Below are 57671 nucleotides of genomic sequence, written 5' to 3'. Positions count from 1 at the left end.
TCGGATTGTAAATTGAAATTTCCTTTTAAAATAGCTTTATCGGTCAACACAAAATCAATTACGTTTTGCAGAAATCCATTCATTTTAAAATCAGACTCGCCATAGGTTGCTTTGAATTCATTGAAATTCATTTTATCCTGATTGAAAACAAATGTTCCATCACGAATGATAAATGGTTTCGGCAGATATTCTGAATGCGTTTTAATATCTCTAAGCAATAGCGTTCCTTTGTTTTGAAGCTTGGCATAATTGCCGTTCATAGCATCGCTTTGCGTTCCTTTAAATGAAACATCAGCGTTGATATAACCATCTAAATCGAGACCTTTTTGTGAAAAGACTTTGTAAATTTTGCCTAAATCCAATTCACCTTTTGCCTTAATATCGTATTTAATGTTCTGGAAATCTTCCACCATAGCATTGACATAAATTGGTTTTCCTTCAAAGTCAAACGATGCTGGCGTTATGTTAATTTTCAAGTCATCAAGCGAACCTTTTTTATCAATTACTTTGGCAACGACATTGATATTCTGAATTGGATTTGGATAATAATCAGTCTTGATGTAACCGTTTTTCATCTCTATTTTTCCGTCGGTTACTGGAATTTTATTGTTCTTTTTGTCATAAACGCCAAGTGCTCGAATATTGGTATTCAAAGTTCCGCGCAATTCCATATTTTGAAGTCCAAAAGTACGATTTAATGTTGCTAGATTGACTTTGGTTTCAATTCGCGCATCAACATTTGGCGTAGTCAAACCTTTGGTTTTTACGATTGCTTTTACATAATCTTTGTCGAGATTGAAGAAAATGGAATCAAGATTTACTGTTAACTGTTCCGTGTCAAGCGAAGGCAATTTTGTATCAAAATTTAAGAAAATATTAGATGCCGAAACTGGCGCTTCATTATAATTGACATATCCTTCACGGATTTTCATATTGAAGGCAAGATTTGGCTTTAGGTTTTGAGAAGCGATATATTTTCCTTTTAATGACATCGACAAATCAGTTTTTCCTTTAACCTTAGATTTATCAAGCCAAGTAACATATTGTGGTGGTAAAGCCGAGAAGAATTCGCTCAAATGACTATCTTCAGATTTTACGCTGAAATCCATATCATATCCATTGCTCAAAAAGTCAAATTTTCCTTTGAATTCAACTGGTAATTTATTGATTTTTAAATTGTTTTGTTCAAAAACAAATGCTAAAGAATTGGTATTTATTTTAGTAATTAAATTAGCATTTACCTTTTTGTTTTTCAAGTATTGTTCGCCATCATAAGTAAAATCAAAGGATTCAATTTTGGCTTTGGTATATAAATCAAAAATCGATTTATCTAAATCTCCATTTCCAACATAATTGAAACCTTTGGCATCAATTAAAATCTTAGCCGATTTATCGTTGTAAACCAAATGAGTATTTTCTATAGCGATTTTTTCTAGTCGTAGTGCAGTTTCTGATGAATCTTTAACAGTAGTTTTTTCTTCGGAAATGTAAACATTATAATTTGCTTCTCCTTTTTCGTTTACCAAAACGTTAATCAAAGCATCAGAAATATAAATTTTATCGATGTTGACTTTTTTGTCAAACAATAGAGAAGATAAGTCAATTCCAAAAGCAACTTCTTCCGCAGAAAGTAATGTTTCCTTTTTATATGGCGCAGAACCTTTTAAGGATAAATCAGTAAGTGTTAATGTCAATGATGGAAAGTGATTAAAAAAAGACAGATTTGCTTCTTTGAAATCGAGTTCTCCATTGAGTTTTTTATTGGCAAATGCTTTTACTTCTTCGGCAATTTTTCCCGGAAAAAGTATTGGTAAAATAAATAATAGTGCAAGTATGGACGAAATTGAAATTCCTATCCATTTTAAAATTCTAATTATTATTGACTTAGATGGCTTTTTCATGCAACAAAACTACATCAATTATTAATATCTCAAAAAGATTTGTTTTAGTTTTAAAACAAGAAAGCCACACTTTTCAGCGTGGCTTTAAAAACATTAATTATAAACTAACTTAAACTAAAATTTATTGTTTGATTAACTTCATGGTTTTTGTTCTGTTTTGAGCATCAAATGCTTTCACTAGATAAACACCTTTAGTCAAATCGTTAATATCAAATTGATAATCAGTAGTATTTACACCGTAAAACGATTTAACTAATTGTCCAGTAACTGAATAAATTTCGGCTTTAGAAATTTCGCCTTCGATAACAAAATAATTGTTAGCAGGATTTGGGTATAATTTTACCGATGTTATTTGGTTTTCAGGATTGCTTAGTGTTGCCGGTTGATTTCCGAAGATTCTATAACCTCCAGGCTCAATAGATACATTTTGAGTTGTACTAGTAACATTAACTACGGAATTATCCATTAAATTAACCCAGTTACCAGTATATGGAAAACCTCCAGAAGCATTATAAGTTGCATCTGAAAAATTTGTCAACACAAAAACATAGCTCAAATTTGATTGAGGCGTTGAAGATGTCCAAACATCAAGTCTCGGTCGACCAGTTTGACTAAAATTCCAAGCATGTTGACCATTTTCGAAAACATTTTCATTAATTCTTAACTCAATTTGTTTTGCCCATTGGTTATAAACATTAGCTCTAGCAGTATTTCCAACCCAATTTTCAACCCATTGAGGTTGTGGTTTGGTATCAAGTTTACAGTCAGGATTTGAGTATGAAACATTTCCGTTATTACAAGTCCAAAGTGATTTATCCCAACCTAATTCACTAAAATGCCAGATCATTTTTGGTCCTGGAACTAGGAACAAAACAGAACCCATTGCTGGTAATCTTTGTAAAACTTTAGCCAGATTACCTTGTGTTTGACCTGCTTCATTTAATGCTTTATAGATGACACGTTCTTCGTCATGACTTTCGGCATAACCAATAAATCGATTTGTACTTTCTGCAACACCAGATAAATTCGTAGCATTTCCTTTTAGCAAATCTGCATAAGGATCGGTCATTTTACGCCATTGCATAATACCTTTTCCTTCAGCAATTCTATAATTCGCCCATTCTACTTCCTCATTATATGATCCGCCATTACCTAAATGCTCAAAAATACAATATGAAGTATTATCTGCTTCCCATTGTTTGTCGGCGTACCATTTTAATTTAGCAACTCGATCAACTTTATAATCATTAGTACAAGCCTCATCTCCACTTGTACAACTATTAGTAAACCCTTTAGTTAAATCCCATCTGTAACCATCAATTTTATATTCATTAATCCAGTGTTGAATAGTTCTAATGGAATAGGTATTGGCTAAATTTGACCCCCAAGTATTAGTAACGCCCGAAGTATTTTGGGTATTAGGTTCAAAGAAGTGGTTCAAATCACTTCCTACGCTATAAGAATGTCTTGCAAGTTGATTGATGTATGGATTTTCATTTGTTGTTGAAATTGCATCACCCCAACCGTCACCATTTGCATCTTGCATCCACATTCTCACTAATGGAGAACGACCAAAAACGTGATTTAAAGCTAAATCTAAAATAACAGCTATACCGTTTTGATGACACAAATCGATAAACTCTTTTAATTTTACTGGCGGTCCATATCTTTTATCTAATGCCAAATGGAAAGATGTATTATATCCCCAACTTTCATTTCCTTCAAACTCCATTACTGGCATAAGTTGGATTGCATTAATTTTCAAGTTTTTAAAATAATCTATACGATCAATTAAATTTTGGTAAGTTCTATTAGCATCAAAATCTCTTACCAAAACTTCATAAATCACAAGATCTTTAATATTTGGTTTTACAAAATTTGTAGTTGCTGTACTCCAATTGTAATTATAGTAAGCGTTTGGTCCAGTTTGAATAACACTTACTTCTCTTTCTTGTCCAGCAGGATAAGCAGGTAATCCAGGAAAAACTCCAAGTGAAATAATTTCTGGATCATCAAAAGGAGACAATACTAGAGTTGAAAATGGATCAGCTGTTTTTACTATTTTAGGAGAGTTTGTTGGTACACTTGTGTTATCGCAAACCCAATATTGGAATGTTTCATAATTTCCTGGTGTTAAACCAGTTACTTCTAACCAAAATTTTCCCGTAGTAGGATCTTTTTTCATCACATGACTTACAGTAGGTTGCCAATTATTGAAACTTCCTGCAACGTATACAAAGTCTTTTAAAGGCGCATTTAACACCAATGTTGCTTTTGTTGCATCGCCAGAATGGTAATTTACACCATCAACCATACCAGACGGCAATGCTTCACTAACTGGTGTTAATGTTTTTAATGCCGAAAAATTAAATGTTTTAGTAACTCCATTTTGAGTAACCTCTAAAGTATAATTATTTATGTTTTCTGTAGCAGTATCTGTAAAAGTATAACTTGGTGGACCAGAACTTGCAGCCAAATTATTTTGAGTATTAATAGTTACTCCATTTCTTTTTAAAACATAATTTGATGCGCTACCATTATGGCGCGCAGCAATAGAATAATTTGTTGCAAAAAGTTGTGTTCCTCCAGCCACAATACTATTTAAAAGTGTAACCTGAAATGAACCTACATTTAGAACTATGTCTTGTGATTTTTTATCTCCTGTCCCGTTTTTTGCCTTAATTAAAAGTCCAACTTTTGCGACTTCTGTAGTTCCAAAAAAACCAAATACATTTGGATTATACGTAAATGAATAAGTGTCATTTACCGAATTGTATATCATTAATTTACTGGCATCTGAATTTTCCCAAGCTCCATTTCCACTGTATGAAATATTTGCATTAGCACTATTTAATGCCCAAACCCAAGCATATAGCTGATTATTTGTAACTCCCCAAGTTGATTCGTTTATTGAAGAACCATTTATTGTTACAGTCAAAGCGTCTGTTCCTTCAAATGTTGGAGTTGGATTAATTGAATAGGTTGCCGTTTGTTGCTGTGCGAATAACAACAAAGGGAAAACCAACAAATAAAGTAAGATTTTTTTCATTTTTGTTTTTTTTAATGTAAAAAAGGAGTTGCTATAAAATTTGACGTAAAGTTTTGCTATGTATAATTAAACATATACTATCACTTATATCAGATATTAAAACAATTATTTGGTAATAATATCTCTAAAAAGTGTCATCAAATTTTATAACAACTCCAAGTATTCTATTTTACTGCAAAGTTATAGTATAACTCTTGGCTGGAATTCCACCTGCTTCTTCGGTTCCAAAATTTACTTTTATTAAATAAGTACCTGCAACTGTTACCGGGATATCTGCTCCTCCAGCTTCTAAAGAAAGATTATTTCCATCATCACCATAATTTGTACTCCAACTATCATCTAATCTGAATTTGAAAGCGCCAACAACTAAATCCATTGTAATAAAGTATGTTTTAGTACTTAAATCATAATCCAAGTTAGTATCAGAATCCCATCCTGTTGGTGTTGCACTACCAATAATTCCCCAATTAGGCCAAGCTGGATAAGGAGTTAACTTGATAGTGAAATGATTAGAATACTGAGGAACTCCAACTCCAGTTGTTCCAACTGTAGATTTAATTCTAACATCAATACTGCTTTCTTCAAATGGAGGAAAACCAGCATCTAATGCCGCTTGATTTAACTCACTTACTTTGAATTCTTTAAATTTCTCTGTTGAAGTTGCAACTACTGTTGGTGATGCGAAACTAGTACCAGCAGCATCAAATTCTACACTATAGTTAATAACTGTTGGTGTACCGTCATAAGCAGCATAATCCCATACAAATGCAGTAGCAAAATCATTTGCATTTGCAAGCGATAAAACCATAGCAAAATCATTATTTGGTGTTCTCAAGACAGGAGCAGTATTTGTTTCAACTGCATCTCTTTCTGTATCAGCAACATCATCTGTACAAGAAAGCACAAATAGACCGATACTTACCATTAAAATTCTAAATATTTTCATAATTTAATATTTTGTATTAAAGTTTAGTTATGGTATATGTTAAACCATTAAAATCAGCAGTTATAAAATAAGTACCACCTTCTGTAACAGGAATATTTGCACCATTATTATCTAGCGACAAGTTATTTCCATTATCACCATAGTTAGTACCCCAATCGTGGTTTAATCTAAACTTAAATTCTCCTGGTACTAAATCAATTATCATTGAATAAGTGTTTGTAGTAGAATCGAAATCTAGCAAAGTATCGTTATCCCATCCTGTTGGTGTTGCACTACCAATAATTCCCCATGCATCAACAATTGGAGTAATGGTGTAAGACAGATTATCAATATCTAGAACAATAGTGTAGTTTCCTGCTGATACAGCAATATTTGCTCCACCTGATTCTAAAGATAGATTATTACCATCGTCTCCATAATTTACAGCCCAACTATTGTCTAGTCTAAATTTAAACTCTCCTGAATTTAAATAAACAGAAATTGAGTATTTACCTGTCATAGGATTATAAACCATATCAGTACTATTATCCCATCCAAAGGCAGTTGCGCTACCAATAATACCCCAATTAGGTTGATAAGGAGTAACTTTTATCGTTGCAACATTTGAGGTTCCATTTACAGACTTTACTCGAATATCAACTACGCCTTCGGTTAGCGGTTGAATACCTATAGCTTTTGCAGCTGTATCTAAATTTCCGATAGTAACATTTAAGAACAAATCAGTAGTTGTCCCTAATGCAACTGGAGCAGCAAACTCAGTACCACCTAATGCAGCTTCAACCGTATAAGAAATAGAAGAATCTCCTGAATTATTTGTATCAGCCCAAACAAATGATGTTGCCACTTGATTTAATTTACTACCGTCCAACACCATATTGAAGCTTGACGTTGGGTTAATTAAATTAATTCCTGTTGCTGGTGTTACCTGCTCAATATCTTGAATATCATCAGAACATGATATGGTCATTAGTCCAAAAAGAACTAATACTAGTTTTGAAATATTTTTCATGTTTTTTAACATTTAGTTATTGTTTAATATCCTTGATTTTGAGTTAAATTTGGATTCGCAACAATTGAATTTGAAGGAATTGGGAATACTTTCAAGTTATCAGAGATAGAAGTTCCGTTTTGAATATTTCCTTTCCAAGCCCAATTGTAATTTCCTCCTGTAAATTGTCCAAATCGAATTAAATCTTGTCTTCTATGACCTTCCCAATGTAATTCTCTTGCTCTTTCGTCAATAATAAATTGTAAATCAACATCTCCAGCTCCAACATTTGCACTAGTTGATCCATTATTTGCTCTAACTCTTAAATCGTTTATGTATCCAATTGATGTAGTGTTTGCATTTTTTACATTACTACCATTAGTTGCCCCATCTTTCCTCATTTGAGCTTCAGCATACATTAAGTAAACATCTGCTAATCTGAACAATGGGAAATCAGTATCAACAAAAGTAGAATTAGGACCAGCTACACCAGCAGAAGTTTTATTTGAAAACTTGTGAAGAATATGTCCTTGACCAGCATTTGTAAGCACTGCTATATCAATTGGTCTTGAACCATTATTATCAGTAATTGTATTTCTAACATCGTTAGAAAAAGATCCGCCGTCAAATTTTTGAACTAATTGTTTTCTTAATCTAAGAGCTCCGCCCCAACCACCAACACCAAATTCTGAACCATTTCCTTCAAATGATCCTACTTGTCCATTGATGATTACTGTTGTTGCTCCATAATTTTGAGTTCTTACACCATCTGCTTGTAACGTGAAAATCATTTCATTAGAAGTATGATTATCCGCTTTGAAATTGTTTAAGTAATTAGTATTTAACGTATAACCTCCAGCCATTACACTTTGACACTGAGTCATACATTCTGTATATTTTGCTGTTCCAATATATACTTCGGCGTTCAAATATACTTTTGCCAAAATCATTTGCGCTACTGCTTTATCTAATCTACCATATTCATTGGTATTTGCGTCTTTTAATGTTGGTAAAACTTCTGTTAATTCGCTTTCAATAAAGTTAAATAATTGCTCACGGTTATATTCTGGCCCTTTGAAACCAATTGGATTGCTTTCTGTTATAAAAGGTGCTTTTCCAAAAACATCCATCATATAATAGTAAGCCAATGCTCTTAACACCCTTACTTCTCCTCGAAATACATTTATTTCGGCTACTTCATTTGCATTTGTAATTCCTCTTGAAGCCAACAATTCAGGTGTTGATTGTCTTAAAAAGTCGTTAGCAAAAGCTACTTCAGCCATTGTTCTACTAAAAAAACCTAGAATTACTGGATTATTTGCTGTCCAAGTATTTCTTTGTAATTCAGCAACTCCTTCATCATTTTCATAAGTCCAAACAACTTCATCTGCTGTAAGATTTTGTAAATACCATAAAGTTCTTCCAAACTGGCTAGTTCCTGCATCAATTCCTTGTAAAAAAGAACTACCCGCATCTCCAGTTCCAGTTAGTGACAAATTTCCATAAACACCTGCCAATGCTTGTTTATATCCTGCAAATGAAGAAAACAAAGCTTCTGGTGTAGTTGTTCTTGGATCTTCTGACACTACATTTAAATCATCAGTACACGATATAATTGTACTTAATGCTATTAGTAGATAAAATATTTTAAAATTTTTCATATTCAATTTTTTAAAATTTAACGTTAGCTCCAAATAAGAAACTTCTTTGTCTTGGATAGATAGTGTTATCAAACCCTCCTGTAACTTCAGGATCTAATCCCGAATAGTCGGTTATTACAAAAGCATTTTGTACTCCTGTATATAATCTTAATGAAGCTTTTCCATCCAACCATTTAGGGAATGTATAACCCAAAGTAATATTATCCATTCTTAGGAATGATGCATTTTCAACATACATATCAGATAATGCATTATTACTATTTTGATTTACAATTCCTGTCTCTAATACCGATGATGGAATATTTCCAATTGTTCCACCTGTATTCAACAAATTATATTGTGCTTTACTAGCATTTACCACATTGAACACTCTATTTCCTAAATTAGCTCTTAGATTAAAATAAAAATCAAAGTTTCCATAGTTAAAGTTAGAAGCAAAACCTAAAATTAATTTTGGATCTGGATTACGGTAAATGTATTTGTCTTCGGAGTTTATTACATTATCTCCATTTAAGTCTGCAAAAGCACCTTCTATCGGAGTACCTGCATTGTCATACAATTGTTTATACAACAAGAAAGAATTTGGAGTATAACCCACAAAATGAGCTTGTGCTTGTGTTCCTGTTCCTACAACGTTATCTCCTGTTCTTATGTAAGCAGCATTTAATTTTGTAATTTCACGCTGATAAGTAGTGGCATTAAAATTTACATTCCAGCTAAGGTTATCTCTTTTGATAACTTCTGCATTTAATGATAGCTCGATACCTTTTGTGGTAAAGCTTCCTATATTTTGCCATGAACGATTAGAAAAGTTTGAACCATCTGCGGTTTCTACATCAGCTAATAAATCATTAGATTCTTTATAGAAAACATCTAAAGCTCCTGTTAATCTGTTATTGAATAGTCCAAAATCTATTCCTGCGTTATAGGTTGTAGTCTCTTCCCATTTCAATTTATCACTTAATCTTGCTGATACAGCAATTGGATAAGGAACTTCTCCGAAGTAATATTGAGAACTTCCACTTCCAATATTATATTGTTGTAAATAGTCATTTTCGTTTCCAATATTTTGTTGACCTGTAACACCCCAACCTAACCTTAATTTTAAATCACTAACTAAGTTACTATCTTTGAAAAAATCTTGATTTACCTTCCATGCAAAAGCTGCTGCAGGAAAATTCCCCCAACGTGTATTAGTCACAAACTTTGAAGAGCCATCTCTTCTATAAGTTAATGTTAACAAGTACTTATCTTTATAATTAAAATTTGTTCTTCCAAAGAAACCAATTAAAACAGTGTCAAACGGCACTCTAAACGTTGGAAATCCTGTTAGGCCTGTTGGTAAATTTGGATCATTTACATTACCTGTAGAGTACTTATCTGTATCCCATTTTTGATATGAATAACCCGCCGTAGCATCAAAAACCAATTCATTAAATGTCTTATTATAGTTAAAATAAAAATCTAATAATTTATTTTTTCTATACTCCTCAGTATATTCGTTCGTACCGTAAGGAATATTATTATTTGAACCGGATGAAGCTACATCTAATCCTGCTCGTCTTGATCTTTCACCATTTGTTTCATCAAAACCTAGGTTTACAACTGCTCTTAATTCTGGCAAGAAATGAAATTTATAATCCATTTCAAAATTTCCAAAAAATCTATTGCTTACACCTGTATCATACGTTTGCATCAATTGAGCTACTGGATTTCTTGGTGTCTGAGGAGTTAACTCATTATTTGATGGATTATAGTATTCAAAAAAACCTCCATAAACCGAATTAGCATCATATACTGGTTGCGTAGGATCAAATGCTAAAGCAGCACCTTCAACACCATCTGCAAATCTGTTTTTCTCATTAGAATAATTAGCATTTAATTTGAATTTCAAATGATCATTCAAAAATGATGGATTTAAAGCAACTCCAGCGGTACTTCTGTTGAATTTATTAGTCAATCTTAAACCTTCTTGATACGTATTTCCAATTGTTAATCTTGAAGGAATCACACCAAACAAGTTTCCTCTTACCGATAAGTTTTGATCAACTAAATCAGTTCTTCTGTAAATTTCATCCTGCCAATTGGTATTTGCAGTTCCTAATCTTGACACATCACCAGGTCTCCATTGTTGAATAATATCTCTATATTCGTTTGCTGAAAACACATCAATTTTATCAACAAGTCTTCCTGAACCATATTGAAAATTATAATCCACAGCAAGTGTTTTTCCTCCTTTTTTGGTGGTAATTAAAATAACACCATTAGAAGCTCTTGAACCATAGATTGCCGTTGCAGAAGCATCTTTCAACACAGTCATCGATTCAATCGTACTTGGGTTTAATGATGCTAAAAACGATGTAGAACCCGTTGTAGTTGCATTTTCAATTGGCAATCCATCAATAACAATTAACGGATCATTACTTGCAAATAAAGATGATCCACCTCTAATTCTAATTTCGGATCCCGAACCTGGAGCGCCACTAGTATTAACGGTAACACCCGCAACTCTACCTTGTAATAAATTTTCTGTAGTTACATTAGCTCCTTTATTAAAATCTTTGGTGGTAATTACAGTTGCTGATCCCGTTGCGTCTTTTTTCCTAACAGAACCATAACCAACCTGAACTACAACTTCTTGTAATTGATTAGCTTCTTCTACTAAAGAAATTGATAGTGATTTTTGACCAGAATATTTTACTTCTTGAGCAGTGTATCCTATAAAAGAGAACTGAACTAAGTCTCCATTATTAAGACCACCCAATTGAAACTTTCCATCAAAATCAGTTGTTGTGCTTTTGTTAGCACCTTTGACTATTACATTTACTCCTGGTAATGGTTGATTGGATGCTGCATCCAAAACAACTCCGCTCAATGTTTGTGCAAATGCACTAAACGGCAAAATCAGGAATAAAAATAACAACTTTTTGTAAATTGTTTTCATACATTTTGTTTAGGTTAAAATTTGTTTTTGTGCTTATACTTTTAGCTTCGAATTGTTAAATTTATGTAAAAAAAGGGTTTTAAAAAATGAACATCTGTTAATTGTGTTTCGAAAACGTTTTCGTGTTGAAAACTTTTTAGTTATAGCAGATTTTTGATAAGAAAATTGACGTTTGTGAAAAAAAAATATATCTTTATTGACAAATCATTAGTAAACAAAAAAAATGAAGAGAAAAGTAACACTAAAACAAATTGCAAAAGAATTGGATGTTTCAATCTCTACTGTTTCAAAATCATTAAGAAACAGTTTGGAAATTAGCGAAGACACACGACAAAAAGTACAAGCTTTTGCAAAATTGTACAACTATAAGCCAAATAACATTGCTTTAAGTCTTAAAAATAAAAAAACAAAAACAATCTGCATCATTATTCCCGAAATCATCCATCATTTTTTTGCCACCGTAATTAGCGGAGTTGAACATGTTGCTAATGAAAACGGATACAATGTTTTGGTCTGTCTTTCGGACGAATCATTTGATAAAGAAGTCATCAATATGGAAATGCTCGCTAGCGGAAGTATTGATGGTTTTATCATGTCTTTATCCAAAGAAACACAGCAAAAAAAAGATTTTCATCATATTACCGAAGTCATCAATCAAGGAATGCCAGTAGTCATGTTTGATCGAGTTACGAATGAAATTTTATGTGACAAAATCATTATTGACGACGTTCATGCCGCTTATAACGCAACACAGTTTTTAATCGATAAAGGACTAAAAAAAATAGCCCTAATCACAACTATAGACTACGTTAGCGTTGGAAAACTAAGAACTGATGGCTATAAAAAAGCATTAAAAAGCAATGACATTGATGTTAACGAAAATCTTATTCTAAAAATCGAAGACACCGAAGATTTTGACAATTATATAGAAGAACTACTCTTAAACAACGAAATCGAAGCCATCTTTGCTGTTAACGAACTTTTTGCTGTTACCGCACTAAAAATTGCTAACAAAATAGGAAAAAGAATTCCTGAAGACATTTCAATAATAGGTTTCACCGATGGAATTATCTCTAAATATTCCACTCCAAGCATTACAACCGTTAGTCAAAACGGCATAAAAATGGGCGGAAAAGCTGCCAAAATGCTAATCGACCGATTAGAATCGGAAGACGAAGAGGAAGAACAATACAAAACCGAAGTTATCGAAACTGAATTAGTGGAAAGAGAGTCAACAAAAAGCTGATTTTATCAACAAAAAACGTTTTCGTAAACTATCATTTATCAAAATATCTAATTAGTTAAATCAAATTTAAAATCTTTAGTATATTTACAACTTATTATCAAGCTTATACTTTACTTCGAAACTAAAAAAGCTTGATAAGCAATAGCTTATCGTATTATAAATCATTAAATTACGATAATGGAAAAGCGTAAATTAGGTTTCTGGGAAATTTGGAACATGAGTTTCGGTTTCTTAGGAATACAAATGGGTTTTGCCCTACAAAATGCTAACGCTAGTAGAATTCTCCAAATTTTTGGTGCCGATGTACATGAATTATCATGGTTTTGGATAATTGCTCCACTAATGGGATTAATTGTTCAGCCTATAATTGGACATTACAGTGATAATACTTGGGGAAGATTTGGAAGAAGAAAACCTTATTTTCTTACTGGAGCTTTATTAGCTTCTATCGGGTTAATTCTGATGCCTCAAGCCGAAATTTTCATAGCATTTATGCCTGCTCTATGGGTTGGCGCGGGAATGTTAATGATTATGGACGCATCTTTTAACATTGCAATGGAACCTTTCAGAGCTTTAGTTGGAGACAATCTTCGTGCCGATCAACATACGCTTGGTTTTAGTGTTCAAACCGCTTTAATTGGTATTGGAGCAGTTGTTGGTTCATGGTTGCCATATGTTTTAAATAAATGGTTTGGTATTAGCAATTTAGCCACAGAAACTTCTGCAGTTCCTCAAAATCTAATTTATTCTTTTATAATAGGAGCATTAATTCTTGTAGGTTCGATTTTAATTACCATTTTCACAACCAAAGAATATTCACCAGAAGAGCTCGCTCAATTCAATGATGAAAAACTACACAAAGAAGCTTTAGGCGAAAAAGAAAAAGAAGCAAAACTAACCGATATTTTCTCGGATTTTGCTAAAATGCCCGAAACCATGCGTCAACTGAGTTGGGTGCAATTTTTCTCTTGGTTTGGACTTTTTGGAATGTGGGTTTTTTCAACACCAGCAATTGCACAACACATTTATGGTTTGAGTATTGACGATACAAAAAGTGCCGAATTTCAATCAGCTGGTGATTGGGTTGGAATTATTTTTGGTGTTTACAACCTAGTTTCAGCAATCGTTGCTTTTGCATTGCCTTACATCGCCAAACAAATTGGGCGACGAAAAACACATGCGCTTTCTTTAGTTTTAGGTGGAATTGGGTTAATTTCTATGTATTTCATGCCAAATAAAGAAGCATTAATTTTCTCCATGATTTTAGTAGGATTTGCTTGGGCAAGTATTTTAGCAATGCCTTATGCAATTTTAGCAGGTTCAATTCATCCAAAGAAAATGGGAGTTTACATGGGAATTTTCAATTTTTTCATTGTAATTCCACAAATAGTAAATGCCTTAATTGGCGGACCGCTTGTAAAATATGTTTATGGCGACCATGCCATTTATGCTATTGTGATGAGCGGAATTAGTTTCCTTATCGCAGCATTTTTAGTAATTAAAGTAAAAGATAACGTAGACACAAAATAATGTCAAAAAAAGCATTCATATTCGACCTTGACGGCGTAATTGTTGACACCGCTAAATATCATTTTTTAGCATGGCAAAAATTAGCGCAGGAACTTGGCATCGAATTTACCCCAGAACACAACGAAGAATTAAAAGGAGTTAGCCGCGTTCGTTCGCTTGATATCATCCTTGAACTTGGAGGAATTCAAGCTTCGCAAGAAGACAAAAACAAATGGCTTATCCAAAAAAATGAAGATTATCTATCCTATTTAGTAGATATTGATGAAAGTGAAATTTTACCAGGAGTTTTACCTGTTTTACACTATTTAAAAGACAAAAATCAATTAATTGCTTTAGGTTCAGCAAGTAAAAATGCGAGACCAATTCTTGAAAAAACCGGAATTATCAACCTTTTTGACGCCATTGTTGACGGAAACGATGTTACTAATGCAAAACCCGATCCCGAAGTTTTCTTGCAAGCCGCAAAAAAACTTAATGTTACTAACGAAAATTCAATCGTTTTTGAAGATTCGGTAGCAGGAATCCAAGCCGCAAATATTGCCAACATGACAAGTATCGGAATTGGTGAAGCAACAACATTACACGAAGCAAAATATATATTTGAAAATTTCACGTTTATTGATGTTTCTTTTATTGAGTCATTAATAAATTAAAACAACAGAAAAATAAAAATTAGCGATTTAGGAAAACAATTATTTGGAGCAAACGTCTTTAAATCTTTACATCCAAAAATCTTTAAAATAAAAATAAAAATGAACCAAGATTATATCAAACCAGATAACTGGTCGATTATTGAAGAAGGATTTGATGCCGAAAGAGTAAAATCTTCTGAAAGTTTATTCAGTATTGGTAATGGCGCAATGGGACAACGCGCTAATTTTGAAGAACATTATTCTGGAAAAACATTCCAAGGAAGTTATATTGCTGGAATTTATTATCCTGACAAAACAAAAGTGGGTTGGTGGAAAAACGGTTATCCAGAATATTTTGCCAAAGTGTTGAATGCTCCAAACTGGATTGGTATCAACATAGAAATTAATGGCGAAAATCTAGATTTAGCAAAATGTCAATCGGTTTCAAATTTTAAACGTGAGTTGAATATGAAAGAAGGTATTTATTATCGTTCTTTCAATGCAAAAATGCAAAACGGATTAGAGATTAAAGTCAAAGTAACGCGTTTTCTGTCATTAGATATAGATGAATTAGGTGTTATCAATTATGAAATAACTCCAAATGCTGATGCCAAAATTGTTTTCAAACCTTATGTCGATGCTGGCGTTCACAACGAAGATGCCAACTGGGAAGAAAAATTTTGGGAACCATTGAACGTTCAGCATAACAACAACGAAGCTTTTGTTACGGCAAGAACTTTCAAAACCCATTTTACAGCGACAACATTTATGCAAAACGCTATTTTACTTAACGGTGAAAATACGAATGCATTACCTGTAAATATCGAAAAAACCAACGAAAAAGTAGCATTTACATACGAAGTTGCTGTTGCAAATGGACAAACAGCTTCCATCCAAAAATTGGGTGGTTATACTGTTTCAATGAATCACGAAAACACACAAAAAGCAGCTCAAACTGTAATTGCCGAAGGTTTGAAAATTGGTTTTACAAATTTAGTAGAAAGCCAAAAACAAGCCTGGGCAAAAATCTGGGAAATGAGCGATATTACTATTGATGGCGATGTAAAAGCGCAACAAGGTATTCGTTTCAATATTTTCCAGTTAAACCAAACCTACTTAGGAAAAGACAGCCGATTAAATATTGGTCCAAAAGGATTTACTGGCGAAAAATATGGTGGTTCAACCTATTGGGACACTGAAGCGTATTGCATTCCGTTTTATATGGCGACAAAAGACCAGCAAGTTGCTCGAAATCTTTTGGCTTATCGTTATAACCAATTGGACAAAGCTATTGAAAATGCTGAAAAATTAGGCTTTACAAACGGTGCTGCTTTATATCCAATGGTTACCATGAACGGCGAAGAATGTCACAACGAATGGGAAATCACTTTTGAAGAAATTCACAGAAATGGTGCCATCGCTTTTGCTATTTTCAACTATCACCGATTTACTGGCGATTACAGCTATATTCCAGAAAAAGGTTTGGAAGTTCTTATCGGAATTGCCCGTTTTTGGCACCAAAGAGCAACTTATTCAACTTACAAAAACCAATATGTAATTCTAGGCGTAACTGGTCCAAATGAATACGAAAACAACGTTAACAATAATTTCTACACCAATTATTTAGCCAAATGGTGCATTGATTATACTATTGAACAAATCAGCAAAGTTCAAAACGAATATTCAGCCGATTATTCTCGAATAATGAGCAAAGTTAATCTTGATGATGCCGAAATTGCACATTGGAAAAAAGTAGCTGACAAAATGTATTTTCCTTATTCGGAAGAACATGATGTTTACCTTCAACAAGATGGTTTTTTAGATAAAGAATTAGTAAAAGTTCACGATTTAGATAAATCACAACGACCAATAAATCAAAAATGGTCTTGGGATAGAATTCTTCGTTCGCCTTATATCAAGCAAGCCGACACATTGCAAGGTTTCTATTTCTTTGAAGATCATTTCAGCAAAGAACAATTAGAAAAACATTTCGATTTCTACGAACCATTTACTGTTCATGAAAGTTCGCTTTCGCCTTGTGTTCACTCCATTCAAGCTGCTGTTTTAGGCAGAATGGAACAAGCCTATACATTCTATTTAAGAACTTCTCGTTTGGATTTAGACGATTACAACAAAGAAGTAGAAGAAGGTTTACACATCACTTCAATGGCTGGAACTTGGATGAGTATTGTAGAAGGTTTTGGTGGAATGCGTGTAAAAAATAATGCATTACATTTTGAACCACGAATTCCAAAAGAATGGAATGGTTATTCGTTTAAAATCAATTTTAGAAATCAAATTTTGAAAGTTGCCGTTCATCAAAACGAAACCAATTTCACTTTAGAAGGCGAAACAGCAATTTCAGTTTTCGTAAACGGAAAAGAAATTTTGGTTGAACCGAATAGTTTAGTGACAGTATAAATTAACCTAACACTAACCCTGTCAGAGTTTAAAACTCTGACAGGGTTTTTTAATTATTTATAAAATGAAAAAAGCACTTCTTTTACTTCTGTTTTCAATTTCAACTTTCGCTCAAATTGACAAAGTTGAACCACCTTTTTGGTGGAGTGACATGAACCTTTCCGATGTTCAAATTATGTTCTACGGAAAAAATATTGCGCAAAACGAAGTATCGGTTTCCAATGGAATTATCATCAAAGGAATACAAAAAACCGAAAATCCAAACTACGTTTTCGTTACTGTTGATACTAAAAATGTAAGTGCTCAAAACATCGTTTTCACTTTCAAAAACGGCAAAAAATCATTTACCAAAAACTACGAACTCAAACAACGCAAAGAAAATTCACGCTTTCGCGAAAGTTACAACAGTTCTGACGTAATGTATCTTTTAATGCCAGATAGATTTGCTAATGGAAATCCAAACAACGACAGTCATCCATCCGTAACCGAAAAATACAATCGCGATTTGCCTGGCGGAAGACATGGTGGCGACATAGAAGGAATAATCAAAAACATCAATTATATTCATGAACTTGGCGCAACAGCCATTTGGTCAACACCACTTTGCGAAGACAATGACGAACGTTATTCCTATCACACCTATGGACAATCTGATGTGTATAAAATCGATCCAAGATATGGAACTAACGAAGATTATCTTCGAATGAGCCAAGAATTACACAAAAAAGGCATGAAAAATATCATGGATTATGTGACCAATCATTGGGGTTGGAAACATTGGATGATAAACGATTTGCCAACACGCGATTGGATTCACCAATTTCCAGAATTTACCAATTCCAACTACAGAATGACAACCCAATTTGATGTAAATGCTTCAAAACGAGATGCAGCACATTGTATGGATGGTTGGTTCGTAAAATCAATGCCCGATTTAAATCAATCCAATCCATTGGTTTTAAATTATCTTACTCAAAACGCTATTTGGTGGATTGAATATGCAGATTTAGATGGTTTCCGAGTAGATACTTATTCGTATAATGACAAAGAAGGAATTGCCAAATGGACAAAAGCAATCACAGACGAATATCCACATTTTAACATTGTTGGCGAAGTTTGGATGAACGACCAAGCGCAAATGGCTTATTGGCAAAAAGACAGTAAAATTGGCGCTATTCAAAACTTTAATTCCTATTTGCCTTCGGTGATGGATTTTACGTTGCACGAAGCGATAAGTTCCACTTTCAATGAAGACCAAGCTACTTGGGACAAAGGAATCATCAAAGTATATCAAAATTTTACTAACGATTTCTTGTATCCAAACATTGACAATATTTTGACTTTTATTGAAAATCACGATACGCAACGTTTCAATCATTTGTATCCCGATTTCAAAAAATACCAATTGGCTATGACTTTGTTAGCAACGGTTCGTGGAATTCCTCAGATTTATTATGGTTCCGAAATTGGTATGGCAGGAAACAAAGATAAAGGCGATGCTGATATTCGTCAAGATTTTCCTGGTGGATGGAATGGCGACAAAAACAACGCCTTCACAGCTTCTGGAAGAACCGAAGTTCAGAAACAATACTTCGATTTTACGTCAAAACTATTAAATTGGAGAAAAAACAAATCGGTTATTCATGCAGGAAAGACAACTCATTACATTCCAGAAAATAACGTTTATGTTTATTTCCGTTATGATGAAAAAGAAACGGTAATGGTTATCATCAACAACAATCCCGAAAAACAAACCCTCAAAACCAATCGTTTCTTAGAAAATATCAAAAACTATAAATCTGGAAAAGATGCTTTAGGAAACACTTCTTTTGATTTAAAAAATGACATCACCATCGAAGGAAAATCTGCCTTAATTTTAGAATTAAAGTAAACCCAAACCATGAAGAAACTACTTTTTATCTTTTTAATTACATCAACTGCTTTTGCCCAAAACGCAAATAGAAAATTTATTTCCATCACAACTGACAAAACCTTTTGTAAAATAAAAGTAAGCGACGGTTCGTATCAAATTCGTTTTCTCTCGGATAAAATCATTGAAACAACTTTTATTCCCAATGGAGAAAAGTACAACCCAGCATCTGACCTTGTCGTATTGAACGAAAATAAAAATCCAAATTGGAAAATTTCGAAAGATGCCAATAGCAACACTTTCGCTTTTAACGACTTGGCAGTAGAAGTGATTAAAAATCCGTTTCAAATTATATACAAACACAAAGGTGCAGCAATCCTTTCAGAAAAATCAGGATATACAAAACGCAAACACATTCCGTTAGAAAACGTAAAAGGAAACATTGTTTACGACTCTACCGAAGTCTTACAATTTAATATTACTCCAGATGAAGTACTTTATGGTGGCGGTTCGCGTGCTTTGGGCATGAATAGACGCGGCAACCGTTTAGCACTTTATAACAGAGCACAATATGGTTATGAAACTCGTGCCGAACTAATGAATTTCTGTATTCCTGTGGTGTTGTCTTCAAAATTATATGCCGTTCATTTTGATAATGCTGCTATTGGTTATCTCGATTTGGATAGTCAAAAGAACAACACTTTAGAGTATGAAACTATCTCAGGAAGAAAAACCTATCAAGTAGTAGTAGGCAATTCTTGGGAAGATTTAGTCCAAAACTATACTGACTTAACCGGAAAACAACCTCTTCCACCACGTTGGGCTTTTGGTAATTTCTCCTCTCGATTTGGATATCATACGCAAGAAGAAGTTGAAAAAACTATTAAAAAATTTCAAGACAGTAACATTCCAGTCGATGCTATAATTCTTGATTTATATTGGTTTGGAAAAACCGTTCAAGGCACGATGGGAAATCTCGATTGGGACAAAGATAATTTCCCTAATCCTGAAAAAATGATTGCAGATTTGAATGCCAAAGGTGTCAAAACCGTTTTAATTACAGAACCATTCATTCTTACTACATCGTCTAAATGGCAGGAAACGGTAGACAAAAAGGTACTAGCAACGCTTAAAGATGGAAAACCAGCAACATGGGATTTCTATTTCGGGAATACTGGAATTGTTGATGTATTCAAGCCGGAAGGTTCTGCATGGTTTTGGAATGTTTACAAACGACTAATTAATCAAGGTGTTGCCGGTGTTTGGGGCGATTTAGGCGAACCTGAAGTGTTTCCTAGCTTTGCTAATACCGCAAAAGGAACAGCAGATGAAGTACACAATATCTATGGACACAATTGGGCAAAACTCATTGCCGATGGTTATAAAAAAGAATTCGCAACCCAACGTCCATTCATTTTAATGCGTTCTGGATATTCTGGTTCACAACGGTTTGGAATGATACCTTGGTCTGGAGATGTTTCAAGAAGTTGGGGTGGTTTACAATCCCAAATGGAAATTGCCCTTCAAATGGGTATGCAAGGTTTAGCCTATATGCATTCTGATTTGGGAGGATTTGCTGGCGATTACTTTGATAATGAATTGTATCTAAGATGGTTGCAGTATGGTGTTTTCAACCCAATTTTCCGTCCACATGCGCAAGAAGACGTAGCTTCTGAAGTTGCTTACAAAGATGTTGACACTAAGGAAGTAGCCAAGAAAGCCGTCGAACTCCGTTATCAATTGCTGCCTTATAACTACAATTTGGCTTTCGAAAATACTACAAAAGGAACGCCTTTAATGCGTCCATTATTTTTTGAAGAACCACAGAATACTGCTTTATTAGGCAAATCGGATGGCTATTTTTGGGGTAATGACTTCTTGATTTACCCAATAACTCAACGTGGTCAAACCCAAAAAGAGGTCTATTTCCCTAAATCGAGTAATTGGTATGACTTTTACTCTGGTAAAAAATACGAAGCGGGAACAACCCAAACCGTAGCAACCAACAAAGAGAATATCCCAACTTTTGTTCGTGGTGGAAGCTTCATCCCGATGAGCAAAATCATTCAAAACACTACCCAATACAACCTCAACAGCTTTGATGTACATTATTTCTTTGATGAGAAAGCTACCAACTCGAAGTTAAATCTGTACAACGATGATGGTGTAACTGCCAATAGCTTTGAAAATCAAAAATTCGAGAAATTCGACTTTAGAAGTAAGTTCAAAAACAACACGCTAAACATCAAAGTCGAATATGACCATACCTATGCCAATGCTACCAGCAAAAAAGTAACTTTGATAGTGCATGGTTTTACCCAAAAACCAACCAACATCAACCTGAATGATAAAAAATTAAATCCAACGGAATATACCTTTGGAAACAACTTGTTGAAAATTACTTTGGATTGTCCGCTTGACCTTACGAATGACCTTGAAATCAAATTATAATATGAAAAAGATAACTACCTTACTCCTACTTTCAATCGCTTTTGGTTGTAATTCCACTAAAGAGACTGTTTCAAAAAACACTACTAAAACCCCTTTCGTTTGGGAAAGTGCCAATGTCTATTTTTTACTACTTGACCGCTTCCAGAATGGCAATCCATCGAATGATAACATCATTAAACGCGATAAACCTACTGGTCCGTTGCGCGGTTTTGAAGGTGGCGACCTTCGTGGTATCATTCAAAAACTGGACGAAGGTTATTTCACCTCTTTGGGTATCAACGCTATTTGGATGACGCCAGTGGTAGAACAAATTCATGGCAGCGTAGATGAAGGAACCGGAAACACTTACGGTTTTCATGGCTATTGGACGAAAGATTGGACAGCGATTGACCCAAGTTATGGCACACGCGCCGACCTAAAAGAACTGGTGGACAAAGCTCATGCTCGTGGTATTAGAATTATGCTTGATGCCGTAATCAATCATACAGGTCCAGTTACTGAGTTAGATCCTGCTTACCCTAGTGATTGGGTGAGAACTTCGCCAAAATGTACCTACAACTCCTATGATACGTATATAAATTGTACATTGGTGGAAAACCTTCCCGATGTATTGACGGAAAGTAACCAAAACGTAGCCTTGCCACCAATGTTAGTTGAAAAATGGAAAAAAGAAGGACGCTATGAACAAGAAGTAGCCGAACTCGATGCTTTTTTTAAAAAGACAGGTTATCCTCGTGCGCCAAAATACTACATCATGAAATGGTTAGCCGATTACATTGCCGATTTTGGAATTGATGGTTACCGTGCTGACACCGTAAAACATACACAAGAAAACATTTGGAAAGATTTTCAAGCGGTATGCCAAACTACTTTTGATGAATACAAGAAAAACAATCCATCAAAGGTGTTAGATAATAACAAATTCTTCACCGTAGGTGAAGTATATGGTTATAATATCGGTGCCAAAAGGCTTTATGATTTTGGCGATAAGAAAGTAGATTATTATGCCAACGGGTTTACTAGTTTAATTAATTTTGATTTTAGAAACGAAGCCAAACTTCCTTATGAAGAACTGTTTAGCAAATACAATTCGATACTACAAAATGATTTAAAAGGTTATACTGTGATGAATTATACAACTTCTCATGACGATGGTTGGCCTTTTGACAAAAAAAGAGAACGCACTTTTGAAGCAGGAACAAAACTATTGCTTGCACCAGGAATTGCTCAAGTATATTATGGTGATGAAAGTGCTAGAAATCTAGACATTGCGGGTGCTCAAGGCGATGCTACCTTGCGTTTATTCATGAATTGGGAAGAACTAAAAACAGATACTTCTAAAAAAGAACTGTTGCTACATTACCAAAAGTTAGGTCAATTTAGAGCCAATCATCCAGCCGTTGGAGCTGGTGTTCACCAACAAATTTCGGCTGCACCTTATGTATTCTCTCGTTCATTTGCCAAAGAAAATTATACTGATGCCGTAGTAGTTGGTTTGGATTTACCTGTTGGACCAAAAGAAATATCGGTTGGAAAAATTTTTGTTGATGGAACTAAGGTAAAAGATACATACTCAGGCAAAGTTTCAATCGTTTCTAATGGAAAAGTAGCCCTTGATAGTCCGTTTAGCATTATTTTATTAGAAAAAAACTAAGTTACTAGCTTGTAAATTTTACTATCTTTAGGTCTTTAAATCAAAAAAGCCTTAATTCATTCTAAAATGAACCAAGTCCTTACTATTGGTCATCGTGGCACAAAAGGTCATGCTCCAGAAAATACCATTGCTTCCTTTGAAAAAGCAATCGAAATGGGTGTTGACATGATTGAGCTTGATGTTCACCTCAGTAATGACTTGGTGCCAATGGTTATCCATGATGCTACAGTTAATAGAACCACTTTAGCTACAGGAAACGTTGCCAATTTTTCTGCAAAAAAACTTCAGCAATTAGGCGTTCCATCGCTTGAAGATGTTTTTACATTAGTTCAAAATAAGTGTAGCATCAACATTGAAATAAAAGTATATGCAGCTACACAACCCGTTTTAGATGTGTTGCAATCATCATCATTTGATGTAGATAAAATCATTATTTCTAGTTTTGATTGGCATGTGTTACAAGAAATACGCTTTCAAAACGATACTATTAAACTTGGGGTTTTAACCGAAACTGATATTAGCTTAGCTATTGGCTTTGCTACTTTTATTAAAGCCTTTGCTATTCATCCGTATTTTCATTTGCTGACATTGGACACTGTAAAAAAAATGAAAGAAAAAGAATTTAAAATATTCCCTTGGACAGTAAATGAGCCGGAAGATATTACCTTTGTCAAATCATTACAGATTGACGGTATTATCACAGACTTTCCTGAACGAATATGAATTCAAAATACGACATAATTATTGTTGGCGGTGGTGCGGCAGGTTTTTTTTCAGCAATTAATATCGCCGAAAAAAATCCTAAACTAAAAATTGCCATTTTGGAACGCGGAAAATCAGTGCTGGAAAAAGTTCGAATTTCTGGCGGCGGACGATGTAATGTTACTCATGCTGAATTTATTCCGAAGGAATTAGCCAAAAATTATCCGCGTGGTGAAAAAGAACTCGTTGGTCCGTTTCACCAATTTTGTTCTGGCGATACGATTGAATGGTTTGCTAATCATGGTGTTGAACTTAAAATTGAAGACGATGGTAGAATGTTTCCTACTACCGATAGTTCCCAAACGATAATCGATTGTTTTTTATCAGAAGTAAAACGGTTAAAAATCGATGTCTTAACTGGTCAAAGCGTGCAATCTATTTTCCAAGGAAATGATTATTGGAAAGTAGAAACTAATCACGAAACTTTCTCTTGCCAAAAACTAATTATGACCACTGGAAGTAATCCTAAAATTTGGGAAATGCTTTCAGAAATTGGACATTCAATTGTTTCGCCAGTTCCGTCATTATTTACTTTTAATATCAAAGACAATAGGATTGCAGCCTTAATGGGGATTTCGGCTTTTGCCAATGTGAAAGTAAAAAACACAAAATTAGAAGCTTCTGGACCTTTGTTAATCACACATTGGGGAATGTCTGGTCCAGGAATTTTGCGACTTTCAGCTTGGGGTGCAAAAATTTTAGCCGAAAAAAAATATCAATTTACTATTCAAGTCAATTGGTTAAATGATACAGCATTTGAAGAAACTTTAGACATTTTAAAAGACTTAAAACTAGAACATTCTAAAAAAGTTGTCTCCAAAAAATCGCCGTTTGAATTTCCAAATCGATTATGGGAAAAACTTGTTGAAGCTTCTACGATTTCATCTGAAACCAAATGGGCTGATGTATCAAAAAAACAACTCATCGATTTAGCCAATCAATTGACAAATGGCGAATTTCAAGTAAACGGAAAAAGTACGTTCAAAGAAGAATTTGTCACGGCTGGCGGCATTGACCTAAAAGAAATTAACTTCAAAACAATGGAAAGTAAATTGTTCCCAACCCTTTTTTTTGCTGGAGAGATTGTAAATATTGACGCCATTACTGGAGGTTTTAATTTCCAAAATGCGTGGACAAGTGGTTATATTCTCAGTCAAAACCTGTAAATTCTCATTCAAGGTTGCAATTGTTTAAAAATCAATTATATTTGAATACAAAATATTAGCAACTACTTATGAAAAAACAACTACTTTTTTTATTCTTATTATTCAGCAGTACGCTTTTTGCACAGTTTCAAAACCAATATCCAGATTATTCATTATGTGATGACAACAACGATGGTTTTGAAGCGTTTGACTTAACATTACGAACCGCAGAAATTCTTAACGGTGCTAGTCCATCGGAATATACTGTTGCTTTTTATGAAACTTTTCTCGATGCTTCATCAGGTGTAAATTCATTTTCACAACCAAACAGTTATTTCAACATTAATCCTAATAGTCAAATGATTTATATTGGTATTAAGGAAATAGCTACTAATGAAATCAGTGTCGCTTCAATGCTGTTAAATGTAGTGCCAAAACCTCAATTTATAGTTAATGATGCTGTTGCTTGTAACGATAATGGTATGTATCATTTTGATTTAGGGAGTATTGCAGAAGACATTTGGGGACAAACAACTTCTTCACCAAACTCACTAAGTATTGGATTCTATTTAACCTTAACAGATGCTCAAAACAATACTAATCCACTTTCTTATACTTATTCAACACAAACAAACAATACTGTACTATTTATTAGCGCTATAGATCTTCAGCATAGTTGCAGTTCAATATCTACATTAACACTTGTTGGAGAAGATTGTGCTGGTAACACTTGTGTTCCGCCAACAAACATTGCGGTTACTAATATTACTAACATGACTGCAACTGTAAATTGGACATCATTAAATGGTGAAACGCTTTGGGAAGTTATGATTTTACCTATGGGAAGCAATCCTCCATTGCAAACTACTATGGGAATTATTACCAATGCAAATCCATTTGTTTTGACCAATCTTCAATGTAATACTGACTATGATGTATATGTTAGAGCAACATGTGGTTTGGTAGAATCGGCTTGGAGTACTATTCCTATTAGTTTTACAACAGCAATTTGTGGCGGAGTAGTTTCGGTAGGAACAAGTTATACGCCAACCCAATTGGTAAATGATGTTTTGTTGAGCAATGCATGTGGAATAGCAAGTAGTATAACATCACAAGGAAACTGTGGTATTGGTTATTTCAACAATAATGAAAGTGATTTCCCATTTGAAGAAGGTTTGGTAATTCGTTCAGGAAATGTTCTTTCTTCGGCTGGTGCTTATACCGGAAATACTAATTCATCAACTTGTTCTCAACTTGGCGACAGCGATTTGAATGCCATTGTAACAACAAGTGGACATTTAGGAAATATAGTAGATGTATCTTCGGTTAAATTTAATTTTACCGCTGCATCCAATTTATTATCATTTAATTTCATCTTTGCTTCCAATGAATATGGCGAATTTCAATGTGCTTATTCGGATGTTTTTGGATTTATATTAACCGATTTAGTAACCAATGTAAAACAAAATATTGCTGTTATTCCAGGAACAACAACGCCAGTTTCGATAACAAGCATTAGAAACAATCAACATAATGCTAGTTGTACTTCAGTAAATCCTGATTTTTTTGATAGTTATAACGTAAATAATTCGAACAGTACAATCAACTTCAAAGGACAAACGGTTCCAATGACAGCGTATGCTCAACTAATTCCAAATCGTCAATACTCATTAAAATTAGCCGTTGGCGATTATCAAGATAGTTCATACGATTCAGCAGTATTTATAGAAGGTGGAAGTTTTGCTTTTGGTAATCAATGTCAAGATAACATCCAATTAGTTGCTTTTATCGATGCAAATAATAACGGTATAAAAGACACTAACGAAGTTAATTTTTCGCAAGGAACTTTTAATTATGTAGTAAATGATAGTGCTGATGAAATTGTAAATCAATCATCAAATGGTATTTTATATATTTTCCCAGAAGATGTTACAGCAAGTTATGATTTTACCTATGCTATTTATCCTGAATTAGCGTCTTATTTTTCGACTTCAACCTCGTTTTCTAATATAGTTCATGTTGCTGGAGGAAATAATATTTATTATTTTCCAATAACCAATACGCAACCTTACAGCGATGTAGAAGTAACAATAACATCGTTTCAAAGTCCTGTTCCAGGATTTAGTTATAACAATGTCATTACTTATAAAAACAACGGAATTACTCCAGTTTCGGGAACATTAAACTATACGTATGACAGTATTTTAATGCTAACAAACATTACGCAAACTGGCACAACACCAACAACCAATGGATTTACTTATAACTATACTGATTTATTACCAGGCGAAAGTCGCGTTATTATTACCAGTTTTACTGTTCCAACTATTCCAACCGTTACATTAGGACAAATAGTTGCCAATACAGCTAGTTCTACAAATTCTGGTGATGTAAATCCTGCCAATAACAGCTTTAATTTTTCACAGGTTATTGTTGGTTCTTATGATCCAAATGATAAAATGGAAGCGCATGGTGGCAAAATTGAAATCAGTGATTTTGACAGTAATGATTATTTATTCTACACCATTCGTTTTCAAAACACTGGAACGGCAAACGCACAATTTGTTAGACTTGTAGATGATTTAAACAATCAATTAGACGAAACTAGCATAAGAATGATTAGCGCAAGTCATAATTATACATTAACCAGAACTGACCAAAACTTAGTTTGGAAATTTGACCAAATCAATCTTCCACCAGAAATTGTTGATGAAGTTGGAAGCAATGGTTATGTTCAATTCAAAATAAAACCAAAACCAGGTTTTGCCGTTGGCGATATTATTCCAAATACTGCCGAAATTTATTTCGATTACAATCCAGCGATTATAACCAATACTTTCAACACCGAATTTGTTCAATTATTAGGCAATACGGAATTTAGCCAAACAACAATTAGTTTGTATCCAAATCCAGCCAAAGAAAGTTTTACCATTCACAATTCTGGAACAGAAACTATTGGCGAAATATCAATTTATGAAATCAGTGGAAAAAGAATATTCCAACAAACAAAATCATTTGAAACTCAAACTACAATTCCAGTTTCTAATTTTGCTAAAGGAATATATTTAGTAGAAATAGTATCTGAGAATAAAGTAAAATTGACTAAGAAGTTAATCGTTGAATAACCTAAAAGTCCCGAAAATTTCGGGACTTTTTTTATCGAAAAATCACAAATCTCATTATTGCTCTATTTACAGAAAGTCAATTTGTATAATTTTTTCTTATATTTGAATGATTTAATTATCTCTAAAACAATTACTTATTCTAAATTTTATTAAAATGAAATTCATAAAAATAACTTTTTTTTTGTTATTTATTTGGTCAAAGGAATTACCCGCACAAAACCTAGATGTTCAACGTTTATGGGGTTCTTATTACGCTCCAGAAACCAGCAGAATGTACGGATTAAAAGAAGATAAGTTTGGTAATTTATTTGGATTTGCAGTTATTCATTATCCCTATAATCATGACATTGTAGATTATATGAATAGTTTCATTACTGAAGATGCATTTGATTCTTTTCATGAAGAAAATAGTGCGTTTACTTCCTTTGTATTTAAACTATCTCCACAAGGCAATGTCTTGTGGAGTACTTTTTTTCCTGGAGTAGTTATGGATATAGCATTTCCTCCTAATGGACTAGGTTTCTATTTGTGTGGAGATAGTGCTCATAATTCAAACTTAATTGCTTCTGAAAATGCGTTATTTCCAAATCAAGATGAATTTGGAACTGATGTATTCTCTAAAATGACTGGATTTATAATAAAGTTTGATGTTAATGGACAAAAGCTTTGGGGAACTTATCTTCCAAATGCAACATATTTGGAAACAGATAGCTCAGGAAATGTTTATGTTACTGGAACTACACATTTAACAGAACTATTTGGAGGTGAAGATGCATTTGACAGCAATTTTATATATCAATATACTGGTAATAATTTCCAACCAAATGCATACATACTTAAACTAAATCCAGAAGGAGAATTACAATGGAGTACTTATTACGGCGTTACACAAATTAGCAGTATTACTACTAAAAACAACGAGTTTTATGTAACAGGCAGAGCCACTAATTCAAATAACTATTATGCCACCGAAGTCGCTTTTTTATCTGGATTTAATTCAGGAATGTATTTGTCAAAATTTAATACAGCTGGGGAACGTCTTTGGAGTACTTATTATGGAAGTGGTGTTTCAACTGAAAATATATGGAGTGTAAAAGTAACCACTAACAACAAAGTTTTAATTTCTGGTTTCACTTCAAGTAATATTAATATCGCTACTTCAGGAACTTTTAGAGAAAACAAATTAGGAACTAATGACTATTTTATTGCTCAATTTGATACCGAAGGCAATAGAGAATGGGGAACCTATTTTGGAGGCGAAGGATATGACACTGGCATAGGAATTCTCGATGTTCTAGACATCAATGATAATTATATTTTTACTTGTGGAAGCACAAAAAGCTCAAACGGAATTGCTACTCCAGATGGACTAAACAATACTATTAGTAATACTTCTTTTGATGATGCGTTTATCAATATTTTTGACCACAACGGTAATCGTTTATGGGGTAGTTATTATGGTGGTGTGGATTATGAATTGGAAGTTGGAATTTTAACATCAATTTACGAAAACAGTTTTTATTTATACGGAGGAACAAGAAGTATAAGCGGAATATCAACCCTAAATGGAGCTTATCCTAATTTTAATTATTTTATTCCGCCTTATGGTAGTACACATGACAATGCTTATCTTGCTAAATTCAGTATAGGAACACTAAACAATCCAGCGCACAACACCAATGAAATATCACTTTATCCAAATCCTAACAATGGTAGTTTTACGCTTTCAGGAAGTGTTTTAGGCAAAGAAAATTTTGAAATGCAACTCTATAATATGCAAGGACAACAACTTGTAAACAGAAATTTATCTTTATATGAAGAGCAAAATTTTAATTTTTCACCTTACCTAAAAAGTGGAATTTATATATTGAAATTACAATCAAAAGAACAAAAAATTCAAAAAGAATTTAAGTTCATTGTAAAATAAAAATTGCTCTTCTTTATCTATTCAAATACCAAACACTAATCGTTAAAAGCGTAGCATAACTCACCCAAACCAAATAGGGCAAAAGAAGATTTGCCGCTAGTTTGTCTATATTTTTAAATTGTTTATAGGTTTCAAAAATCATCAACCAAAGCAAAATAATTTCGATTGAAGCCAACATTGGATTGTGCAACCCAAAAAACAAAAACGACCATAAAGCATTCAACGCCAATTGAATTAAAAAAAACAAAAATGCTTTTTTTACATTAGCTTCATCAGTATCGATTTTATTCCAAACGCTACCTGCGGCAAAACCCATCATGATGTAAAGTAGTGTCCAAACCGGTGCAAAAACCCAATTTGGTGGCGTAAAAAAAGGTTTATTGATTAAGGCATACCACGTTGGAATATTTTCTCTCGTAACAATACTTGAGATATAACCAACCGCCAAACACGTCATAATTACAGTTGCAATGCGTAGAATTTTTTGCATGATAAAAAGATTTTAGTCAAATGTACTACAGATTTACAAACTATTTTTAAAAAAAGTATCTTTGCCAAAAAATTAGTTATGGTTTCTGAAAAGGATTTTATTTCAACCGATTTTGCATCAATCGAAAAAGGAAGTTTTCAATGGAGTTCGCCAAGTAATATCGCTTTAGTAAAATATTGGGGCAAAAAAGAAAATCAAATTCCTGCAAATCCATCCATAAGTTTTACTTTGAATAATTGTAAAACGATTACTAAGTTGGATTTTTCCAAAAAAGAAACAAACGATACCTTTTCATTCGATTTATTATTTGAAGGAAAACCAAAAGAAGATTTTAAACCAAAAATTCAAAAATTCTTTGAACGCATCGAAAAATATTGTCCTTATTTAAAACAATATCATTTCACAATTGACACTGAAAATACATTTCCACATAGTTCCGGAATTGCTTCATCCGCTTCAGGAATGGCGGCTTTATCGATGAACATTATGAGTTTGGAAAAAGCGCTCAATCCAACTATAACAGATGATTTTTTCTACCAAAAAGCATCATTTCTAGCTAGATTAGGTTCAGGAAGTGCTTGTAGAAGCATCAAAGGAAACGTTGTCGTTTGGGGAAAACATGACGAAATTTCAACTAGTTCCGATTTATTTGGAGTAGAATATCCGTCACAACTTCATGAAAATTTCCATAATTATCAAGACACAATTTTATTGGTTGACAAAGGCGAAAAACAAGTTTCGAGCACAGTTGGTCACGATTTAATGCACAATCATCCGTATGCTTCAACTCGTTTTGAACAAGCTCATACCAATTTATCGGCATTAAAAAAAGTATTAGAAAACGGAAACTTAGACGAATTTATCAAAATTGTAGAAAGCGAAGCACTGACATTACACGCCATGATGATGACTTCGATGCCTTATTTCATTCTGATGAAACCTAATACATTGGAAATTATCAATAAAATTTGGAAGTTCAGAAACCAAACGAATATTCCTATATGTTTTACGCTCGATGCAGGCGCAAATGTGCATGTTTTGTACCCCGAAAACGTTAGCGAAACCGTTTTACAATTTATTCAGCAAGAATTAGTTGGCTATTGTCAAAATGGTAACTATATTTGTGATATAATTGGAAACGGAAGTCAATTGATGTAACTATGAAAGGACCACTTTTTTATTCAAAAATTCTTCTCTTCGGAGAATACGGAATTATCAGAGATTCTAAAGGTTTATCTATTCCTTATAACTTTTACAACGGCGCATTGAAGTTGGACGAAAATCCATCTGCCGAAGCGATGAAATCAAATGCAAGTCTGAAGCGTTATGTTGAGTATTTGGAACAATTACAAAACGACCAACCAGAATTAGTCACTTTCAACATCGAAGCATTAAAAACTGATATTTCAAACGGAATGTACTTTGATTCTAGTATTCCGCAAGGTTATGGCGTTGGAAGTAGCGGTGCATTAGTTGCAGCAATTTATGACAAATATGCCAACAATAAAATCACAGTTTTAGAAAACCTAACTCGTGAAAAATTATTACAGTTAAAAAATATTTTTTCTCAAATGGAATCGTTTTTCCACGGGAAAAGCTCTGGTCTTGATCCATTAAACAGCTATTTGAGCATTCCAATTTTGATTAATTCAAAAGATAATATTGAAGCAACAGGAATTCCATCACAAAGCGCAACAGGAAAAGGTGCTGTATTTTTATTAGATTCAGGAATTGTAGGCGAAACAGCTCCAATGGTTAACATTTTTATGGAAAACCTAAAAGAAGAAGGTTTCCGAAAAATGCTAAAAAATCAATTCGTAAAATATACCGACGCTTGTGTGGAAAATTTCCTTGGCGGCGATATGAAATCACTTTTCAAAAACACCAAGCAATTATCAAAAGTCGTTTTAAACCATTTCAAACCTATGATTCCAGAACAGTTTCACGGTGTTTGGCAACAAGGAATTGATACAAACGATTACTACCTAAAACTTTGCGGTTCTGGTGGTGGCGGATATATTCTTGGTTTTACTGAAGATTTAGAAAAAGCAAAACAATCCTTAAAAGATTACAAACTAGAAGTAGTTTACCAATTTTAAATTTCCATTATGCTTAGCCGAAAAACCAAACATCTGCTGTTAAAAATCATCAGCATGTTTTCAGTGGTTCGAGGCTATAACATTCCAGTTATTGTCTTGGCACAATACCTATCGGCAATATTTATTCTTGCGCCAGAAAAAAGAGCATTGGAAGTAATCCTCGACAAAAATCTTTTCTTAATCGTACTTTTATCAGCATTAACCATAGCTTCGGGTTACATCATCAACAATTTTTACGACAGCAAAAAAGACTTAATCAACCGACCAAATAAATCCATGCTCGACCGATTAGTCAGTCAAAAAACCAAACTACAAGTCTATTTTTCGGTCAATTTCATCGTTTTTTTACTCGCGTTTTTTGTATCAATCCGAGCCGTACTTTTCTTTTCTTGCTATATTTTCCTCATTTGGTTCTATTCTCATAAACTCAAAAAAATTGTAGTTATTGGCAATTTAACCGCTTCACTCCTAGCCGTTTTACCCTTTTTTGCCATACTTTTATATTTCAAAAATTTCTATCACGTTATTTTTGCACACGCCACATTTTTATATTTACTCATTCTCATCCGCGAAATGATAAAAGATTTAGAAAACCTAAAAGGCGATATAGCAAACGATTACCAAACCATTCCAGTGATTTTTGGCGAAAATATTTCCAAAAAAATCATCACCTTTTTAACCATTTCCACCATAATCCCAATCTATTTCCTAATCGAAATATTCGAAGTTGGCTACATGGACATCTATTTCTACGTCAGCATGATAATCCTGATTTTCTTCCTCCAAAAACTATGGAAATCCGAAACAAAATCCGATTATCTAAAACTACACAACATCCTAAAATTCATAGTCGTTTCAGGCGTTTTTTGCATCGTTTTAATCAATCTCGAAGTACTCATCCACGGCAAAAAAGTAGTCGAAACCATTGTTCGTTAGTAGCGAAACTTTCAGCAATTGCTAAACCATTTTCCCGCTTTTCGTTTCAATCTGTCATCTCGTTTTACAAAACGAGATGACAGGATTTTCACTTCAATCAGGGCTAATTTTTAAACCATCGCATTTTATTATACAATATAAGCCTCTGAAATACGTATCTTTGCCTAAATTTTAGAATTCATGAACAATAAGGAAGGCAATAACAAACGAAACAGTTCACGTTCAAATAGTTCGCGACCAAGCTCGAATAAGCCAAAACCTGCCATGCCAAAACGTGCGCAAGGTCCAAAAAAAGCAAAGCCAACAACAGACTCTGCTGCATCAAAAAAAACAGCAAAGCCAGTAAACAATATACCAAAACCATTAAAATCTGACGACATCCGATTAAACAAGTACATTTCCAACTCAGGAGTTTGTTCACGTCGTGATGCCGACATTTACATTCAATCAGGAAACGTAAAAGTAAACGGCGAAGTCATCACCGAAATGGGTTACAAAGTAAAACCTGGCGATGTGGTAAACTTTGATGGAACAACGTTAACTCCAGAACGCAAAGAATATATTTTACTAAACAAACCTAAAAACTTCACGACTTCTAACGAAGACAATGATGATTATAGAAACGTTTTAGAATTAGTTCGTTCCGCAACCAAAGCTAAAATTCAACCTATCGGAAGAATGGATAAAAACACCACTGGCTTATTGGTTTTCACTAACGATACCGATATGATTAGAAAATTCAGTTTACCTAATCAAAAATCAACAAAAATCTATCAAGTTTCTTTGGACAGAAATTTAAAATTTGAAGATTTAGAAAAAATTTCTGGTGGCGTAACACTTGATGGACATCGACTTTATGTTGACGAAATCAGCTACATTGAAAACGAACCTAAAACCGAAATTGGTTTAAAACTAAGAACTCCAAACGTAAAAGTAGTTCGTGCTATTTTTGAAAGTTTTAAATATGACGTACTAAAAATTGACCGTGTTTCTTTTGCCGGCTTAACTAAGAAAAATTTACCTCGCGGTAACTGGCGTTTCCTTACAGAACAAGAAATCATCAATTTGAAAAATATCTAAAAGTTGATTTCGTTTACGAAATACACAAAAACCAAGCATTTCTTAATTATTTGATTAAAATCCTCCATAATATTGTCATTCCGTAGGAATCTCAAAACACTATTTGAGATTCCTATGGAATGACAAACTTTGCTTTGATTGTTTCTAACAAAACAATAAAGTCGAAATTGAAATTTGCAAATTGACTATTCATAAATTAACATATGTCAACAGAAAAAAACTTATCCATTGCACATCTTTGGTTTTCCTCATTCAACGCTCATAATCTCGAAAAACTTTTATCGTTATATGATGACGAAGCACAACATTTTAGCCCAAAATTAAAAATCCGTCAACCAGAAACCAATGGTTTAGTTATTGGAAAAGATGCTTTACGTTCTTGGTGGCAAGATGCTTTTGACCGATTACCAAGTTTGCATTATAAAGTAACGTCATTAACTTCAAATTCGGATAGAGTTTTTATGGAATACATCCGAACTGTGGAAAACGAACCCGAAATGCTCGTAGCCGAAGTACTCGAAATTAAAGATGGAAAAATCATTTTCTCCCGAGTTTATCACGGATAATTTATCATTCCGTTAACTAATCAATTCATTAAAAAACTATAGTTTTACTTTACTAATCAATCCATTATGAGAAAAATTTATTCATTTTCGGCAATAGTAATTTTGTCATTACTTTTTGTAAACTGCAAATCCGATGAAAAACCACAGGATTTCAAATCATTAACCGAGAACTATTTCAAAGAAAAAAACGAATTAAGTCCACTTGAAGCTACTTTCAACGGTCAAAACGAACAAAACGACAAATTAGTTTTTGAAATGACTGATGCGTATCGTTCTAAAAAGAAAGCTTTTTTTGAAAAATATTTATCCGAATTAAAAAATATTGATTTCGACAAACTTTCGGAAGAAGAAAAAAACAGCTACAACATCATCAAATGGGAAGCTGAAGTTGGCATTTCTTTATTGGAACAAAACGGAAATTTAACGCCAATTAACCAGTTTGACGGAACGCATTTAACAATGGGACAATTAGCCAGTGCCGAAAGTGCGCAACCCTTTAAAACCGTTGACGATTATGAAAAATTTCATAAAAGATTAGATTTATATACCGTTTGGATTGATTCTGCTATTGTTTATATGAAAAAAGGAATGGCAAAAAATGTAGTTTTACCAAAAAGTTTGGCAATAAAAATTGTTCCTCAATTTGAAACATTAATTACTCCAAAAGCCGAAGACAATCTATTTTATTCAAGCTGTAAAAAATTCCCAACCGAATTTACGCAACAACAAAAAGACGAATTATCTAAAAAATATGCGGCTACAATTTCTGAAAAACTTATTCCTCAGTTTCAAAAAATGGTAAAATTTTTAAACGAAGAATATGTTCCAAAATCTAGAACAACCAGCGGAATTGGAAGTTTAAATGGCGGAAATGAATTGTATAAATCTCTAGTAAAACAATGGACAACAACGACCAAAACTCCCGAAGAAATTCACGAATTAGGATTAAAAGAAGTTGCTCGTATTAAATCGGAAATGGAAAAAGTAAAAACCCAAGTTGGTTTTACTGGAACAATCATTGAGTTTTTTGATTACGTTAGAAATAAACCCGAATTAAAACCATTCAAAAAACCGGAAGAAGTGATTGCTAATTTTGAAAAATACCACAAAATCATCAAGCCAAATGTGGACAAACTTTTTTCGCTTCAACCAAAAACACCTTTTCAAATAAAAAGAACAGAAGCTTTTAGAGAAAAAACAGCAAGTGCTGAATACATGCAAGGCGCAACCGATGGTTCGCGTCCAGGAACTTTTTATGTTCCAATTCCTGATGTAAAAAACTACAACTACTATGCAGATGAAGATTTGTTTTTACACGAAGCCATTCCTGGACATCATTTCCAAATTTCGTTGCAACAAGAAAATACCGCTTTACCCGATTTTAGAAAATTCAACTGGTTTGGTGCTTATGGCGAAGGTTGGGCTTTATACACCGAAAGTCTTGGAAAAGAATTAGGTCTATACAATGATCCATACCAATATTTTGGAATGTTAAGCAGCGAAATGCATCGCGCTATTCGTTTAGTGGTTGACACTGGTTTACACAGTAAAGGCTGGACACGCGAACAAGCCATCAAATATTCGCTTGAAAACGAAGCTGAAAGTGAAGCTAGCATTATTGCCGAAATCGAGCGCTATATGGCAATTCCGGGACAAGCTTTGTCTTATAAAATTGGACAATTAAAAATCATTGAGCTTCGCAAAAAAGCCGAAACAGAGATGAAAGACAAATTCGATATTAAAGTTTTCCATCAAAAAGTATTGGAATCTGGCGTAATGCCATTGGCTTTGTTGGAAAAGAAAATCAACGATTGGATTTCTACTGCAAAATAATAAATTCAACAAAAAAACGGCTTTCAAATGAAAGCCGTTTTTTTTATTTTTTAATTCCCTGTTCCAATTTATCAAAATTGATAGGATTTCCGTTTACATCAAAATATTGGTAATGATATTTCAACTTTCCGTCAAATTCTTCTATTCTAATTTCCATTTGATAAAAACCGCCTTTCCACTCAACAACAACACTAAAAGTATATTCTGCAACACCAAAACTACTTGGCATCGTACTAGCATAAACCAATCGTCTTGACTTTAAATTTAGAGTATTTATCTCAAAATTTTCATACGTTCCAATTCCTTGCTCATCAGAATCAATTCCTTCTTCATCATGATGACCAATAACTCGGCTACTTTTCTTAATATCTTTTGTATAATTATAAATATCTTTAATTGAAACAATTACATCTTTCAACGAATTTTTTCCAACATTAAAAACATAAAATCTCAATTGATGCACATAGGTGTTTTTATCTGATTTTTTACCATTATCATCGGACAAATCCAAATCGGTAATTTCAATCAACGGTAAATTGTTACCCAACATATTCTGATAAGAATACGCAACACTTGGAGAAAAAGCACTAGAATCTAATTCTTTATTTTTTAGAACACTGTTTAGTTTCTCTATTTCTTTTTTGCTTTTGGCTAATTCAATTTCTACTTCAGGCGAAGCAACCGTTGAACCATTTCCTTTGTAATAAATAAAAATGGCTAGTGCTATTAAAATACATCCTAGAATTGCTAGTATAATCGTTATCATATTCGATTTATGGTTCATTCTTTTCTATTTGATACTTCTTCAAAAGTGTTACATAGTAAAATACGATGTAAAACTATCCTAAAAGAATTCAATAATAAATTTTTAACGATAAATAGCTCAATTTTAAGATAAAAATCAAATTTTCAGCAATAATTACAATTTTTCTAGATAAAAAACCAATAAAAATAAAAAAAGCCCAAACTTTCGTTTGAGCTTTCTGTGCGGGTAATAGGACTCGAACCTACACGCCTTGCGGCACCAGATCCTAAGTCTGGCATGTCTACCAATTTCACCATACCCGCAAAATTTGTGAGTGCAAATATATAAATAATTATCAATTTCAAATATGAAATACGAATTTTTTTAAAACTCTTTTTTTAAGTAAATTTGACCTTACTCAATTTAATTAAAATGGACAACATAAAAAATTACGTTCAACAAAACAAAGAACGTTTTATTAATGAATTAATCGAACTTTTAAAAATTCCATCCGTTAGTGCCGATAGTGCTTATTCTCAAGATGTTATCAATACTTCAGAAGCTGTAAAAGCTAGTTTAGAAAAAGCTGGATGTCAGTTTGTAGAAATCTGTGAAACGCCAGGTTATCCTATTGTTTTTGGCGAACACATAATCGATAAAAACCTACCAACAGTTCTGGTTTATGGACATTATGATGTTCAACCGCCAGATCCAATGGAACTTTGGACTTCACCACCATTTGAACCTGTAATTAAAACCACTGAAATTCATCCAGACGGAGCCATTTTTGCTCGTGGTGCATGCGATGATAAAGGTCAGATGTACATGCATGTCAAAGCTTTTGAATACATGATTGCTAACAATAATTTGCCTTGTAATGTAAAATTCATGATTGAAGGCGAAGAAGAAGTTGGCTCAAAATCATTAGGTTGGTTTGTTGAACGAAATCAGGAAAAACTAAGTTGCGACGTAATTTTAATTTCCGATACCGGAATGATTTCAAATTCACAACCAAGTATTACAACAGGTTTACGTGGTTTAAGCTATGTAGAAGTAGAAGTTACCGGACCAAATCGCGATTTACATTCCGGACTTTATGGTGGCGCAGTTGCCAACCCGATAAATGTGTTGACCAAAATGATTGCTTCGCTTCATGACGAAAATAATCACATTACCATTCCCGGATTTTATGATAAAGTAGAAGAACTTTCCGCTGAAGAAAGAGCCGAAATGGCAAAACGTCCATACAGCGAAGACGATTACAAAAAAGCACTTGATATCGCTGATGTTTATGGCGAAACTGGTTATTCAACCAATGAAAGAAATTCCATTCGTCCAACGCTTGACGTAAACGGAATTTGGGGTGGTTATACTGGCGAAGGCGCAAAAACCGTAATTGCTAGTAAAGCTTATGCTAAAATCTCTATGCGTTTAGTTCCAAATCAAGATTGGGAAGAAATCACCGAATTGTTCAAAAAACACTTTGAAAGCATTGCTCCAAAAGCCGTAACCGTAAAAGTTACACCACATCACGGCGGACAAGGTTATGTAACGCCAATCGACAGCATTGGTTATCAAGCTGCTAATAAAGCTTACACAGAAACCTTTGGTGTTCAGGCTATTCCGGTTCGTTCTGGTGGAAGTATTCCAATTGTCGCTTTATTTGAAAAAGAGTTGAAATCCAAAACTATTTTGATGGGATTTGGTCTTGACAGCGATGCCATTCACTCGCCAAACGAGCATTTTGGAATTTTCAATTACTTAAAAGGAATTGAAACTATTCCGTTGTTTTATAAATACTTTGTGGAACTTTCTAAATAGTTAACCGCAAATTCGCAAATTATTAATCCGTTTATTCTTAATTGAGTAAGCGGATTTTTTTTATCAAAATGTTAAATTTATATTCTACACTTGTAGAATTGATTTTTTATTCTACATTTGTAGAGTTAATTCTAAAAATATAGAAATGCAATTATCTAATGCCGAAGAACAAGTAATGGAACATTTATGGAAAATGGAAAAAGCTTTTATGAAAGATTTACTCGAAGCTTATCCTGAACCAAAACCTGCAACAACAACCGTTGCCACGCTTTTGAAACGAATGATTGATAAGAAATTTGTTGCTTACAACGAGTTTGGTAATTCCCGTGAATATTATCCATTAGTCAAAAAATCGGATTATTTCTCGAAACACGTTAACGGATTAATTAAAAATTTCTTTGATAATTCGGCATCACAGTTTGCTTCCTTTTTCACCACCGAAACCAATTTATCGGAAAAAGAATTGGAAGAACTCAAAAAAATCATTGACGTTCAACTTCAAAAAAAGAAAAAATGATAGACTTTATTATAACATCATCGGTTTGTTTAACCCTATTTCTTGCTGCATATCATTTGCTTTTGGAAAAAGAAAAAATGCATCACTTCAATAGATTTTATTTATTAAGCTCGATAGTGATTTCATTGCTAATTCCGTTTTTAAACTTCGAAATCATAAAAGAAATTCCCGTTGAAGTTTCAGAAACCGTTATGGTTGAAGGATTAATTCCTAGTCAAGCGGTTTTTGTAGAAGAAGAAACTTCGGTTTTACCTTTAATCATTTGGAGTTTATATGGTTTAATCACATTTGGATTTTTCATCCGTTTTGGCAAAAATCTTTTGGAACTTATTTCAAAAACCAAGTCAAATCCATCGGTAAAATATCAAAATGCCAATTTGGTTTTATTGGACGAAAAAGTACTTCCGCACACGTTTTGGAATTCCATTTTTATCAATTTTGACGACTATAATAGCAGAAATATCGAAGATGAATTATACACGCATGAATTGGTTCACGTAACGCAAAAACATACGTTCGACATACTATTTATTGAAACGCTGAAAACCATTTTTTGGTTCAATCCGTTGTTTTATTTCTACAAAAAAGCTATTCAACTTAACCACGAATTCCTTGCTGACGAAGAAGTGATAAAATCCTGTGATAATGTTCCGTTTTATCAAACTTTATTATTACAAAAAAACAGTATCAATCACGTTTTCCTAACCAGTAATCTTAACTATCAAGTAACCAAAAAACGATTAATCATGATGACTAAAAACACTTCAAAAACATTGGCTTTGCTAAAAAAAGTCGCAATTTTACCCATATTGGTTGGGATGATTTATTTTTTCTGTGTAGAAATTGTAGCACAAGAGAAAACAAAGCCTATCAAAACAGAAAAAGCTGAAGAACAAACAATTGCAAGTACAATAAATAAAAAAGACAAAAACATTAATCCCGAAGAATATTTTAAAGGTGTTCGCTTCAAATATTATGAAAATAAAAATGGAAAATTAATTTTTGATAAAAAATACGAAGAACTTACAGAAGACGAAAAGAAAGAAATTGAAATTTCTTTACTACTTGGCATGCAAAAGCCTTTTGAAAAAAAATCACCATCAATACGAGAAATGAACGATTTTAAAAATTCAAAGAAATTTGCAATATGGATAGATGGGAAAAATGTTCCAAACAATGAGTTAAACAAATATAAACCAAAAGATTTTGCACATTATTCGGGAAGCGTAATCCTAAAAAATGCTCGAACAAAAAAACATCCACAACCTTTTCAATATTGGTTTTATACCCAACCATATTTTGAAAAAAACAATATGGGAAAACAAATTAAAAAATATCCTGGCGATGAAATTATAATTTGGAAAGATGGAAAAGCACTAATGTTAATGCCAAATGAAAAGTCTTCTGTAAAAGCTGAAGCAACAACTAAAGAAAATGACACAATTAAAAAATCAAAAAAAGCAATAGAAAAAGTAGCAATTAACGGAAATATTTATGAAAAAATTGAAGATAAATACTTTAATGAAAAAGGTTCTTTTCAAACCGATGGAAAAACTAAACATAAAAATGGCTACATAAAAATTAATAATGAAACCTGCTTTTATGTTACTGACAACAATGGTGAAATAGACTATTTTGACCGATATGGAAATCGAATAAATAAAAACGGTGAAAAATTAGAACCAAAATCTGCATCCAACAACGAAATGCATTCAACCGCAGATTTAACCGAAAAACCAGAATTTGAAGGTGGAATGGATGATTTTTACAAATACATAGCTAAAAACTATAAAGTTCCAGCAGAAATCACCAAAAACAAATTAAAAGGAAAAATTTTCATGAGTTTTATTGTAGAAGCGGACGGTTCATTGTCTAATATAAAAACAATAAAAGATATGGGTTTTGGAACTGGAGATGAAGCCGTTCGTATACTAAAAAATTCTCCTAAATGGAAACCAGGAAAAATTGATGATAAACCAGTAAGAACTTCCTATTCTTTACCTATAACTATATCAAATTAATGAATATCTTTCGATTTGTATTTCTTCTTTTGCTGTTAGCAATTACAATTAGTTGCAAAACCAATAAAACCATCAACCATCATCGGGAAGGAAAATGGGTTTTTAAAGATACTGTAAACGGCGTTTTATATAAATCAAAAGGAAAATACAAGCAAAGTCAGGAAATCAAAACTTGGAAATATTTTGAAAATGGCAAACTCGTTAAAATTGAAAAATACGAGGATAATATTTGTCATATTAAAACTTTTAACGAAAAAGGAAGAACAACTTCCATCGGAAAATCGATGATAATGGAAGAAAACAATGAAACACATTGGTATCTAACTGGAGATTGGATTTTCTTTGATGAAAACGGAAAAATCATCGGGATAAAAAAATATGAAAAAGGCGAATTAGTCTCAGAAATTGAAATGTAGACGCAACTTTTTTAATAAAAATGTATCTTTAAAGCAAAACCTAACCATTATGAAACATTTTTTAACCCTATTAAGTTGCCTTTTTTTAGTAACTATTTCGTGTTCTGATGACGATAAAAAAACGGTTAACTCCAATTGTGATAAGCAAGCGTTAGTTTTTAACGACGATAACTTTCAAGATGTTATAACTGCCAATTATATGATAACAAACGTAGTTTTGAACGGCGATTGTTTATCGGTTAGTGTTAGTTCAAGCGGATGCAGTAGCGATAACTGGGATATGGAACTTATAAGCTCAACCAGCATTTTAGAATCATTTCCTGTGCAAAGACTTGTAAAAGTTGAACTTGACAACGAAGAAGCTTGTTTAGCGGTTTTCCAAAAAACGATTTCTTTTGATTTAGCTCCATTTCAAGTTGATGGACAAAATCAGGTCATTTTAAATATTGATGGTTGGGACGAACCAATTAGTTATCAGTATTGATTTAAAAAAAATAACTATCTAAAAACCTCATAATTCGCACTGTTTTATGAGGTTTTTTATTTGTCAAAATTTTAATTTTAGAATAAATTCTCTTCTAAAAATCAATCGTTTACAATAAATATTATTTTTTGGCGTTATATTTGTATATCATCAATCATCATAAAATCAATCAATCATGTTAAAACGTTTTTTTCTTCTTTGTTCTGGTGTCGATACTGACATTGTGAACGGTTGTTCCAACGGCGAACAAAACAAATATGCCGGAATTGGAGCCACAGTTTTCTTCACAGCCGTTATGGCTTTTATCGCTGCTTCTTATGCTTTATTTACCGTTTTTGACAACGTATTTATTGCTGTTGCTTTTGGATTAGTTTGGGGATTTTTAATCTTCAATCTCGACCGATTTATTGTTTCTACCATCAAAAAAAGAGATAATTTTCTGGATGAATTTCTTCAAGCTTCGCCACGAATTATTTTGGCAATCATTATTGCTATCGTAATTTCAAAACCATTGGAAATCAAAATTTTTGAAAAAGAAATCAATACAGTTTTATTGAAAGAAAAAAACGAAATGGCTTTGGCAAATAAAAAGCAAGTTGCTGGTTATTTTCAATCGGATTTAGATAAAAACAAAGCGCAAATCGACAGTTTAAAAAGCGATATTACTAAAAAAGAAAAAGAAGTAAACGCTTTATATTCAACTTACATCACCGAAGCCGAAGGAACTGCTGGAACCAAAAAACTAGGAAAAGGTCCGGTTTATAAAGAAAAACGTGAAAAACACGATGCGGCTTTGCAAGATTTGGCTGCTTTAAAAACAACCAATCAAACCAAAATTGCCGATTTGGAAACCAAAGCCAAAACACTACAAGCTGATTTAGACAAAAAAGTAACCGAAACCCAACCCATTATTGATGGTTTCGACGGATTGATGGCAAGAATTAATGCTTTGAACAAATTGCCTTGGTTGCCTTCATTTTTTATTATGTTGTTGTTTTTAGCTATAGAAACTTCGCCTATTATCGCCAAATTATTATCGCCAAAAGGTGAATATGATTTCAAACAAGAAGATGGCGAAATGGGAATTAAAAATGTAATCGCTCAAAATCGTTATCAAAGTGAATTGCAACGAAAAACCGATGCCGAAATCTATGATAAAGTTTATGCTGACATCAAAGATGACAAGGAATTATACAATTACAAGAAAAAAGGTGCAACCGAGTTATTGAAACTTCAAGCCGACGGTTTTGTTGAAAAGCAGAAGAAATCAATGTAGTTCTAACCACGAAGACACTAAGCAAACACAAAGAACACAAAAACCTTATATTACTCAAAATATAAGGTTTTTGTATTTAAAAAACTTTGTGAACTTCGTGGTTAGAAAACTACATACACTTTATAATCTCAGCTTTCAGTTTATCATATTCTCCTTGAAGAATTAATCCGTTGTCTAACAGTTTTTTATAGTTTTGAAGTTTTTCAAACAACTCATCCTGAGACAAATCAGCTAAACCTTTTTCGGTTTCAACTTTTTCGTCGGGAAACTGCTTTTCATCTCTAAATCCTGATTGTGCTACCGGAATAATTTCAGCAAAACTAGTTACTTCTTCTGCTTGAATTTCTTCAACAACTTCTGCTTCTTCAATGATTTCAACTGGAGTTGTTTCAATAGAAACTTTTTCTTCAACGATTGGTGTATTTACAACCGGATTTTTTAATAAATCCAATTGTTCTTTGGCAAAAGTATATAATTTTCGCGCTTGATTTTTTGGCAAATAATCTACTGTATGTGTCAAATCAGACTTAGTTGAAAAAGTGAATTCTGCACCCAAAATTCCTTCTTTTACAAAACTTGCTGCAATATCATCCCAATCATAATCAACAAATTCCATCGATAATCCGAGATTTTTTGGCTTACAAAGAATAATTCGTTTATTGGTTACCACAATACTATCGGGTAAAATAGTTACCGCTGGTTTTTTTTGAACTGCAATGTATCCAATTTCTTCATTGGACATCAATAGATTATCCAACTTTGAAGTAATCTTTTCAATTGCTTTTGGATCTTGGTCTTCGTTTAATATTTTCTTTAAATTATCTAACATGGCTTTATTTTATGTCTAAAATTCATTGCAAAAGTAATGCCTAATTCTCATTTTCAAGAATTTCGTTTTGAATTTTTTTGGTTAAACTTTTGAAAACTAATTCATAAGAATGATTTATCAGTTCAAGCATCATTTTATCGGAAACATCACTATTAAAACCAACTGTATTCCAATGGATTTTACTCATATGATAACCCGGATTTATCGCTTCATATTCAGCACGAAGTTCCAAAGCTCGTTCTGGTTCGCATTTTAAATTTAATGATGGAGTTCCTTTTTCCCATTCTTTTAATGATGTAAGACAAAACATTTTTCCACCAACTTTAAAGACTAATGTATCTTCATCAAACGGAAAATGTTCGGTTACTCCTTTCTTGGAAAGACAAAATTCATATAGTTGCTGGATGTTCATTTTTTTTGAGTGATTAGTGAACAGTAATTAGTGATTAGCTTGTACTTTATACAAAATCGGTTTACTTGGCGATGCATCATTTTCAAATGACGCTATCTGAATATTTAGAATATAACTTCCATCAGGAATTTCATTGGGAACAAAAATCATTTCGGTAATCGTGCAATCCATTCGTGCATCATCATTCAAATTAGTAACATCTTTTACATTCCAAAATGCTTTATGTGCCAATAATTTGCCTTCATCTTCTTCTCTATCAACACTTGGCAAATCAATTAAAAGATGCTTTATTCCGATTTCTCGAATGAAAATCGCTGCTTCTTCCGAAAGATATGGCGGATTGGTATGCGAATAGTTTTTATGTTTTTTGGACTCTAAATTAGGTAAAGTTCTTATGATTAATGCTTCTGGATTAATCCAATTATTATGTGATTTCTCCTTCGTCGAAATGACAAAATACTGTTGAATTTGCTCTTTTGTAATTACTAAATCATCATTTATGTTTTCTGGTGTAATCGAAATCAATTCTGCCGTAAAGAAAAATTGTTTCAAACATTGATTTATCGAATAAAATTCTCGCGTGATATGTCCGAGACATTCCGTGTGCGTTCCGTGTCCGTGTGGATTGAAGAAAATATTATTAAAATTGGTCGAACTTCCTTCGGAAACTTTTCCAACCCAATCACCAAATTTTACGGGTTCAATTTCAGGTTTTTCGATATACCATGCAATCGGATTTTTATCGGAATTGGTCAATGGAATAGAAATATCAATGGGTTTTGACAGGTCGATTTGGAAATTTTGGATTTTAGCTATCATAAATTCTAACCACGAAGGTCACAAGGTTTTCACTAAGTTCACAAAGCTTTGTGTTTCTTTGTGCTTTCTTCGTGTTCTTAGTGGTTAATAATCATTCCAAATTTAACAAAAACAAGTCACTTGCAATTCCATCACAAAGAAACTTTCCTTTTGAGGTTGGTTTTAAAATCTTTTCATCAAGATAAAGTAAATCATCAGCAATAAATTTTTCAGATTGTTTCAAAAGATATTCTAGAAAATCCGTTCCGAATTCTTTCTCCACTTTATCCAAAGAAATTCCCCAAATGGTTCGTAAACCCGTCATAACATATTCGTTGTATCTGTCGTTTTTGGATAAAATTTCCGTTTCTGATGGTAATTTATTTTCAGCTATTGATTTTAGATAAATTGAATTATTCGAAATATTCCAACTTCTTGAAGTTCCGTTAAAACTATGCGCTGAAGGTCCAATTCCAATGTATTTTTTTCCCAACCAATACGCCGAATTATTTTTGGAAAAGTAATTTTCTTTCCCAAAATTCGATAACTCGTAGTGAATAAATCCATTTTCTGATAGTTTATCGACTAAAACTTGAAAATGTTCTTGGGCAACTTCGTCCTTTGGTTCGTCGATTTTTCCAGTTTGTATTAATTTTTTCAAAGCGGTTTTGGGTTCAACCGTCAAAGCATAACTGGAAATATGCGGAACATTAAAGGACAAAGCAGTTTCGATGTTTTGCAACCATTTTTCGTTGCTCATATTTGGCATTCCATAAATCAAATCAATGGAAATATTATCGAAATATTGCGTAGCAAATTCTAGACATCTTTTGGCTTCATCGGCATTATGAGCACGATTCATCAGTTGTAAATCATCTTCAAAAAACGATTGAATTCCGATAGAAAGACGGTTTACTCCAATCGCTTTGAGTTCTTCAAAAAGATTCCTACGGAATGACAAACTTGGAGACAAATCATCTGGATTAGCTTCTATAGTGATTTCAGGATTTCCAACCACTTTATAATTGGAATAAACTGTATCAATCAACAATTTTATATCTGAAATTTCTAAAATACTCGGCGTTCCGCCACCAAAATAAATGGTTTCCACAACATCATTTTCAAATTCGTTTTTTCGCAACTCAATTTCTTTTGCCAATGCCAAAACCATTTCATCTTTTTTCTTCAATGAAGTCGAAAAATGAAAATCGCAATAATGACAAGCTTGCTTGCAGAATGGTATGTGAATATAGATTCCTGACATTTAAATTTGAAAGTTAATTGATTTGAAAATCTGAAAATGTTTACCGCAAAGAAAATAATTCTCAAATTGGTACATTTTAAAATTATCTAATTCTGTTTTCATTTTGTTTTACAAAAGCATCCCAACCGGAATAACTTTTTTCGCCAATTACTTTTCCCGTGTTGAAAAAATGACAAACGGCTGCAGCTAAACCATCGGTACTATCAAGATTTTTGGGTAATTCTTTCAATCCGAGAAGTTGTTGTAGCATTTTAGCAACCTGTTCTTTGCTGGCATTTCCGTTCCCTGTGATTGCCATTTTTATTTTCTTAGGTTCGTATTCTGTTATAGGAATTTGACGTGACAAACCTGCTGCCATAGCAACACCTTGCGCTCGACCAAGTTTCAACATGGACTGAACATTTTTACCAAAAAATGGTGCTTCAATAGCAATTTCATCTGGATGATGGGTTTCAATCAACTCAATTGTTCGCTCAAAAATGATTTTCAACTTGGTGTAATGATCATCATATTTAGACAAAATCAATTCGTTCAATTGAATGAATTCCATCTTTTTATTGATAACTTTTATCAACCCAAAACCCATTATGGTTGTTCCGGGATCAATTCCTAATATGATTCTTTCGTTTGCCAATTATTTTATTTTTTAGACACAAATTTTCACAAATTCATGATCCGTATTATTTCACTAATTTATAACTAACAGACTTTAAATCTCACAAATTTCTGATAGTTTTTCATTTACTTTGCACCAATGATTTCAATTCCTCACAAAGCTAAACAATTCAGTGTTTTTATTGTCAAACTTTTGATTGTTCTTGGCGCATTTTATTTTATTTACGACCGATTAGCCAATGACAAAAGTCTTGATTGGGAAAAATTTGGACAATTGATTGAAGAAAAAGCTACTTTTATCAGTGTTTTTATTTTGTTACTTTTCAGTGTTGCGAACCGTTTTTTTGAAATCCTGAAATGGCAAAATTTGGTAAAAGTGATAAAACCGATTAGCCTTGGCGAAAGCTCAAAACAAGTTCTTGGCGCATTGACTGCCGGAATTTTTACTCCAAATGGACTTGGCGAATATGCCGGAAAAGCATTATTTTTCAATAAAAATGAAACCAAAAAAGTCATATTTCTTAACTTAATCTGCAACGGAATTCAAATGATTTTGTCGGTTGCGTTTGGAACGATTGGGTTATTTGTTTTGGGTTATTGGAAATGGAGTTTTGCCATCATTGGTTTGGCTGTTTTCTTGATTTTATTTTCTTTTTTTACCAAAAAAATTAAAATCAAAGGTTATTCAATTGAAAAACTAATTCAGAAAATTAACGAAATTCCAAAAGCTATTCATAACAAAAACATCGGTTTGGCTATTTGTCGCTATTTAGTTTTTTCGCATCAATATTATTTTTTATTTGTTCTATTTGGTGTAGATTTACCTTATATTACATTGATTTCAAGTATTGCAGCCGTTTATTTTTTAGCTTCTTCATTACCAAGTTTTCAGTTTTTGGACTTTGCTGTAAAAGGAAGCGTTGCGATATTTTTCTTTGGAAGATTAGGCGTTAGCGATTGGATTGTCGTGTTTATTTCGACATTAATGTGGTTTTTGAATGTTGTTTTACCGGTAATTATTGGAAGTTATTTTGTTTTGACTTTTAAAACGAAGAAAACTTAAAAAAATAGACACAAATTTCACAAATTATCACAAATTAATTTGTGTTCAAAAATTTAAAACATCATGATTGAGATTATACTATTTTGCATTCTACTATTTTACATTGGATTTATTCTCCAACTGATTTTTGGTTTTAACAAGGTAAAATCATTTGCAAAAACAGATAAAACTCCAACAACTGCTTTTACTATTATTGTTCCTTTTAGGAATGAAGAAAAAAATCTATCGAAGCTTTTGGGTTCTTTTTCAAAGTTGAATTATCCTCACGAATTGATCGAAATTATTTTAGTAGATGATTTTTCCAGCGATTTATCGGAAAGGATTTGTATCCAATGGCGAATGCAAAATGACGATATTGATACAACACTTTTGGAAAACCTGCGTTTATCCAATTCACCCAAAAAAGATGCGATTGCACGAGCCATGCCAATTGCTAAAAATCCTTGGATTATTACTACCGATGCGGATTGTATTGTTCCAAAAAATTGGTTGCAAACTATTGATAATTTCATACAGCAAAATCAAACCGAAATGATTGTTTGTCCAGTGATTTATAAAACGAAAAACAACTGGTTTCACCATTTACAACAATTGGATTTATTGAGTTTGCAAGCTACAACTATTGGAAGTTTTGGGATTAAAAAACCATTTATGTGCAATGGTGCCAATTTTGCTTACACTAAGAAAATTTTCAAAAAATTGGACGGTTTCAACGGAAACAACAAAATGGCTAGTGGCGATGATGTTTTTTTGCTCCAAAAAGCAATTCATTCCAACGAAAAAGTTTCTTATTTAAAGCATCGTGATGTTATTGTTAAAACAAAACCCGAAAATGATTTGTTTGCTTTTTTTATGCAACGCGTTCGTTGGGCAAGCAAAACGACTGGTTACAAAAACAATTATGCCAAAATTTTGGCTGTCGCTGTCTTGTTAGCTAATTTGAGTTTGATTTGCGGTTTGTGGTTTACGGTTTGCGGTTGTTTGGATTGGAAATTGTTTATCGGATTGTTTTTAACGAAATACTTAGTTGATTACATTTTACTTTTTAAAGGGAACGACTTTTTAAGAAAAGGAAAATTTCTGTTGCCGATTGTTAGTAGCATTATTTATCCGTTTTACAGCAGTTTTACAGGAATTTATTCGGTTTTGCTTGGAAAGTTTACTTGGAAAGACCGAACGTTTACTAAATAGCCCGGATGGAAGCGGCATCCTTTTTCTTTTTTCTTTTAAAAAAGAAAAAGATAGAGCGAACAGCCGGACTGCCGTGTAGCTAATTGACGAAGAACCTGCTCCTGAAAATTTTATTCTTGCTTGATAATTACTGGAAGAATGAATTGGGTTTTAACCGGAATTCCTCTTTTGATTGCTGGGTTAATTTTAGGGAAATCGACCAATCGCGCTCGAAGAATGCTGTCAATCCTGATGGTATCGTAAGCCACGGAATCCTGCGGAAAATGAGGTTCGAAGCTGATTTTCGAATCGGGAAAAACGGTAACTTTTACTTCTATGGTATCGAGTTGCGGATACAAAGTTCGTAAAGTGTCGATGGCTAATTTTTGTTCTATTGTTGCGGTTAAAAAGTCGAAAAAGCATTGTTTTCGGGCATTTTCATCGGATATTTTTTCGCAATCTGATACTGATGGTAGTTCGTCGACTTCTTTCCAATTGATTTCTTTTAGTTGCTTATCCAATAATTCTTTTTCATTAGGCACTTTTTTGTCAAATAATTGACAAGAAGTGAAAAAGAGATTGGACAAAAGAAGAATTGCAATAAATTTTCTCATATTTTAGTACTGGAAAGAAAATTGGGTTTTAGATTTCCCAAATGTAATAAAATTTAATTTCTATGGATACTTTACTTTTAATTGTTGGGCTAATTCTTATGATTTTAGGATTGATTGGTAGTTTTTTGCCTGTTTTGCCTGGTCCAACTTTGAGTTGGTTTGGTTTTGTGTGTCTTTATTTTACCAAAACGGTTGAGGCAAATTATTGGGTTTTGGGCATTACGTTTTTGATTACGGTTTTTATAACTGTTGCTGATTATATTATTCCTGCGAAAGGAACGAAAACGTTTGGCGGAACAAAATATGGTGTTTGGGGAACGAATATTGGGTTACTTATTGGGTTGTTTTTTCCGCCGATAGGTTTTGTTGTTGGACCTTTTGTTGGTGCGTTTGTTGGAGAAATACTTTATAATTCTAAAGATACAAATGGCGCACTGAAAGCTGCTTTTGGTTCGTTTATTGGGTTTTTGGTTTCTACCTTTATGAAGTTTGTAGTCTGCTTTTCATTTCTTATTCTTTATATCTATATCGCGGTGAAGAATTTTGTTTAAAGTGAATTTGATACAACTTTTTTTTAAAAGCCACGAATTACACAAATTTACACAAATTAATAAACAGACGTTTCATAAACAACAAATGACATAAAAAACAAAAAAGCCATCCACAAAAGTGGAGAGCTTTTCATTGGTCTAACTACTAAACCGTGATACGAGTTACAAATTCGTATCGAAACAACACAACTAATCTTAAATGCTTTTTGGGCAAAAAAGGTTTTCATTTCTGAAAACCTTTCTTCCAATTTAGCGGTCTGGACGGGACTCGAACCCGCGACCCCATGCGTGACAGGCATGTATTCTAACCAACTGAACTACCAAACCTTTGCTTTATTGCGGTTGCAAATATACAACGCTTTTTTAGTTATGCAACTTTTTTTGAAAAAAAATATTGACTTTTTTTTACCCAACTAACCAAACATTTGTTTTTCAACTAAATATGTCGTTAAAATTTTTTCAAAATTTTCTTCAACAGCTACTGGAACGTACTTAATTTTGTTCTGAGCGCAGGTCATTGCAATGTCTTTAAAGTATAAATTGACTTGCTCTTCGTATGCTTCTTTGATGTTATCGGCAAAAATATTGATTTGTTCTCCTGTTTCTAAGTCGATAAATTTTCGTGGCGCGTTGTCAAAATCAAAATTGATTTCGGTTTTTTTATCATAAACATGAAAAATTACGACTTTATGTTTGTTGTGTTTTAAATGTTGTAATGCATTGAAAAGTTTTTCTTTATCGGCTGTGTTTTGAAACATATCGGTAAAGAGAATTATCATTGAACGACGATGTACTTTCTCAGCTATTTGATGAAGATAGGTTATCGTATCGGTGGATTTTGCTTCTTTTGGATTTTCAAGCAGATTTTCCAAGGTGTTCAAAATCATTCTATGGTGTCGATCGCTTCCTTTTTCGGGTGCATAATATTCGTATTTATCTGAATAGACGCTTAACCCAACGGCATCACGTTGTTTTTTTAGCAAATTCATTAAAACTGCCGATGCTAAAACGGAAAATCCTATTTTATTGTGAAAAAACAAATCGTTATTATTCAGTTTTGGATAATGCATCGACGACGAATTATCAATGATTAAATGACAACGAAGATTGGTTTCTTCTTGATATCTTTTGGTGTATAATCGGTCGGTTTTAGCAAAAAGTTTCCAATCAATATTTTTTGTGCTTTCGCCTGAATTATAGATTTTGTGTTCGGCAAATTCGGCTGAAAATCCGTGAAATGGTGATTTGTGCATTCCGGAAATAAATCCTTCAACTACTTGGTTTGCTAAAAGCTCCAAATGTTTAAATCCTGATATGATTTCTTTTTGTTGTTCTATCTTCATAACTTCAAAGATATTGAAAGGTTTATAAACTATCTTATAAAAATTTATTAAAATACTATGGTTTATTTTTTTTCACGAGTTTAAACCCGTGGCAACAAAAAAAGCCTGACTTTACAATCAGGCTTCTTAAATTCTCTTTCATTATTTTTTATAACAATGCGTCGATTGCATCGGTATAGGTTTTCTTTGGCGCAACGCCAACTTGACGACCTACAACTTCTCCTTTTTGGAAAACTAAAACCGTTGGAATGTTACGAACGCCATATTTTGCTGCAAATTCTTGGTTTGCATCTACGTCAACTTTTCCAACTACTGCTTTTCCGTCATATTCGGTTGCGATTTCGTCAATAACTGGTCCAACCATTCTACATGGTCCGCACCAAGCTGCCCAAAAATCTACTACTACTGGTTTGTCTGATTGTAAAACTACTTCGTCAAAAGTAGCATCTGTTATTGCTAATGCCATTATATTTAATTTTTTGTTTATTATTTTATGATGCAAATTTACGCATTAAAAACTTAATTTATTGTTAATTGAAAATTAGTTTTGACTATGCTAAAATCATTATAATTGATACTTAATTGAGTTTGAAATTCACCTGAAGTTTTTCTAATTCGTTTAAAAACTCGGATGAAATTTTGACTTTTGTTTTTCGGCTTGGCATTGAAATCGCAGTTATAACTTTGTTTTCTTCAATAGTTTCGGTAACGTTCATAGCAATTTCTGAAGTTATTTCGCTGTCGATTTCGTCTGTTATTACTTCGTCACTATCTTCATTGATAACAGGTTGAATTTCGATTTCTTTTTTTACTTTTTCTATTTCTAATACTTCAAATGTTACGCTGTGATCGCCTTGATGTTGCGTCATTATTTGACTTAATTGATAAACAAAATCTTGATGAAGCTCTTTTATATTCAACATGATTATCAATTTTTTGGCATAGGTTGGCAATACATCAGCTAGCATTTTAGCTTCCATGAATTGCATCCTTGGATCGGATTTTTTTCCAGTTTCGCGGTTTACCCAACCATCTTTTACCAAAACTTTGAAATAAACAAATTGGTTTTGGACTAAGAAATGACGGAATTTCAAGTATTCTTCATCAAAAATTCGAAATTCATAACTTTCGTCATAACCTTCGAGAAGAAATGTTGCCCAACCTTTTCCGTTTTTAGCTGTTCGATGTTGAATATTGGTCACAATTCCGCCAAACGAAACTGTTTTACCCACCAAACTTTCTAGTGATTTTAATTGTTCCAACTTGACATTACAGAAATATTCCATTTCAAATTTATAATCATCAAGCGGATGACCTGAAATGTATATTCCAACGACTTCTTTCTCGCGAGCCAATTTTTCCATTGTACTCCATTCTTCGCACGGCGGAACAATTGGTTCGGCTATTTGAACATCACTTGCTTCGCCAAACAAACTTACTTGCGATGAATTTTCGTTCTCCTGAAATTTTGAACCATAACGCATAGCTTTTTCTAAAAACGTAATTCCTTCGCCTTCAATGTGGAAATACTGTGCGCGATGCGTATCCGTAAAACAATCAAAACCTCCAGCTAGTGCTAAACTTTCGAATGCTTTTTTATTGGCAGCACGCAAGTCGATTTTTTTGGCTAAATCAAAAATCGATTTATAAGGTGCATCTTTTCTATTTTGAACAATCGTATCAACGGCATTTGCGCCAACTCCTTTTACAGCTCCAATTCCAAAACGAACTGCATAATCATTGTTTACGGTAAATTTATAATACGATTCATTTACATCTGGACCAAGCACTTTCAATCCCATTCGTTTACATTCTTCCATGAAAAATGAAACTTGTTTGATATCGTTCATATTATTAGAAAGTACCGCAGCCATATATTCTGCTGGATAATGTGCTTTTAAATAGGCCGTTTGATAGGCAATCCAAGCATAACACGTCGAGTGCGATTTATTGAAAGCATAACTCGCAAAAGCTTCCCAATCGGTCCAAATTTTATCCAATTTCTGTTCGTCATGTCCATTTGCTTTTGCTTGATCAATGAACTTAGATTTCATTTTATCCAAGACATCTTTTTGCTTTTTACCCATTGCTTTACGAAGTACATCGGCATCACCTTTAGAAAAATTGGCTAACGATTGCGACAAAAGCATTACTTGTTCTTGATAAACCGTAATTCCATAGGTTTCACCAAGATATTCTTCGCATGCTTCTAAATCGTATGTAATTGGTTCTTCTCCATTTTTTCTTTTAACGAAAGATGGAATATACTCCAATGGTCCAGGACGATACAAGGCATTCATCGCAATTAAATCTCCAAAAACGGTTGGTTTTAATTCGCGAAGGTATTTTTGCATTCCAGGCGATTCATATTGGAAAATACCAACGGTTTCACCTCTTTGAAATAACTCATAGGTTTTGACATCATCAATTGGAAATTCGTCAGGATTGAGCTCAATTCCTGTTCGATATTTTACTAATTTGACCGTATCTTTTATTAAGGTTAGGGTTTTCAAACCCAAGAAGTCCATTTTTAATAATCCTGCACTTTCGGCAACTGAGTTATCAAATTGGGTTACATATAATTCAGAATCTTTGGCAGTTGTAACTGGAACGAAATTGGTAATATCATCTGGTGTGATGATAACTCCACAAGCGTGAATTCCTGTATTTCGGAGCGAACCTTCTAAAACTTTCGCTTGCTGAATAGTTTCTCCTGCTAAATCGCCTTCGTTGGCAATGGCAATTAATTCTTTTACTCTATCAAATTCATCGGAACGAAGTGCTTTTTTTACATCTTCTTCTTTTTCGGAAATAAATCGTGCCAAATTCCATTTTGACGGCATCATTCCCGGAATTAATTTGGCAATTCTATCGGCTTCAAAAAGTGGCAAATCCAACACACGAGCGGTATCTCGAATAGCCGATTTAGTTGCCATTTTACCATAAGTAATAATTTGTGCTACTTGATTTGCTCCGTATTTATTGATAACATAATCCATAACTCGACCACGACCTTCATCATCGAAATCAATATCGATATCGGGCATCGAAACCCTATCTGGATTTAGGAAACGCTCAAAAAGCAAATCGTATTTGATTGGATCAATATTAGTAATTCCTAGACAATATGCTACAGCAGAACCAGCAGCAGAACCACGACCTGGACCAACAGAAACATCCATTTTTCGGGCTTCGGCAATGAAATCTTGTACAATTAAGAAATAACCTGGATAACCCGAATTAGAAATGGTAAGCAATTCAAAATCCAATCGTTCTTGAATATCTGGAGTGATTTCGCCATAACGTTTTTTGGCTCCTACCATCGTTAAATGTCGCAGATAGGCATTTTCTCCTCGAACTCCGCCATCAATAGCATCTTCTGGATTTATAAATTCGTCTGGAATAGCATATTTTGGAAGTAAAACATCACGATACAGCGAATAGGTTTCAACTTTATCAATAATTTCTTGAACGTTGATGATGGCTTCGGGCAAATCTTGGAATAGTTTTTTCATTTCGTCTTCCGATTTGAAATAATATTCCTGATTAGGCAATCCGTAGCGATATCCACGACCACGACCAATTGGTGTGGCTTGTTTTTCACCATCTTTTACACACAACAAAATATCATGTGCATTCGCATCTTCTTTGTTTACGTAATACGTATTATTGGTAGCAACTAATTTTACTTTGTGCTTTTGAGAAAACTCAATCAAAGTTTTATTCACCCGATTTTCATCTTCTTGATTGTGGCGCATGATTTCTAAATAAAAATCAGCTCCAAATTGTTCTTTCCACCAAATTAAAGCTTCTTCGGCTTGATTTTCACCGATATTTAAAATTTTACTCGGAATTTCTCCATATAAATTTCCTGATAAAACTATAATATCTTCTTTGTATTTTTCGACTACCGATTTATCAATTCTTGGCACATAATAGAAGCCATCGATGTAGGCAATAGAAGCCATTTTTGCCAAATTGTGATACCCTTTTTTGTTTTTAGCAAGGAAAACCACTTGATAACCATTGTCTTTTTTAGTTTTATCTTTATGATTATCACAAATATTGAATTCACAACCTACAATGGGCTTGATTTCAGTATCTTCTGGTTCTTCACCGTTTGCAATAGCTGTATCAATTTTAGATTTTACAGTTTTATTATGGTTCATAACCGCACTTACAAAATGAAATGCGCCCATCATATTTCCAGTATCGGTCATAGCAACAGCTGTCATTTTATTTTTGGCTGCTGCCGAAACTAATGCTGGAACTCCAATGGTAGATTGTAAGACCGAAAACTGTGTATGATTATGCAAGTGAGCAAATTTTGAACGCTTAAAATCGTGTTTATCTTCGTCGGAAATTGTAGTTTGAACGGTTTCGTTTTCAACTTTTTGAAGTTTCTTTCTAATTTGGTCAGAAGCTTCTTTGAGGTTGATGTGTTTTAGACCAATAAGCTGAATTGATCTTGGATTT

At 33.3% G+C, this 57671-nt stretch carries 43 protein-coding genes and 2 tRNA genes (2 of these 45 running past the window's edge); 26 read left to right on the top strand and 19 right to left on the bottom strand.

The annotated features are described in order from the left end of the window. The 6 genes from G6042_RS09540 to G6042_RS09515 form a co-directional block, all read right to left on the bottom strand. Positions 1-1901 carry the 5' portion of an AsmA family protein gene (locus G6042_RS09540; protein ID WP_169524208.1) on the bottom strand. 883 nt of this gene lie to the left of the window's left edge, so the window shows 1901 of its 2784 coding nt (coding positions 1-1901); its start codon is at positions 1899-1901; its stop codon lies off the left edge, out of view. A gap of 121 nt (positions 1902-2022) precedes the next feature. Further along, positions 2023-4950: an alpha-amylase family glycosyl hydrolase gene (locus G6042_RS09535; RefSeq protein WP_169524207.1), complete on the bottom strand. Its 2928-nt coding sequence runs from the start codon at positions 4948-4950 to the stop codon at positions 2023-2025. A 169-nt stretch (positions 4951-5119) separates the two neighbouring features. After that, the gene (locus tag G6042_RS09530) at positions 5120-5896 is read right to left on the bottom strand and encodes a SusE domain-containing protein (RefSeq protein ID WP_169524206.1); all 777 of its coding nucleotides are present in this window, start codon (positions 5894-5896) and stop codon (positions 5120-5122) included. 16 nt (positions 5897-5912) lie between these two features. Then, a complete protein-coding gene (locus G6042_RS09525; RefSeq protein WP_169524205.1) occupies positions 5913-6905 on the bottom strand; it encodes a SusE domain-containing protein in 993 nt (330 codons plus the stop codon). Between the two features lie 23 nt (positions 6906-6928). After that, positions 6929-8545, bottom strand: coding sequence for a RagB/SusD family nutrient uptake outer membrane protein (locus G6042_RS09520; protein ID WP_211161669.1), 1617 nt, complete (start codon positions 8543-8545; stop codon positions 6929-6931). Between the two features lie 10 nt (positions 8546-8555). Continuing rightward, positions 8556-11489, bottom strand: coding sequence for a SusC/RagA family TonB-linked outer membrane protein (locus G6042_RS09515; protein ID WP_169524203.1), 2934 nt, complete (start codon positions 11487-11489; stop codon positions 8556-8558). A gap of 223 nt (positions 11490-11712) precedes the next feature. Between G6042_RS09515 and G6042_RS09510 the strand changes: the two genes are divergently transcribed. The 11 genes from G6042_RS09510 to G6042_RS09460 all read left to right on the top strand — a co-directional run bounded on the left by G6042_RS09510 (position 11713) and on the right by G6042_RS09460 (position 30252). Further along, the gene (locus G6042_RS09510) at positions 11713-12735 is read left to right on the top strand and encodes a LacI family DNA-binding transcriptional regulator (RefSeq protein ID WP_169524202.1); all 1023 of its coding nucleotides are present in this window, start codon (positions 11713-11715) and stop codon (positions 12733-12735) included. A 177-nt stretch (positions 12736-12912) separates the two neighbouring features. Continuing rightward, positions 12913-14265 carry an MFS transporter gene (locus G6042_RS09505; protein ID WP_169524201.1) on the top strand — a complete coding sequence of 451 codons (1353 nt, stop codon included), beginning with the start codon at positions 12913-12915 and terminating at the stop codon, positions 14263-14265. After that, positions 14265-14918, top strand: coding sequence for a beta-phosphoglucomutase (gene pgmB / locus G6042_RS09500; protein ID WP_169524200.1), 654 nt, complete (start codon positions 14265-14267; stop codon positions 14916-14918). The genes G6042_RS09505 and pgmB overlap by 1 nt, the downstream gene beginning before the upstream one ends. A 99-nt stretch (positions 14919-15017) precedes the next feature. Next, positions 15018-17318 carry a glycoside hydrolase family 65 protein gene (locus G6042_RS09495; protein WP_169524199.1) on the top strand — a complete coding sequence of 767 codons (2301 nt, stop codon included), beginning with the start codon at positions 15018-15020 and terminating at the stop codon, positions 17316-17318. A 64-nt stretch (positions 17319-17382) separates the two neighbouring features. Further along, entirely contained in the window at positions 17383-19209 is a 1827-nt protein-coding gene (locus G6042_RS09490; protein WP_169524198.1) for a glycoside hydrolase family 13 protein, read from the top strand. Positions 19210-19218: 9 nt separating this feature from the next. Continuing rightward, positions 19219-21639: a glycoside hydrolase family 31 protein gene (locus tag G6042_RS09485; protein ID WP_169524197.1), complete on the top strand. Its 2421-nt coding sequence runs from the start codon at positions 19219-19221 to the stop codon at positions 21637-21639. Position 21640: 1 nt separating this feature from the next. Further along, positions 21641-23293: an alpha-amylase family glycosyl hydrolase gene (locus tag G6042_RS09480; RefSeq protein ID WP_169524196.1), complete on the top strand. Its 1653-nt coding sequence runs from the start codon at positions 21641-21643 to the stop codon at positions 23291-23293. A 66-nt stretch (positions 23294-23359) separates the two neighbouring features. After that, positions 23360-24016, top strand: a complete 657-nt coding sequence (locus G6042_RS09475) for a glycerophosphodiester phosphodiesterase (RefSeq protein WP_169524195.1) — start codon at positions 23360-23362, stop codon at positions 24014-24016. Further along, positions 24013-25221: a BaiN/RdsA family NAD(P)/FAD-dependent oxidoreductase gene (locus G6042_RS09470; RefSeq protein ID WP_169524194.1), complete on the top strand. Its 1209-nt coding sequence runs from the start codon at positions 24013-24015 to the stop codon at positions 25219-25221. Before G6042_RS09475 ends, G6042_RS09470 begins: the two co-directional genes overlap by 4 nt. A gap of 68 nt (positions 25222-25289) precedes the next feature. Beyond that, a complete protein-coding gene (locus tag G6042_RS09465; RefSeq protein WP_169524193.1) occupies positions 25290-28325 on the top strand; it encodes a DUF7619 domain-containing protein in 3036 nt (1011 codons plus the stop codon). A 154-nt stretch (positions 28326-28479) separates the two neighbouring features. Further along, the gene (locus G6042_RS09460; RefSeq protein ID WP_169524192.1) at positions 28480-30252 is read left to right on the top strand and encodes a T9SS type A sorting domain-containing protein; all 1773 of its coding nucleotides are present in this window, start codon (positions 28480-28482) and stop codon (positions 30250-30252) included. 13 nt (positions 30253-30265) lie between these two features. On the opposite strand, the gene G6042_RS09455 is transcribed toward G6042_RS09460, so the two are convergent. Beyond that, positions 30266-30742, bottom strand: a complete 477-nt coding sequence (locus tag G6042_RS09455; protein WP_169524191.1) for a TspO/MBR family protein — start codon at positions 30740-30742, stop codon at positions 30266-30268. A gap of 78 nt (positions 30743-30820) precedes the next feature. Between G6042_RS09455 and mvaD the strand changes: the two genes are divergently transcribed. The 6 genes from mvaD (at position 30821) to G6042_RS09425 (ending at position 37256) form a co-directional block, all read left to right on the top strand. Beyond that, complete coding sequence (gene mvaD, locus G6042_RS09450; RefSeq protein ID WP_169524190.1) at positions 30821-31900, top strand: diphosphomevalonate decarboxylase; 1080 nt, start codon at positions 30821-30823, stop codon at positions 31898-31900. 2 nt (positions 31901-31902) lie between these two features. Beyond that, a complete protein-coding gene (locus G6042_RS09445) occupies positions 31903-32841 on the top strand; it encodes a mevalonate kinase family protein (protein ID WP_169524189.1) in 939 nt (312 codons plus the stop codon). Between the two features lie 9 nt (positions 32842-32850). After that, complete coding sequence (locus tag G6042_RS09440) at positions 32851-33777, top strand: geranylgeranylglycerol-phosphate geranylgeranyltransferase (protein ID WP_169524188.1); 927 nt, start codon at positions 32851-32853, stop codon at positions 33775-33777. Between the two features lie 180 nt (positions 33778-33957). Further along, positions 33958-34857: a pseudouridine synthase gene (locus G6042_RS09435; protein WP_169524187.1), complete on the top strand. Its 900-nt coding sequence runs from the start codon at positions 33958-33960 to the stop codon at positions 34855-34857. A gap of 203 nt (positions 34858-35060) precedes the next feature. Next, on the top strand, positions 35061-35423 hold the full coding sequence (locus G6042_RS09430; RefSeq protein ID WP_169524186.1) for a nuclear transport factor 2 family protein: 363 nt from the start codon (positions 35061-35063) through the stop codon (positions 35421-35423). Positions 35424-35489: 66 nt separating this feature from the next. Further along, entirely contained in the window at positions 35490-37256 is a 1767-nt protein-coding gene (locus tag G6042_RS09425) for a DUF885 domain-containing protein (RefSeq protein WP_169524185.1), read from the top strand. A gap of 43 nt (positions 37257-37299) precedes the next feature. Here the strand turns inward: G6042_RS09425 and G6042_RS09420 are convergent, their stop codons facing one another. Next, a complete protein-coding gene (locus tag G6042_RS09420) occupies positions 37300-38040 on the bottom strand; it encodes a hypothetical protein (protein ID WP_169524184.1) in 741 nt (246 codons plus the stop codon). A 202-nt stretch (positions 38041-38242) separates the two neighbouring features. Beyond that, positions 38243-38324: transfer RNA gene (locus G6042_RS09415), tRNA-Leu, on the bottom strand. Positions 38325-38433: 109 nt separating this feature from the next. Between G6042_RS09415 and G6042_RS09410 the strand changes: the two genes are divergently transcribed. The 6 genes from G6042_RS09410 (at position 38434) to G6042_RS09385 (ending at position 44536) form a co-directional block, all read left to right on the top strand. After that, a complete protein-coding gene (locus G6042_RS09410) occupies positions 38434-39822 on the top strand; it encodes a dipeptidase (protein ID WP_169524183.1) in 1389 nt (462 codons plus the stop codon). Between the two features lie 145 nt (positions 39823-39967). Beyond that, positions 39968-40339: a BlaI/MecI/CopY family transcriptional regulator gene (locus G6042_RS09405; protein WP_169524182.1), complete on the top strand. Its 372-nt coding sequence runs from the start codon at positions 39968-39970 to the stop codon at positions 40337-40339. After that, positions 40336-42360 (top strand): M56 family metallopeptidase, encoded by a 2025-nt coding sequence (locus tag G6042_RS09400; RefSeq protein ID WP_169524181.1) that lies wholly within the window; start codon positions 40336-40338, stop codon positions 42358-42360. Before G6042_RS09405 ends, G6042_RS09400 begins: the two co-directional genes overlap by 4 nt. Beyond that, a complete protein-coding gene (locus tag G6042_RS09395) occupies positions 42360-42776 on the top strand; it encodes a toxin-antitoxin system YwqK family antitoxin (RefSeq protein WP_169524180.1) in 417 nt (138 codons plus the stop codon). Before G6042_RS09400 ends, G6042_RS09395 begins: the two co-directional genes overlap by 1 nt. 49 nt (positions 42777-42825) lie before the next feature. Next, the gene (locus G6042_RS09390; protein WP_169524179.1) at positions 42826-43260 is read left to right on the top strand and encodes a hypothetical protein; all 435 of its coding nucleotides are present in this window, start codon (positions 42826-42828) and stop codon (positions 43258-43260) included. A gap of 175 nt (positions 43261-43435) precedes the next feature. Then, positions 43436-44536, top strand: coding sequence for a DUF4407 domain-containing protein (locus G6042_RS09385; protein WP_169524178.1), 1101 nt, complete (start codon positions 43436-43438; stop codon positions 44534-44536). Between the two features lie 109 nt (positions 44537-44645). Here G6042_RS09385 and G6042_RS09380 read toward each other — a convergent pair whose 3' ends face one another. The 5 genes from G6042_RS09380 to ruvC all read right to left on the bottom strand — a co-directional run bounded on the left by G6042_RS09380 (position 44646) and on the right by ruvC (position 48473). Continuing rightward, the gene (locus G6042_RS09380; protein ID WP_169524177.1) at positions 44646-45365 is read right to left on the bottom strand and encodes a PH domain-containing protein; all 720 of its coding nucleotides are present in this window, start codon (positions 45363-45365) and stop codon (positions 44646-44648) included. A 40-nt stretch (positions 45366-45405) separates the two neighbouring features. Then, entirely contained in the window at positions 45406-45777 is a 372-nt protein-coding gene (locus tag G6042_RS09375) for an MmcQ/YjbR family DNA-binding protein (protein WP_169524176.1), read from the bottom strand. A 27-nt stretch (positions 45778-45804) separates the two neighbouring features. After that, entirely contained in the window at positions 45805-46596 is a 792-nt protein-coding gene (locus G6042_RS09370; RefSeq protein WP_169524175.1) for a cyclase family protein, read from the bottom strand. A gap of 91 nt (positions 46597-46687) precedes the next feature. Continuing rightward, a complete protein-coding gene (gene hemW, locus G6042_RS09365) occupies positions 46688-47839 on the bottom strand; it encodes a radical SAM family heme chaperone HemW (protein ID WP_169524174.1) in 1152 nt (383 codons plus the stop codon). Between the two features lie 82 nt (positions 47840-47921). Next, positions 47922-48473, bottom strand: coding sequence for a crossover junction endodeoxyribonuclease RuvC (gene ruvC / locus G6042_RS09360; RefSeq protein WP_169524173.1), 552 nt, complete (start codon positions 48471-48473; stop codon positions 47922-47924). A gap of 120 nt (positions 48474-48593) precedes the next feature. Between ruvC and G6042_RS09355 the strand changes: the two genes are divergently transcribed. Together G6042_RS09355 and G6042_RS09350 are read left to right on the top strand one after the other, a co-directional pair. After that, on the top strand, positions 48594-49517 hold the full coding sequence (locus G6042_RS09355; protein ID WP_169524172.1) for a hypothetical protein: 924 nt from the start codon (positions 48594-48596) through the stop codon (positions 49515-49517). A gap of 63 nt (positions 49518-49580) precedes the next feature. Next, entirely contained in the window at positions 49581-50708 is a 1128-nt protein-coding gene (locus G6042_RS09350) for a glycosyltransferase (protein WP_169524171.1), read from the top strand. A 110-nt stretch (positions 50709-50818) separates the two neighbouring features. Here the strand turns inward: G6042_RS09350 and G6042_RS09345 are convergent, their stop codons facing one another. Further along, positions 50819-51301: a hypothetical protein gene (locus G6042_RS09345; protein ID WP_169524170.1), complete on the bottom strand. Its 483-nt coding sequence runs from the start codon at positions 51299-51301 to the stop codon at positions 50819-50821. A gap of 62 nt (positions 51302-51363) precedes the next feature. Here G6042_RS09345 and G6042_RS09340 point away from each other — a divergent pair, with 62 nt between their 5' ends. Then, complete coding sequence (locus tag G6042_RS09340) at positions 51364-51852, top strand: DUF456 domain-containing protein (RefSeq protein WP_169524169.1); 489 nt, start codon at positions 51364-51366, stop codon at positions 51850-51852. 253 nt (positions 51853-52105) lie between these two features. Here the strand turns inward: G6042_RS09340 and G6042_RS09335 are convergent. The 4 genes from G6042_RS09335 to dnaE all read right to left on the bottom strand — a co-directional run. Then, a tRNA-Asp gene (locus tag G6042_RS09335) sits at positions 52106-52179 on the bottom strand. Positions 52180-52265: 86 nt separating this feature from the next. Then, positions 52266-53195, bottom strand: coding sequence for a DUF58 domain-containing protein (locus G6042_RS09330; RefSeq protein WP_169524168.1), 930 nt, complete (start codon positions 53193-53195; stop codon positions 52266-52268). A 148-nt stretch (positions 53196-53343) separates the two neighbouring features. Further along, the gene (gene trxA / locus G6042_RS09325) at positions 53344-53661 is read right to left on the bottom strand and encodes a thioredoxin (RefSeq protein WP_169524167.1); all 318 of its coding nucleotides are present in this window, start codon (positions 53659-53661) and stop codon (positions 53344-53346) included. Between the two features lie 112 nt (positions 53662-53773). After that, positions 53774-57671: the 3' portion of a DNA polymerase III subunit alpha gene (gene dnaE, locus G6042_RS09320; RefSeq protein WP_169524166.1), read on the bottom strand. It continues 629 nt past the right edge of the window; 3898 of the gene's 4527 nt are visible here — the last part of the coding sequence; its start codon lies beyond the right edge, outside the window; it ends in the stop codon at positions 53774-53776.

The sequence above is a fragment of the Flavobacterium solisilvae genome (genome assembly GCF_012911605.1).
Taxonomy (GTDB): Bacteria; Bacteroidota; Bacteroidia; order Flavobacteriales; family Flavobacteriaceae; genus Flavobacterium; species Flavobacterium solisilvae.
Note: the sequence above shows the minus strand (reverse complement) of the source record. Positions and strands in the feature narration are given on the sequence as shown.

Excerpts from the sequence above, each read along its gene's own strand:
- G6042_RS09535 (WP_169524207.1), bottom strand. The coding sequence starts at position 4,950 with ATGAAAAAAATCTTACTTTATTTGTTGGTTTTCCCTTTGTTGTTATTC.
- G6042_RS09530 (WP_169524206.1), bottom strand. The coding sequence starts at position 5,896 with ATGAAAATATTTAGAATTTTAATGGTAAGTATCGGTCTATTTGTGCTT.
- G6042_RS09525 (WP_169524205.1), bottom strand. The coding sequence starts at position 6,905 with ATGAAAAATATTTCAAAACTAGTATTAGTTCTTTTTGGACTAATGACC.
- G6042_RS09520 (WP_211161669.1), bottom strand. The coding sequence starts at position 8,545 with ATGAAAAATTTTAAAATATTTTATCTACTAATAGCATTAAGTACAATT.
- G6042_RS09515 (WP_169524203.1), bottom strand. The coding sequence starts at position 11,489 with ATGAAAACAATTTACAAAAAGTTGTTATTTTTATTCCTGATTTTGCCG.
- G6042_RS09510 (WP_169524202.1), top strand. The coding sequence starts at position 11,713 with ATGAAGAGAAAAGTAACACTAAAACAAATTGCAAAAGAATTGGATGTT.
- G6042_RS09505 (WP_169524201.1), top strand. The coding sequence starts at position 12,913 with ATGGAAAAGCGTAAATTAGGTTTCTGGGAAATTTGGAACATGAGTTTC.
- pgmB (WP_169524200.1), top strand. The coding sequence starts at position 14,265 with ATGTCAAAAAAAGCATTCATATTCGACCTTGACGGCGTAATTGTTGAC.
- G6042_RS09495 (WP_169524199.1), top strand. The coding sequence starts at position 15,018 with ATGAACCAAGATTATATCAAACCAGATAACTGGTCGATTATTGAAGAA.
- G6042_RS09490 (WP_169524198.1), top strand. The coding sequence starts at position 17,383 with ATGAAAAAAGCACTTCTTTTACTTCTGTTTTCAATTTCAACTTTCGCT.
- G6042_RS09485 (WP_169524197.1), top strand. The coding sequence starts at position 19,219 with ATGAAGAAACTACTTTTTATCTTTTTAATTACATCAACTGCTTTTGCC.
- G6042_RS09480 (WP_169524196.1), top strand. The coding sequence starts at position 21,641 with ATGAAAAAGATAACTACCTTACTCCTACTTTCAATCGCTTTTGGTTGT.
- G6042_RS09475 (WP_169524195.1), top strand. The coding sequence starts at position 23,360 with ATGAACCAAGTCCTTACTATTGGTCATCGTGGCACAAAAGGTCATGCT.
- G6042_RS09470 (WP_169524194.1), top strand. The coding sequence starts at position 24,013 with ATGAATTCAAAATACGACATAATTATTGTTGGCGGTGGTGCGGCAGGT.
- G6042_RS09465 (WP_169524193.1), top strand. The coding sequence starts at position 25,290 with ATGAAAAAACAACTACTTTTTTTATTCTTATTATTCAGCAGTACGCTT.
- G6042_RS09460 (WP_169524192.1), top strand. The coding sequence starts at position 28,480 with ATGAAATTCATAAAAATAACTTTTTTTTTGTTATTTATTTGGTCAAAG.
- G6042_RS09455 (WP_169524191.1), bottom strand. The coding sequence starts at position 30,742 with ATGCAAAAAATTCTACGCATTGCAACTGTAATTATGACGTGTTTGGCG.
- mvaD (WP_169524190.1), top strand. The coding sequence starts at position 30,821 with ATGGTTTCTGAAAAGGATTTTATTTCAACCGATTTTGCATCAATCGAA.
- G6042_RS09445 (WP_169524189.1), top strand. The coding sequence starts at position 31,903 with ATGAAAGGACCACTTTTTTATTCAAAAATTCTTCTCTTCGGAGAATAC.
- G6042_RS09440 (WP_169524188.1), top strand. The coding sequence starts at position 32,851 with ATGCTTAGCCGAAAAACCAAACATCTGCTGTTAAAAATCATCAGCATG.
- G6042_RS09435 (WP_169524187.1), top strand. The coding sequence starts at position 33,958 with ATGAACAATAAGGAAGGCAATAACAAACGAAACAGTTCACGTTCAAAT.
- G6042_RS09430 (WP_169524186.1), top strand. The coding sequence starts at position 35,061 with ATGTCAACAGAAAAAAACTTATCCATTGCACATCTTTGGTTTTCCTCA.
- G6042_RS09425 (WP_169524185.1), top strand. The coding sequence starts at position 35,490 with ATGAGAAAAATTTATTCATTTTCGGCAATAGTAATTTTGTCATTACTT.
- G6042_RS09420 (WP_169524184.1), bottom strand. The coding sequence starts at position 38,040 with ATGAACCATAAATCGAATATGATAACGATTATACTAGCAATTCTAGGA.
- G6042_RS09410 (WP_169524183.1), top strand. The coding sequence starts at position 38,434 with ATGGACAACATAAAAAATTACGTTCAACAAAACAAAGAACGTTTTATT.
- G6042_RS09405 (WP_169524182.1), top strand. The coding sequence starts at position 39,968 with ATGCAATTATCTAATGCCGAAGAACAAGTAATGGAACATTTATGGAAA.
- G6042_RS09400 (WP_169524181.1), top strand. The coding sequence starts at position 40,336 with ATGATAGACTTTATTATAACATCATCGGTTTGTTTAACCCTATTTCTT.
- G6042_RS09395 (WP_169524180.1), top strand. The coding sequence starts at position 42,360 with ATGAATATCTTTCGATTTGTATTTCTTCTTTTGCTGTTAGCAATTACA.
- G6042_RS09390 (WP_169524179.1), top strand. The coding sequence starts at position 42,826 with ATGAAACATTTTTTAACCCTATTAAGTTGCCTTTTTTTAGTAACTATT.
- G6042_RS09385 (WP_169524178.1), top strand. The coding sequence starts at position 43,436 with ATGTTAAAACGTTTTTTTCTTCTTTGTTCTGGTGTCGATACTGACATT.
- G6042_RS09380 (WP_169524177.1), bottom strand. The coding sequence starts at position 45,365 with ATGTTAGATAATTTAAAGAAAATATTAAACGAAGACCAAGATCCAAAA.
- G6042_RS09375 (WP_169524176.1), bottom strand. The coding sequence starts at position 45,777 with ATGAACATCCAGCAACTATATGAATTTTGTCTTTCCAAGAAAGGAGTA.
- G6042_RS09370 (WP_169524175.1), bottom strand. The coding sequence starts at position 46,596 with ATGATAGCTAAAATCCAAAATTTCCAAATCGACCTGTCAAAACCCATT.
- hemW (WP_169524174.1), bottom strand. The coding sequence starts at position 47,839 with ATGTCAGGAATCTATATTCACATACCATTCTGCAAGCAAGCTTGTCAT.
- G6042_RS09355 (WP_169524172.1), top strand. The coding sequence starts at position 48,594 with ATGATTTCAATTCCTCACAAAGCTAAACAATTCAGTGTTTTTATTGTC.
- G6042_RS09350 (WP_169524171.1), top strand. The coding sequence starts at position 49,581 with ATGATTGAGATTATACTATTTTGCATTCTACTATTTTACATTGGATTT.
- G6042_RS09345 (WP_169524170.1), bottom strand. The coding sequence starts at position 51,301 with ATGAGAAAATTTATTGCAATTCTTCTTTTGTCCAATCTCTTTTTCACT.
- G6042_RS09340 (WP_169524169.1), top strand. The coding sequence starts at position 51,364 with ATGGATACTTTACTTTTAATTGTTGGGCTAATTCTTATGATTTTAGGA.
- G6042_RS09330 (WP_169524168.1), bottom strand. The coding sequence starts at position 53,195 with ATGAAGATAGAACAACAAAAAGAAATCATATCAGGATTTAAACATTTG.
- trxA (WP_169524167.1), bottom strand. The coding sequence starts at position 53,661 with ATGGCATTAGCAATAACAGATGCTACTTTTGACGAAGTAGTTTTACAA.